At 67.8% G+C, this 55,881-nt stretch carries 53 protein-coding genes, 1 tRNA gene and 2 pseudogenes (2 of these 56 running past the window's edge); 30 read left to right on the top strand and 26 right to left on the bottom strand.

Annotated elements, in window-relative coordinates:
• Positions 1–341, bottom strand: partial view of a dihydroxy-acid dehydratase gene (gene ilvD / locus LK409_RS22570; RefSeq protein WP_003807716.1) — the 5' end (the start) only. Its footprint begins 1,519 nt before the window's first position; the window shows 341 of its 1,860 coding nt (coding positions 1–341); its start codon is at positions 339–341; its stop codon lies off the left edge, out of view.
• A gap of 77 nt (positions 342–418) precedes the next feature.
• The gene (locus LK409_RS22565) at positions 419–1,183 is read right to left on the bottom strand and encodes an AraC family transcriptional regulator (protein ID WP_010927469.1); all 765 of its coding nucleotides are present in this window, start codon (positions 1,181–1,183) and stop codon (positions 419–421) included.
• Between the two features lie 70 nt (positions 1,184–1,253).
• Between LK409_RS22565 and LK409_RS22560 the strand changes: the two genes are divergently transcribed.
• Complete coding sequence (locus LK409_RS22560) at positions 1,254–2,255, top strand: 2-isopropylmalate synthase (protein ID WP_010927468.1); 1,002 nt, start codon at positions 1,254–1,256, stop codon at positions 2,253–2,255.
• Positions 2,256–2,286: 31 nt separating this feature from the next.
• Here the strand turns inward: LK409_RS22560 and LK409_RS22555 are convergent, their stop codons facing one another.
• Positions 2,287–3,147, bottom strand: coding sequence for an AraC family transcriptional regulator (locus LK409_RS22555; RefSeq protein WP_010927467.1), 861 nt, complete (start codon positions 3,145–3,147; stop codon positions 2,287–2,289).
• Positions 3,148–3,346: 199 nt separating this feature from the next.
• Between LK409_RS22555 and LK409_RS22550 the strand changes: the two genes are divergently transcribed.
• Genes LK409_RS22550 through LK409_RS22535 form a run of 4 tightly spaced genes read left to right on the top strand, consistent with a single transcriptional unit; the run spans position 3,347 to position 7,518 of the window.
• Positions 3,347–4,351, top strand: a complete 1,005-nt coding sequence (locus LK409_RS22550) for an alpha/beta hydrolase (RefSeq protein ID WP_010927466.1) — start codon at positions 3,347–3,349, stop codon at positions 4,349–4,351.
• A complete protein-coding gene (locus LK409_RS22545; protein ID WP_003807708.1) occupies positions 4,348–5,934 on the top strand; it encodes an ABC transporter substrate-binding protein in 1,587 nt (528 codons plus the stop codon). Before LK409_RS22550 ends, LK409_RS22545 begins: the two co-directional genes overlap by 4 nt.
• Positions 5,935–5,942: 8 nt before the next feature.
• On the top strand, positions 5,943–6,869 hold the full coding sequence (locus LK409_RS22540) for a 2-hydroxyacid dehydrogenase (protein WP_010927465.1): 927 nt from the start codon (positions 5,943–5,945) through the stop codon (positions 6,867–6,869).
• Between the two features lie 22 nt (positions 6,870–6,891).
• Positions 6,892–7,518: an FMN-binding negative transcriptional regulator gene (locus LK409_RS22535; RefSeq protein ID WP_003807705.1), complete on the top strand. Its 627-nt coding sequence runs from the start codon at positions 6,892–6,894 to the stop codon at positions 7,516–7,518.
• A 24-nt stretch (positions 7,519–7,542) separates the two neighbouring features.
• Here the strand turns inward: LK409_RS22535 and LK409_RS22530 are convergent, their stop codons facing one another.
• The gene (locus LK409_RS22530) at positions 7,543–8,442 is read right to left on the bottom strand and encodes a virginiamycin B lyase (protein WP_010927464.1); all 900 of its coding nucleotides are present in this window, start codon (positions 8,440–8,442) and stop codon (positions 7,543–7,545) included.
• Between the two features lie 154 nt (positions 8,443–8,596).
• Between LK409_RS22530 and LK409_RS22525 the strand changes: the two genes are divergently transcribed.
• Complete coding sequence (locus LK409_RS22525; RefSeq protein ID WP_003807699.1) at positions 8,597–9,145, top strand: GNAT family N-acetyltransferase; 549 nt, start codon at positions 8,597–8,599, stop codon at positions 9,143–9,145.
• A gap of 38 nt (positions 9,146–9,183) precedes the next feature.
• On the opposite strand, the gene queC is transcribed toward LK409_RS22525, so the two are convergent.
• Positions 9,184–9,903, bottom strand: a complete 720-nt coding sequence (queC, locus tag LK409_RS22520) for a 7-cyano-7-deazaguanine synthase QueC (protein WP_041937089.1) — start codon at positions 9,901–9,903, stop codon at positions 9,184–9,186.
• Positions 9,904–9,974: 71 nt separating this feature from the next.
• Between queC and ppc the strand changes: the two genes are divergently transcribed.
• The 5 genes from ppc to LK409_RS22495 all read left to right on the top strand — a co-directional run bounded on the left by ppc (position 9,975) and on the right by LK409_RS22495 (position 19,865).
• On the top strand, positions 9,975–12,923 hold the full coding sequence (gene ppc / locus LK409_RS22515) for a phosphoenolpyruvate carboxylase (RefSeq protein WP_010927462.1): 2,949 nt from the start codon (positions 9,975–9,977) through the stop codon (positions 12,921–12,923).
• Positions 12,924–13,528: 605 nt separating this feature from the next.
• A complete protein-coding gene (gene sphB1 / locus LK409_RS22510) occupies positions 13,529–16,324 on the top strand; it encodes a serine protease autotransporter SphB1 (RefSeq protein WP_010927461.1) in 2,796 nt (931 codons plus the stop codon).
• 397 nt (positions 16,325–16,721) lie between these two features.
• Positions 16,722–17,654 carry a 3-hydroxyacyl-CoA dehydrogenase family protein gene (locus LK409_RS22505; RefSeq protein ID WP_003807688.1) on the top strand — a complete coding sequence of 311 codons (933 nt, stop codon included), beginning with the start codon at positions 16,722–16,724 and terminating at the stop codon, positions 17,652–17,654.
• 112 nt (positions 17,655–17,766) lie between these two features.
• Positions 17,767–19,107 (top strand): short-chain fatty acid transporter, encoded by a 1,341-nt coding sequence (locus LK409_RS22500; protein ID WP_041937087.1) that lies wholly within the window; start codon positions 17,767–17,769, stop codon positions 19,105–19,107.
• 32 nt (positions 19,108–19,139) lie between these two features.
• Entirely contained in the window at positions 19,140–19,865 is a 726-nt protein-coding gene (locus LK409_RS22495) for an SDR family NAD(P)-dependent oxidoreductase (RefSeq protein WP_003807684.1), read from the top strand.
• A gap of 50 nt (positions 19,866–19,915) precedes the next feature.
• Here the strand turns inward: LK409_RS22495 and LK409_RS22490 are convergent, their stop codons facing one another.
• Positions 19,916–20,767 carry an IclR family transcriptional regulator gene (locus tag LK409_RS22490; RefSeq protein ID WP_003807682.1) on the bottom strand — a complete coding sequence of 284 codons (852 nt, stop codon included), beginning with the start codon at positions 20,765–20,767 and terminating at the stop codon, positions 19,916–19,918.
• A gap of 129 nt (positions 20,768–20,896) precedes the next feature.
• On the opposite strand from LK409_RS22490, the gene LK409_RS22485 reads away from it, so the two are divergent.
• The 6 genes from LK409_RS22485 to LK409_RS22460 are packed head-to-tail and all read left to right on the top strand — an operon-like array spanning position 20,897 to position 24,752.
• Positions 20,897–21,583 (top strand): 3-oxoacid CoA-transferase subunit A, encoded by a 687-nt coding sequence (locus LK409_RS22485; RefSeq protein WP_010927458.1) that lies wholly within the window; start codon positions 20,897–20,899, stop codon positions 21,581–21,583.
• A complete protein-coding gene (locus tag LK409_RS22480; protein WP_003807676.1) occupies positions 21,583–22,227 on the top strand; it encodes a 3-oxoacid CoA-transferase subunit B in 645 nt (214 codons plus the stop codon). The genes LK409_RS22485 and LK409_RS22480 overlap by 1 nt, the downstream gene beginning before the upstream one ends.
• Positions 22,228–22,283: 56 nt before the next feature.
• The gene (catC, locus tag LK409_RS22475; RefSeq protein WP_003807674.1) at positions 22,284–22,559 is read left to right on the top strand and encodes a muconolactone Delta-isomerase; all 276 of its coding nucleotides are present in this window, start codon (positions 22,284–22,286) and stop codon (positions 22,557–22,559) included.
• A gap of 25 nt (positions 22,560–22,584) precedes the next feature.
• On the top strand, positions 22,585–22,881 hold the full coding sequence (locus LK409_RS22470; RefSeq protein WP_003807672.1) for a YciI family protein: 297 nt from the start codon (positions 22,585–22,587) through the stop codon (positions 22,879–22,881).
• A 45-nt stretch (positions 22,882–22,926) separates the two neighbouring features.
• Positions 22,927–23,706 carry a 3-oxoadipate enol-lactonase gene (pcaD, locus tag LK409_RS22465; RefSeq protein ID WP_041937086.1) on the top strand — a complete coding sequence of 260 codons (780 nt, stop codon included), beginning with the start codon at positions 22,927–22,929 and terminating at the stop codon, positions 23,704–23,706.
• 5 nt (positions 23,707–23,711) lie between these two features.
• Positions 23,712–24,752: a cyclase family protein gene (locus LK409_RS22460; protein WP_041937085.1), complete on the top strand. Its 1,041-nt coding sequence runs from the start codon at positions 23,712–23,714 to the stop codon at positions 24,750–24,752.
• Positions 24,753–24,909: 157 nt separating this feature from the next.
• Here the strand turns inward: LK409_RS22460 and LK409_RS22455 are convergent, their stop codons facing one another.
• Entirely contained in the window at positions 24,910–25,233 is a 324-nt protein-coding gene (locus tag LK409_RS22455; protein WP_010927455.1) for a PsiF family protein, read from the bottom strand.
• A gap of 239 nt (positions 25,234–25,472) precedes the next feature.
• On the opposite strand from LK409_RS22455, the gene LK409_RS22450 reads away from it, so the two are divergent.
• Both LK409_RS22450 and LK409_RS22445 read left to right on the top strand, forming a co-directional pair.
• A complete protein-coding gene (locus tag LK409_RS22450) occupies positions 25,473–25,817 on the top strand; it encodes an FxLYD domain-containing protein (RefSeq protein ID WP_003807662.1) in 345 nt (114 codons plus the stop codon).
• 133 nt (positions 25,818–25,950) lie between these two features.
• A complete protein-coding gene (locus LK409_RS22445; RefSeq protein WP_003807659.1) occupies positions 25,951–26,601 on the top strand; it encodes a carbonic anhydrase in 651 nt (216 codons plus the stop codon).
• Positions 26,602–26,622: 21 nt separating this feature from the next.
• Here the strand turns inward: LK409_RS22445 and LK409_RS22440 are convergent, their stop codons facing one another.
• Positions 26,623–28,041 (bottom strand): amidase, encoded by a 1,419-nt coding sequence (locus tag LK409_RS22440; protein WP_003807657.1) that lies wholly within the window; start codon positions 28,039–28,041, stop codon positions 26,623–26,625.
• A gap of 68 nt (positions 28,042–28,109) precedes the next feature.
• A complete protein-coding gene (locus LK409_RS22435; RefSeq protein ID WP_010927453.1) occupies positions 28,110–29,342 on the bottom strand; it encodes an amino acid ABC transporter substrate-binding protein in 1,233 nt (410 codons plus the stop codon).
• A 121-nt stretch (positions 29,343–29,463) separates the two neighbouring features.
• Here LK409_RS22435 and LK409_RS22430 point away from each other — a divergent pair, with 121 nt between their 5' ends.
• The 5 genes from LK409_RS22430 (at position 29,464) to LK409_RS22410 (ending at position 33,850) form a co-directional block, all read left to right on the top strand.
• Entirely contained in the window at positions 29,464–30,381 is a 918-nt protein-coding gene (locus tag LK409_RS22430) for a LysR family transcriptional regulator (RefSeq protein ID WP_010927452.1), read from the top strand.
• 102 nt (positions 30,382–30,483) lie between these two features.
• Positions 30,484–31,473, top strand: a complete 990-nt coding sequence (locus tag LK409_RS22425) for a branched-chain amino acid ABC transporter permease (protein WP_010927451.1) — start codon at positions 30,484–30,486, stop codon at positions 31,471–31,473.
• Between the two features lie 10 nt (positions 31,474–31,483).
• A complete protein-coding gene (locus LK409_RS22420) occupies positions 31,484–32,365 on the top strand; it encodes a branched-chain amino acid ABC transporter permease (RefSeq protein ID WP_003819072.1) in 882 nt (293 codons plus the stop codon).
• Positions 32,366–32,381: 16 nt separating this feature from the next.
• Entirely contained in the window at positions 32,382–33,089 is a 708-nt protein-coding gene (locus LK409_RS22415; RefSeq protein WP_003807646.1) for an ABC transporter ATP-binding protein, read from the top strand.
• 2 nt (positions 33,090–33,091) lie between these two features.
• A complete protein-coding gene (locus LK409_RS22410; RefSeq protein ID WP_003819071.1) occupies positions 33,092–33,850 on the top strand; it encodes a branched-chain amino acid ABC transporter ATP-binding protein in 759 nt (252 codons plus the stop codon).
• A 64-nt stretch (positions 33,851–33,914) separates the two neighbouring features.
• Here LK409_RS22410 and LK409_RS22405 read toward each other — a convergent pair whose 3' ends face one another.
• Positions 33,915–34,460, bottom strand: a complete 546-nt coding sequence (locus LK409_RS22405) for an REP-associated tyrosine transposase (protein WP_010927450.1) — start codon at positions 34,458–34,460, stop codon at positions 33,915–33,917.
• 340 nt (positions 34,461–34,800) lie between these two features.
• On the opposite strand from LK409_RS22405, the gene LK409_RS22400 reads away from it, so the two are divergent.
• On the top strand, positions 34,801–36,543 hold the full coding sequence (locus tag LK409_RS22400; protein ID WP_010927449.1) for a nitrite/sulfite reductase: 1,743 nt from the start codon (positions 34,801–34,803) through the stop codon (positions 36,541–36,543).
• Positions 36,536–37,060, top strand: coding sequence for a DUF934 domain-containing protein (locus LK409_RS22395; protein WP_010925795.1), 525 nt, complete (start codon positions 36,536–36,538; stop codon positions 37,058–37,060). Before LK409_RS22400 ends, LK409_RS22395 begins: the two co-directional genes overlap by 8 nt.
• A 39-nt stretch (positions 37,061–37,099) precedes the next feature.
• Here the strand turns inward: LK409_RS22395 and LK409_RS22390 are convergent.
• A pseudogene (locus LK409_RS22390) lies at positions 37,100–37,894 on the bottom strand (MetQ/NlpA family ABC transporter substrate-binding protein).
• Positions 37,895–38,061: 167 nt separating this feature from the next.
• Here LK409_RS22390 and LK409_RS22385 point away from each other — a divergent pair.
• Complete coding sequence (locus tag LK409_RS22385; protein ID WP_041937084.1) at positions 38,062–39,135, top strand: DUF6817 domain-containing protein; 1,074 nt, start codon at positions 38,062–38,064, stop codon at positions 39,133–39,135.
• A gap of 175 nt (positions 39,136–39,310) precedes the next feature.
• Here LK409_RS22385 and LK409_RS22380 read toward each other — a convergent pair whose 3' ends face one another.
• The 11 genes and pseudogenes from LK409_RS22380 to hemA all read right to left on the bottom strand — a co-directional run bounded on the left by LK409_RS22380 (position 39,311) and on the right by hemA (position 50,288).
• Entirely contained in the window at positions 39,311–40,093 is a 783-nt protein-coding gene (locus LK409_RS22380; RefSeq protein WP_041937083.1) for an SRPBCC family protein, read from the bottom strand.
• Positions 40,080–42,461 (bottom strand): annotated as a pseudogene (locus tag LK409_RS22375) (xanthine dehydrogenase family protein molybdopterin-binding subunit). Before LK409_RS22375 ends, LK409_RS22380 begins: the two are co-directional and overlap by 14 nt.
• Entirely contained in the window at positions 42,454–42,963 is a 510-nt protein-coding gene (locus LK409_RS22370) for a (2Fe-2S)-binding protein (protein ID WP_010927446.1), read from the bottom strand. The pseudogene LK409_RS22375 and the gene LK409_RS22370 overlap by 8 nt, the downstream one beginning before the upstream one ends.
• The gene (locus LK409_RS22365) at positions 42,960–43,829 is read right to left on the bottom strand and encodes an FAD binding domain-containing protein (RefSeq protein WP_003807629.1); all 870 of its coding nucleotides are present in this window, start codon (positions 43,827–43,829) and stop codon (positions 42,960–42,962) included. Before LK409_RS22365 ends, LK409_RS22370 begins: the two co-directional genes overlap by 4 nt.
• 15 nt (positions 43,830–43,844) lie before the next feature.
• Complete coding sequence (locus LK409_RS22360) at positions 43,845–44,840, bottom strand: ABC transporter substrate-binding protein (protein WP_010927445.1); 996 nt, start codon at positions 44,838–44,840, stop codon at positions 43,845–43,847.
• Positions 44,841–44,858: 18 nt separating this feature from the next.
• The gene (locus LK409_RS22355) at positions 44,859–45,851 is read right to left on the bottom strand and encodes a tripartite tricarboxylate transporter substrate binding protein (protein ID WP_010927444.1); all 993 of its coding nucleotides are present in this window, start codon (positions 45,849–45,851) and stop codon (positions 44,859–44,861) included.
• A 241-nt stretch (positions 45,852–46,092) separates the two neighbouring features.
• Complete coding sequence (locus LK409_RS22350) at positions 46,093–46,653, bottom strand: UbiX family flavin prenyltransferase (protein WP_003807624.1); 561 nt, start codon at positions 46,651–46,653, stop codon at positions 46,093–46,095.
• A 4-nt stretch (positions 46,654–46,657) separates the two neighbouring features.
• On the bottom strand, positions 46,658–46,984 hold the full coding sequence (grxD, locus tag LK409_RS22345; RefSeq protein ID WP_003807622.1) for a Grx4 family monothiol glutaredoxin: 327 nt from the start codon (positions 46,982–46,984) through the stop codon (positions 46,658–46,660).
• A 37-nt stretch (positions 46,985–47,021) separates the two neighbouring features.
• Positions 47,022–47,834 (bottom strand): peptide chain release factor N(5)-glutamine methyltransferase, encoded by an 813-nt coding sequence (gene prmC, locus LK409_RS22340; RefSeq protein ID WP_010927443.1) that lies wholly within the window; start codon positions 47,832–47,834, stop codon positions 47,022–47,024.
• A 10-nt stretch (positions 47,835–47,844) separates the two neighbouring features.
• Positions 47,845–48,927, bottom strand: coding sequence for a peptide chain release factor 1 (gene prfA / locus LK409_RS22335; RefSeq protein ID WP_010927442.1), 1,083 nt, complete (start codon positions 48,925–48,927; stop codon positions 47,845–47,847).
• An 86-nt stretch (positions 48,928–49,013) separates the two neighbouring features.
• Entirely contained in the window at positions 49,014–50,288 is a 1,275-nt protein-coding gene (gene hemA / locus LK409_RS22330) for a glutamyl-tRNA reductase (protein ID WP_003807616.1), read from the bottom strand.
• 254 nt (positions 50,289–50,542) lie between these two features.
• On the opposite strand from hemA, the gene LK409_RS22325 reads away from it, so the two are divergent.
• Positions 50,543–50,618: transfer RNA gene (locus LK409_RS22325), tRNA-Phe, on the top strand.
• Between the two features lie 178 nt (positions 50,619–50,796).
• On the opposite strand, the gene LK409_RS22320 is transcribed toward LK409_RS22325, so the two are convergent.
• From LK409_RS22320 to LK409_RS22305, 4 genes are all read right to left on the bottom strand, one after another.
• Complete coding sequence (locus LK409_RS22320) at positions 50,797–51,318, bottom strand: GNAT family N-acetyltransferase (RefSeq protein ID WP_010927441.1); 522 nt, start codon at positions 51,316–51,318, stop codon at positions 50,797–50,799.
• Entirely contained in the window at positions 51,315–51,596 is a 282-nt protein-coding gene (locus LK409_RS22315) for a type II toxin-antitoxin system TacA family antitoxin (protein WP_010927440.1), read from the bottom strand. The genes LK409_RS22320 and LK409_RS22315 overlap by 4 nt, the downstream gene beginning before the upstream one ends.
• 316 nt (positions 51,597–51,912) lie before the next feature.
• Entirely contained in the window at positions 51,913–52,929 is a 1,017-nt protein-coding gene (locus tag LK409_RS22310; RefSeq protein WP_010927439.1) for a nucleotidyl transferase AbiEii/AbiGii toxin family protein, read from the bottom strand.
• Entirely contained in the window at positions 52,922–53,518 is a 597-nt protein-coding gene (locus LK409_RS22305; protein WP_010927438.1) for a DUF6088 family protein, read from the bottom strand. The genes LK409_RS22310 and LK409_RS22305 overlap by 8 nt, the downstream gene beginning before the upstream one ends.
• Before the next feature lie 578 nt (positions 53,519–54,096).
• Here LK409_RS22305 and LK409_RS22300 point away from each other — a divergent pair.
• Both LK409_RS22300 and LK409_RS22295 read left to right on the top strand, forming a co-directional pair.
• Positions 54,097–54,810, top strand: a complete 714-nt coding sequence (locus LK409_RS22300) for a response regulator transcription factor (protein WP_010927437.1) — start codon at positions 54,097–54,099, stop codon at positions 54,808–54,810.
• A protein-coding gene (locus tag LK409_RS22295) for a sensor histidine kinase (RefSeq protein WP_010927436.1) crosses the window boundary here: on the top strand, positions 54,807–55,881 show its 5' portion. Its footprint extends 299 nt past the window's final position; the window shows 1,075 of its 1,374 coding nt (coding positions 1–1,075); it begins with the start codon at positions 54,807–54,809; its stop codon lies off the right edge, out of view. Before LK409_RS22300 ends, LK409_RS22295 begins: the two co-directional genes overlap by 4 nt.

Raw genomic sequence — 55,881 nt, 5'->3', positions numbered from 1 at the left:
TCGGCGCAGTGCGCGTTGACCATGTACTCGACCGAGTCGGCGATCAGCTCGCGCGAGGGCAGCGAGTACAGCATCCCGCCGTGGCCCATGGCGATGCCGTCGTCGACCGCGATGGTGTTGAATTCCTTGGCCACGCCGCCGGCGGCCTCGATCTCGCTGGCCACCAGCGCGCCCAGGTCGCGCAGGTGCACGTGGCCCGGCACGAACTGGGTGAACGAGTTCACCACGGCGATGATGGGCTTGCCGAAATCGCCATCCTTCATGCCGGTAGCGCGCCATAGCGCGCGCGCGCCTGCCATGTTGCGGCCATGGGTGGAAGTACGGGAGCGATAGTGCGGCATGGTCTTTCTCGAACGGTTCGGGTTGCGCGAAACGCTAGATAATACGCCGGATCCGGGCGCGACGCCCCGCCGGCGCCTCAGGCCGGCGGCTCGCGCCGCGCCGCGAAGGCGCTGGGGCTGTCATAGCCCAGTTCCAGGGCCACATCCAGCACCCGCACGCCCTCGGCCAGCCGCTGCATGGCCCACAGCAGGCCAGCCTGCTGGCGCCAGCGGCCGAACGTCATGCCGGTGTGGCGCACGAACAGGCGCTGCACGGTCTTGGCCGTCACCCCCAGTTCGGCGGCCCACTCGGCCAGCCCGCGCGCCGCGCCGGGCTCGCTCAGGATGCCGCGGCATACGCGCGCCACGCGCGGCTCGTCGGGTTGCGGCAAATGCAGGGGCAGCGCCGGCTCCAGCCGGATTTCGTCCAGCAGCAGCGCCATCAGCCGGGCATCGCGCCCGCCCGGCCGCCAGTCCGGCGGCACCCGGGTGGCGGCCACGATCAGCTCGCGCAGCAGCGGCCCCACCGCCAGCACGCAGCAACGATCCGGCAAATGACCGGCCGCCCGCGGCGCCACGAAAACGGTGCGCACGCGCGGCTGGCCATGCATGCGGATGCTGTGCGCCATGCCGGCCGGCAGCCATATTCCCCGGGTGGGCGGCGCCACCCAGATACCGGCCTCCGCCTGCACCGTCATCACCCCCTCGATCGCGTACAGCAGCTGCGCGCGCCGGTGGCGATGGCGCGGCACGTGCTGGCCGTCGCGGTAGTCGACGGCCAGCGCCGTCACCGGCGCGCTGGCGTGCTCGTGCGGCGCCAATTGCGGCTTGGATTCGGCAATGTCCTTTTCAAGCGGATTCATGTCTTGTTGGCGTTAGACGGACATGCCCAGTGTACCTACCATGAGGCTTCCCTGACAGGCCGGAGACATCATGCTCGCCCACCCCGCAACCAAATACCGCCCCTTCGCCCCGTTCGCCGCCGACCATGCCGAGCGCGCCTGGCCCGCCCGCAGGCCGGCCGCCGCCCCGATCTGGATGAGCACCGACCTGCGCGATGGCAACCAGGCCCTGATAGAACCCATGGACGGCGCCCGCAAGCTGCGCCTGTTCGAACAGCTGGTGGCCGTCGGCCTGAAGGAAATCGAAGTCGCGTTCCCGTCGGTCTCGCAGACCGACTTCGACTTCGTGCGCAAGCTGATCGACGAGCGGCGCATCCCCGACGACGTCACCATCGAGGCGCTGACGCAGTCGCGCCCCGACCTGATCGCGCGCACCTTCGAGGCCCTGGCCGGTTCGCCGCGCGCCATCGTGCACCTGTACAACCCCATCGCGCCGCAGTGGCGTCGCATCGTGTTCGGCATGAGCCGCGCCGAGATCAAGGAAATCGCGCTGGCTGGCACGCGCCAGATCCGCGCGTTGGCCGACGCGAACCCGGGCACGCAATGGATCTATGAATACTCGCCGGAGACGTTCAGCCTGGCCGAGCTGGATTTCGCCAGGGAAGTCTGCGATGCCGTCAGCGCCATCTGGGGCCCCACACCGCAACGCAAGATGATCATCAACCTGCCGGCGACCGTGGAGTCGAGCACCGCGAACGTCTATGCCGACCAGATCGAATGGATGCATCGCAGCCTGGCGCGGCGCGACTGCATCGTGCTCAGCGTGCACCCGCACAATGACCGCGGCACCGCCGTGGCCGCGGCCGAGCTGGCGGTGCTGGCCGGGGCCGAACGGATCGAGGGGTGCCTGTTCGGCAACGGCGAGCGCACCGGCAACGTGGACCTGGTGGCGCTGGCGCTCAATCTGGAGCGCCAGGGCATTGCCAGCGGCCTGGATTTCCGCGACATGGCCGCCCTGCGGGCCTGCGTGAGCGAGTGCAACCAACTTCCCATCGACGTTTTCCACCCCTACGCCTGGCTCGACCAGGACTGACGCTAAGGAGAATCCGCAGGCGATTCCGGGGTCAATCCGCCCGTTGCGGCGCCTCGGTCCAGCGGAAGTATTCGCGCGGCGACACCCCCAGGGCGCGCCGGAACATGGCGGTGAAGGCGCCCGGGCTGCCGCAGCCCAGGTCCAGCGCCACGGCGGTGATCTGCTCGCCGCGCGACAGCCGCGCCAGCGCCTCCATCAGCAGCACCTTCTGCCGCCAGGCATTGAAGCTGGCGCCGGTCTGGGCGCGGAACAGCCTGGTCAGGTTGCGCCGGCTCAGCCCCCCGTAGGCGGCCCAGGCGTCCAGGCTGCCGGCGTTGGCCGGGTCGCGCAGCAGGGCCTGGCAGATGCGCGCCAGGCGCGCATCGCGCGGCATGGGCACATACAGCGGAGCGGCGCACACATGGCGCATCTCGTCGAGGATCAAGGCCCGGATATGGCCGGCGCGCTCGCTGCCGGCGTCCTGCGGCGGCAGCTTGACCGCCTCCAGGATAAGCGCCTGCAGCAACGGCGATACCTGGATCGTCTGGCATGCCGCCGGCAAGCCGTCGGCATGCGCCGGGTCGATGTACAGCGACCGGATCGCCACGCTTTCGAAGCCGCGTGTCTGGTGCAGCACGCCGGGCGCGATCCACAGCGCCTGGCCGGGCGCGACGACCCAGCTGCCCAGGTCGGTGATCACCGTCACGACCCCGCTCATGGCGTACAGCAGCTGGCCGCGATCGTGCCGATGCAGGGAGCTGACCGTGCCGGCCGGGTAATCGGTGGCCAGCGCCGCCATTTCGCCGGGCGCGCTTTGCACCTGCCGCGTCAGCAGATCCAGGTACGACAACTGGCGCGGCGCGGGAAACGCGGGCGCGCGGCGGGGCGACGGGTCTTTCGCGATCGCGGGCATGGTCGGACGGCGTACAGGGCTGGACCGGAAAATGATATGACAGCCCGCCCCGGCGGCCATAGCGGGTAAACGACTATAGCGGCCCGCCGCGCGCCCCCGGTTCGGCCTGCGCGCGCCACTACTTGGCCCGACCGCGCCAGTATGGCGCCCGCCGCCGCCCTAGGATGTCGGCATCGCTCACTGCCGACAGGACGCCACGTTGACCACCGCCGCGCTGCCATATCCCCTGGACCCGCAGATCCAGCGTTTCGTCGAACGCATGCAGGCCGATTCCGCCGCCCACCCGCGCCGCGACCTGGTGCCGGTGGAGCAGGCCCGCGCCATTTCCGAGGCGGTGCGCCGCCCGTGGGCCGAAGGCGGGCCGCAAATGGCCCGCACCCGGGAAATCCACGCGCCCACGCCGCACGGGCCGGTACGCCTGCGGGTGTACACGCCGCGCGCGGCCCGGCCGGGCCCGGCGATGCTGTATGTACATGGCGGCGGCTGGGTGCTGTTCAGCCTGGATACGCACGACCGCCTGATGCGGGAGTACGCCGAACGCGCCGGCCTGACCGTGATCGGCGTCGACTACACCCGTGCGCCCGAGGCGCGCTACCCGCGGGCCATCGAGGAGATCGTCGGCGTGATCGACTGGCTGGACGCCAACGGCGCCGAACTGGAGGTGGATCGCGCCCGGCTGTGCATCGGCGGCGACTCGGCCGGCGCCAACCTGTCGGTGGCCGCCTGCCTGACGCTGCGCGAACGCGGCGCCGCGCCGCTGGCCGGCATGGTCCTGAACTACGGCGTGTACGACGCCAATCTGTTTCGCGACTCGACCGTCAAGTACGGCGGCGGCGAATACCTGCTGTCGACCCAGCAGATGGTGTGGTTCTACTGGAACTACCTGCGCGCCGGCGACGATCCGCGGGATCCGCGCATCAGCCCGGTGCACGCGGACCTGCGCGGCCTGCCGCCGGCCTTCATGGCCATCACCGAACTCGACTTGCTGCACGACGCCAACCAGGACATGGCCGCGCGCCTGCGCGAAGCCGGCGTGGACGTGCAGGCGAAGGTCTATCCGGGCACGGTGCACAGTTTTCTGGAGGCGGTATCGCTGGCGCAGGTCAGCGTGGCCGCCTTCGACGATACCGCGGCCTGGCTGCGCGCGGTGCTGCGGCCGGCTGCGGCGGCGGCGGCGATCCATACGGGGGAACACCAACCATGAACTACCGACACATCCGGGGCACGCTGCGCGCCCTCCTGCTGGCCAGCGCCGCCATCGCCACCCTGGCCGGCGCGCCCGCGCAAGCCCAGACCCGCGGCGGCACGCTGCGCGCCATCGTGCATCCCGAGCCGCCCATCCTGATCACCGCCATCAATTCGCAATCGCCCACCCAGTTCGTCGGCGGCAAGATCTTCCAGGGCCTGTTGACCTACGACGCGGACCTCAAGCCGCAACCCAGCCTGGCGCGCGCCTGGCGCATCTCGCCCGACGGCCTGGTCTATACCTTCGAGCTGCAGCCCGACGTGAAATGGCACGACGGCAAGCCGTTTACCGCCGACGACGTGGTGTTTTCCATCGACAAGCTGGTGCGCGAGGTGCATCCGCGCACCAAGCTGATCCTCAACGCCTATGTGGAAAGCGTGCGCGCGGTAGACCCGGCCACCGTGGAAATCCGCCTGAAGGAACCCTTCGCCCCCTTCATCTCGATGTTCGAGACCGGCACCATGCCCATGATGCCCAAGCATCTCTACGAGGGCACCGATTACCGCAACAACCCCGCCAACCAGCACCCGGTGGGCACCGGTCCGTTCAAATTCAAGGAATGGGTGCGCGGCTCGCACATCGCGCTGGTGCGCAACGACGAATACTGGAAACCCGGCCTGCCCTACCTGGACGGCATCCGCTTCCAGGTCATTCCCGATTCGGCCTCGCGCGCGGTGGCCTTCGAACAGGCCAACGTGGACCTGGTCTACGGCGACGACGTCGACAGCGTCGACATCAAGCGCCTGCGCGCCCTGCCCGGCGTGCAATACACCACCAAGGGCTGGGAGATGTTCGGCCCCATGGGGCTGATGGTGCTCAACCAGCGCGAGGCGCCGTTCGACAATGTGCTGGTGCGGCGCGCCGTCATGCATGCCCTGAACCGCGATTTCATCGTCAAGAACATCTTCTTCGGCATGGGGCGCGTCCCCACCGGGCCGTTCAGCTCGGCCACGCTGTTCCATGACAAGGACCTGCCGGTCTACGACTACAACATCAAGAAGGCGCGCGCCCTGATCAAGGAGTCCGGCGTGGACGTCGGGCAGCGCACCTTGCGGCTGCTGGCGTTCCCGTACGGCGCCAACTGGGAGCGCGTGGGCGAATACACGCGGCAGACGCTGGAGCAGCTCGGCTTCAAGGTGGACATCCAGGCTACCGACGCCGGCGGCTGGGCCAGCCGCATGAGCCAGTGGGACTTCGACATCTCCTTCAACCACCCCTACCAGTACGGCGACCCGGTGCTGGGCGTGCAGCGCCTGTACCTGTCGAGCAACCGCGTCAAGGGCACGCCGTTCGGCAACAACCAGGGCTACCACAACCCCAAGGCCGACGCGCTGTGGCAGCAGGCCGCGCGCAGCGTGGACCCGGCCGAACGCCAGAAGCTGTACAGCGAACTGCAGCGCATCCTGGTGGACGACGCCGCGCTGGGCTGGCTGCTGGAAATCGACTACCCGACGCTGTACCGTGGCAATGTACACAACCTCGTCACCAGCGCCATCGGCGTCAAAGAAAGTTTCGACACGGTCTACCTCGACGCCCGCTGATTCCGCCCATGACCTTGATTGCCATCGCCAGCCAGGCGCCCGACCTGCTGCGCCTGCCGCCCGCCCTGCGCGCCCTGGACCCGTCGATCGACGTCGTGGTCTGGCCCGACCCGCGCTGCGCCGCCGCCGAAGTGGCGGTGTGCTGGGCGCCGCCGCCCGGCGCGCTGGCGGCGATGCCGGCGCTGCGGCTGCTGCATACCGTGTCGGCCGGGGTGGACAACGTGCTGGCCGCGCCCGGCCTGCCGGACGTGCCGCTGTGCCGGGTGGTCGATGCCGAACTGAACCTCGACATGGCGCAGTACATCCTGTGGGGCGCGCTGTACTTCTCGCGCGGCTTCGACCAGGCGCGCGCCAGCCAGGCCGCCGGCCAATGGCGCCGCCCCGACCGCTACGGCCAGCCGCCGCTGCGCGTGGGCCTGATGGGCCTGGGCGCGATCGGCATGGCGGCGCTGCCGCTGCTGCGCGCCGCCGGCCTGCCGGTGACGGGCTGGTCGCGCACCGCCAAGCGCATCGACGGCGTCGCCACCCATCATGGACCCGACGGGCTGGCGCCATTCCTGGCCGCCAGCGACATCCTGGTCAACCTGCTGCCGCTGACCGAATCCACCCGCGGCCTGCTGTGCGCGGCCACCTTCGCCGGCCTGCCGCCCGGCGCGGCGCTGATCCACTGCGGCCGCGGCGCCCACCTGGTGGAAGCCGACCTGCAGGCAGCGCTGGCCGACGGCCGCCTGCGCGGCGCCCTGGTCGACGTCTACGCGCAGGAGCCGCTGCCGCCGCAGCACCCGCTGTGGCGCTGCCCCAGCCTCGTCATCACCCCGCACATGGCCTCGGTCGCGCCGTTCGAGCGCGTGGCCGGCCAGATACTGGAAAACCTGCGCCGCCTGAACGCCGGCGAGGCGCTCATGAACCTGGTCGACCCGCGACGCGGCTACTGACCCGCCGGCAAGGAGATTCTGGATGTACACCCCGCCCGCCTATGAAGAACGGGACCGCCACAAGCTGCACGCCTGGATGCGCGACTGGAGCTTCGCCACCCTGGTCACCCATGGCGACCAGGGCCTGCAAGCCACGCACCTGCCCTTCCTGCTCGACCCGCTGCGCGGGCCCCACGGCACCCTGATCAGCCACCTGGCGCGGCGCAATCCGCAGGCCGCCGACATCCAGGCCGGCGCCCAGGCGATGGTGGTATTCCAGGGTCCGCACGCCTTCATCTCGCCCAGCTGGTACCGCAACCGACAGACCTTCCCCACCTGGAACTACGCCGCCATCCACGCCCATGGCCAGGCCGCCGCCATCGAAGACGCGCAGCGCATCCGCGCCATCCTGACCCGCACCGTACAGACCTACGACACGCCGCTGGGCGGCGAGTGGACGTTCGAGGCCATGCCGGAAGACCTGATCGTGCCGCGCCTGTCGGCCATCATCGCGCTGGAGATCCCCATCGCCCGGCTCGAAGGCAAGGTGAAACTGAACCAGGACAAATCCCCGGAAGACCGCGCCGGCGTACTGGCCGCGCTGGAGAACCGCCGCGACCCGGGCAGCCGCGGGGTGGCGCGCATGATGCGCGAGGCGCTGCTGGCCTAGCGCAACGCAGGCCGGGCGCCAGGCTCAGTCGCGCGGCGATGCCTGGAGGCGGACCAACCTGCCCGTTTCGAGCGCCGCCCAAACGCACCCATGCGGGTCGATGGCGATACCGTGCGGCTCCGACCCTGGAGCCGCAAGCTCATAGCCCGCCAGATCGCCCGCTTCCGAAATGCGGCCGATACGGTTGGCGCCCCACTCGGTGAACCAGAGGTTGCCGGCGGCATCGGCCGCAATCGCATGCGGCCTGGCTGCACGGCTGTGCAACGGGAATTCGGTAATGCGCCCGCCCGCGTCGAACCGGACAATCGCCCCATTGCCGGCCTGCGCGATCCAGAGAGCGCCCTGGGCATCGGATGCAATGCCTACCGGCGCCGCGTCGGCCGCGCCGAGCGGGAAAATCCGCGGCGCCGCCGTCGCCGATATGCTGCCTACGGCGCCCGCCTGATTCAAGGTGAACCACATCAGCCCGTCGCGCCCGGCGGCCATGCAGGACGGATATCCGCCCTTCACGGGCAGATCATATTCCTCGATATCGCCGTCGATCGTGATGCGGCCGATACGATCCCCCGCCATCTCCGCGAACCAAAGGCAGCCATCGTGGCCGCCGGCAATGCCAAAGGGACGGGAAGCCGGGCGGGGCAGCTCGAACATCCGCAAGGCGCCGTCGGGCGCCAGGCGGCCGATGGCATTGGCCGACGAGAGCGTGAACCAGGGCCGGCCGTCCGGGCCGCAGGTGATCGTGGTGGGCTGGCCATCGGTGTGCGGCAATGGGAAGCGCGACACGGCTCCGTCCGGCGACAGCCGCCCTATGGCATTGCCCTTTGCCAGCGTAAACCACAGCGCGCCGTCGGGAGTCGAAGCGACGCCATAAAGCGCCTCCTGCGGCTTGCCTACGGGGAATTCCGTCATCTCGACTTGGTTCATGAAGTGGCCTCATCGAACTGCACGCGGCGTGCCTGTCCCAGCGGGGACAGGCGCCCGAGCACCAGATTTTTTCTTGTACGAACCATGAAACCGACCATCTTCCCTTATCGATCGCGGCGGCGCACACTAGCACGGCCTCTTTCGACCATGCGCCATGACCGCCTCCATGCCCACCGCAATCCTGATCCGTGACAGCCGCGACGCCGACCTGCCGGCCATCGCCGCGATCTACGCCCACCATGTCCTGCACGGCACCGCGTCGTTCGAGCTGGAGCCGCCCGGTCTGGAAGCCTTGCGCGAACGCCGCGCGGCGGTGCTGGCGCATGGCCTGCCCTACCTGGCGGCCGAATGCGGCGGCGAGATCGTCGGCTACGCCTACGCCACGCCATACCGGCCGCGCCCGGCCTACCGCCATACGGTGGAAGACTCGGTCTATGTCCGCGCCGGACACGCCGGCCAGGGCATCGGCGGCAAGCTGCTGGCGGCGCTGATCGAACGCTGCGCCGCCGGCGGCTGGCGCCAGATGCTGGCGGTGGTGGGCGACAGCGCCAACACCGCCTCGGTGGCCCTGCATGCGCGCCATGGCTTCGATACCATCGGCACCTTCCGCTCGGTGGGCTACAAGCACGGCCAATGGCGCGACACCGTCCTGATGCAGCGGGCGCTGGGCGAGGGCGACGCCACGCCGCCCGGCCGCCCGTGACCCCTGCCCGCGCGATCACCAGGGGCGGCGCGCCGTCCTCAATCCGCGTACGCCGCGCCGGCCACCCAGCGCTCCCAACCGTTCTTGCGCAGGGCGCAGGCCGGGCAATGGCCACAGCCGTAGCCCCAGTCGTGGCGCTGGCCGCGCTCGCCCAGGTAGCAGGTATGGCTGTGCTCGATCACCATGTCGACCAGCGCCTGCCCGCCCAGCCGGTCGGCCAGTTCCCAGGTCTGGGCCTTGTCCAGCCACATCAGCGGCGTCTCGATGGTGACCCGCGTACCCAGCCCCAGGCCCAGCGTTACCTGCTGCGACTTGATGGTGTCGTCGCGGCAGTCCGGGTACCCGGAAAAATCGGTTTCGCACATGCCGCCCACCAGCACGTCGAGCTGGCGGCGGTAACCGAGCGCCGCGGCCAGCGTCAGGAACAGCAGGTTGCGGCCGGGCACGAAGGTATTGGGCAGGCCGTTGGCCTGCATCTCGATCTCGCGGTCGCTGGTCATGGCGGTGTCGCCCACCTGCGCCAGGATACCCAGGTCGAGCAGATGATCGTCGCCCAGGCGCTGGGCCCAGTCGGGAAAGTTGGCGCGCAATTCGCGCAGCACGACCTGGCGGGCATCCAGCTCGACGCGATGCCGCTGGCCGTAGTCGAAACCCAGCGTCTCGACGTGGGCATAGCGCTCCAGCGCCCAGGCCAGGCAAGTGGTGGAATCCTGTCCGCCCGAGAACAGCACCAGGGCGCGTCGTTGATGGTTTTGCATAAGACACCGGAACAAATGAAGCGCGGCGCGGCCGCCACGGCCTGACTGTACCGCAGCCCGCGCTTGTAAGGATGGCTGCGTACAATGCCCCGGTCTCGAATTGCCAGTTCCGCCTTACCCACATCCTTCCCATTCCCCAGCGCCAAGGCGCCCCGACGGATCCCTTTCAGATGAACGCAATCCGCCAGCAGTCCGACTCAGCAGAACCCCTACGTCACGATATCCGGCTGTTGGGCCGGTGCCTGGGCGAAGTCATCCAGGCTTGCGAGGGCAAGCGGGTGTACGACACGATCGAAACCCTGCGCCGTACCGCCGTCCGGTTTCGCCGTGCCGGCGACCCGGCCGACGACAAGCTGCTGCAGGCCCGCGTCAAGCAATTGCGAGGCAACGACCCCAATTCGGTGGCGCGCGCGTTCAGCTACTTCCTGCACCTGTCCAACATCGCCGAGGACCGCGACCAGAACCGGCGCCAGCGCGACCGCGCCCTGGCCGGCGCCGGTCCGGAGCGCGGCAGCCTGCGCCAGGCCATCGAATCGCTCAAGGCGCAGGGCGTGAACAATGCCCGGATCCGCCGCCTGCTGAGCGAGGCCTGCGTGATGCCGGTGCTGACCGCCCACCCCACCGAAGTGCAGCGCAAGAGCACGCTGGACGTGCACCGCGAAATCTCTTCCCTGCTGGTGCAGCGCGAGCGCGAACTGACCGCCGACGAACTGTCCGAACTGGACCTGGCCCTGATCGGCCAGGTCGCCACGCTGTGGCAGACGCGCATGCTGCGCTACACGCGGCTGACCGTGGCCGACGAGATCGAGAACGCGCTGTCCTATTACCGCAGCACCTTCCTCAACGTCATCCCGCGCGTCTACGGCGACCTGGCCCGGCTGCTCAACCGCGAGCCCGTCAAGCCGTTCACGCCGCCGCCCCCGCCGCTCGAACCGTTCCTGCGCATGGGCAGCTGGATCGGCGGCGATCGCGACGGCAATCCCAACGTCGACGCCGCCACGCTGGAGCGCGCGCTGCTGCGGCAGGCCACGGTGCTGTTCGAGCACTACCTGCAGGAGGTCCACGCGCTGGGCGCCGAACTGTCGGCCAGCACATTGCTGATCGAGGCCGACCCGGCGCTGCTGGCGCTGGCCGACGCGGGCGGCGACGACTCGCCCCACCGGCGCGACGAACCCTACCGGCGCGCGCTGATTGGCATCTACGCCCGGCTGGCGGCCACCGCCCGCCACCTGACCGGCCAGGAGCTGGCGCGCCGCGCCACCGTTCCCGCCGCCCCGTACGACACGCCCGACGCGCTGGCGGCCGACCTGGCGGTCATCGCCGCCTCGCTATCGGCGCACCACGGCGCGCCCATCGCGCGCCTGCGCCTGAGCGGCCTGCAGCAGGCAGTAACCGTATTCGGCTTTCACCTGGCCACCGTGGACCTGCGCCAAAGCTCGGATGTGCACGAACGCGTGCTGGCCGAGCTGTTCGCGCGCGCCGGCGACGGCATCGACGGCCAGGCGGTGGACTACCTGGCGCTGGACGAGGCGGCCCGCGTGGCCGTGCTGCGCCGCGAGCTGGCGCATGCGCGGCCGCTGGCCTCGCCGTGGATCGCCTACAGCGAAGAAACCGCGAGCGAGCTGGCGGTGCTGCGCGCCGCCGCCGCCGGGCGCGCCCGCTATGGCAGACAGGCCGTGCTGCAGAGCATTGTTTCGCACACCGAAACCCTCAGCGACCTGCTGGAAGTACTGGTTCTGCAGAAAGAGGCCGGGCTGATCGCGCCGCCTGGCGAAACCATCGCGCCTGGCGACGGCCTGATGGTGGTGCCGCTGTTCGAAACCATTCCCGACCTGCAGCGCGGCCCCGAGATCATGGCGGCCTGGCTGGACCTGCCCGAAGTCCGCCAGCGCGTACGGCTGGCGCAGGGCGATACCCAGGAAGTCATGCTGGGCTACTCCGACAGCAACAAGGACGGCGGCTTCCTGACCTCGAACTGGTCCCTCTACCAGGCCGAACGCGCGCTGGTCGACGTCTTCAGCGCCCGCTCGGTGCGCCTGCGCATGTTCCACGGACGCGGCGGCTCGGTCGGCCGCGGCGGCGGCTCCAGCTACGACGCCATCCTGGCGCAGCCGCCGGGCACCGTGGCCGGCCAGCTGCGCCTGACCGAACAGGGCGAGGTCATCCAGAGCAAATACAAGGACGCCGAAGTCGGCCGTTGGCACCTGGAGCTGCTGGTGGCCGCCACGCTGGAGTCGTCGCTCGCGCCGCAGGCCGCCGCCACCTCGGCCGAAGACGCCCACATGCAGCAGCACGCGCCGGCCATGTCGTTCATGTCGGAACTGGCGCAACGCACCTATCGCGGCCTGGTCTACGACACGCCGGGCTTTGCCGATTATTTCTTCGCCGCCACTCCGATCAGCGAAATCGCCGGGCTGAACATCGGCTCGCGCCCTGCCTCGCGCAAGAAGGGCCAGCACATCGAGGACCTGCGCGCCATTCCGTGGGGATTCTCGTGGGCGCAATGCCGCCTCATGCTTACCGGGTGGTACGGCATGGGCTCGGCCATCGAAGCCTATCTGGAAACCGGTGCGCAAGGCGCGCCGCGCTCGCGCCGCGCCCGGCTGGCGCAGCTGCGCGAGATGGCCAGCGACTGGCCGGCTTTCCGCACCCTGCTGTCGAACATGGAGATGGTGCTGGCCAAGTCCGATCTCGCCATCGCCGCCGGCTATGCCCAACTGGTGCCGCGACGCGGCCTGCGCGAGCGGGTGTTCGGCGCCATCACGGCCGAGCACGGCCGCACGCTGGCCATGCTGCGCCTGCTGACCCGGCGCGAGCTGCTGGCCGACAACCCCGGCCTGATGGCCTCGCTGCGCGAACGCTTCGCCTATATCGATCCGCTGAACTACCTGCAGATCGAGCTGATCAAGCGGCACCGCGCCGCGCAGCGGCGCGCCGGCGATGACGCCGACATCCGCGTGCCGCGCGCCATCCACCTGACCATCAACGGCATTGCCGCCGGCCTGCGCAACTCGGATTGAGCCGTGCGCCCAGCGTAGGAAGCAACGCTTCAGAGTAGCGCATTTCTCCAGAAAAACTCTGAGATGCCGCCCTGAAGCGTTGCAGTTACTGCGATTTCTTACAGACAATCTTCCCAAACTATCTCAATCGCCCCCGGCGCGCTACGGCGCCGTGCATTGCGTATCCGCCGACGCCCGGACGATAGCTTCCTACAAGCCTGGAAACCTCCCAACATTTTGAGGCGCCGCGTCCTAGGATGATTCCTTTTTGATCATCCCAGTTTCGCACCATGCCTGCTCGACGCACTCCTCGCACCGCGGTTTGTGAAGCCTCCGTCCGTTCATCGCCACGTTGGATCCATTGCACCGGATTCGCGCTGTGCGCGCTGCTGGCGGCATGCGGAGGCGGCGGCGGAGGCGGCGGCGGTGGAGGTGGTGGCGGAGGTGGTGGCGGCAGCCCGGGCGGCCGTGCGCCATCGGCGCCGCAACCCGCCCCTTCGCCACGCCCCGAACCTGGACCCGAGCCGGCACCCAATCCTGCGCCCAGGCCTGCTCCGCAACCGCCGGCGCCCGCGCCTGGAGCGCCCCGTCCTCCCGCGCCGCCACCGGAGGCTCCCCCGCCCGTGATGCCGCCGCCGGCCGTGCCGCCTCAGCTGCCCGAAGTGCCGGCCGCAGACCTGCCCCGCGTGCGCGCGCCGCTGTCGACATACCGGCGGCCGCAACGCACCGACTTCGTCACGCCCGCCGGCGGGCCGTTCATCGCCAAGCAGGACAAGGCCCTCAACACCATCGACCTGAAGATGGCGCACGACCAGAAGCTGCGGGGCTACCGCGTCAAAGTCGCGGTCGTCGACGAAGGCGTGCGCAGCGACCATCCGCTCCTGAACGTCGAGAAGAAATACGGCGGCGATTACATGGCCGACGGCACCCGCACCTACCCCGACCCCAAGCGCCAGGGCAGGCACGGAACCTCGGTCGCCCTGGTACTGGCCGGACAGAACACCGACACGTATCGCGGCGGCGTCGCGCCCAATGCCGACCTCTATTCGGCCAATATCGGCACGCGGGCCGGCCATGTCTCCTACGAAGCCGCCTTCCACGCCTGGAGCGACCTGCTCGGGCACGGCATCAAGATCTTCAACAACAGTTTCGCCACCGAAGGTCCGGAAGGCGAGCAGCGCGTCAAGGAGGACCGCAACGAATACCAGCGCGCCGCCAACAAGCAGAACACCTACATCGGACGACTCGATCGCCTGGTGCGCGACGGCGCGCTCCTCATTTTCGCCGCCGGCAACGGCAGGCCCTCGGGTCGCGCCTACAGTGAGGTCGGCTCGGTCGGACGCACCCCTCGCGTCGAGCCGCACCTGCAACGCGGCCTGATCGTGGTCACCGCGGTGGACGAAAACGGCAGGCTCGAAACATGGGCCAACCGCTGCGGGCAGGCGCAGCAATGGTGCCTGGCCGCGCCCAGCACCGCCTACCTGCCCGGCCTCGACAAGAACAACCCCGACAGCATCCACGTCGAACAGGGCACGTCGCTATCCGCGCCGCTGGTCACCGGCGCCGCCGTACTGGTGCAGGATCGCTTTCGCTGGATGGACAACGACAACCTGCGCACCACCTTGCTGACCACGGCGCAGGACAAGGGCCCGTACGGCGTCGACCCGCAGTACGGCTGGGGCGTGCTCGACGTGGGCCGCGCCGTGCAGGGCCCGGCGCAGTTCGCCTTCGGCGACTTCGTCGCCCGGGTTACGGATACCTCCACGTTCGGCAACGACATCTCCGGCGCCGGCGGGCTGGTCGTCGACGGCCCCGGCGCGCTGGTCCTGGCCGGCGCCAATACCTATGCCGGCCGCACCACCATCAAGCGCGGCACCCTCGACGTCTTTGGCAGCGTCACGTCCGCCGTCACCGTCGAGCCTGGCGGCACGCTGACCGGCATCGGCACCGTCGGCACGGTGACCAACCAGGGCACGGTGGTCAACAAGGAGGCCGGCCTGCACGTCAAGGGAGATTACTCGCAGACCGCGCAGGGCCTGCTGGTCACCGACATCGGCTCGCTGCTCGACGTATCCGGCAGGGCCAGCCTGGCCGGCCGGCTGCATGTGGACGACATCCGCCCCGGCTACGTCGGCGGCGACGGGAAAAGCGTCCCGGTCATCAAGGCCGGCGCGGTGTCCGGCGTCTTCGCCACGCTGACGCGCAGTCCGGGCCTGCTGCTCAACGCCCGGCTGGACTACCAGCCCCAGGCCGTCTACCTGACCATGCGGCGCGCCGAGCGCGTCCATGCCGTGGCGCAGCGGGCCGCGGACGACGGGCGCCGCGCGTCGGTGCTGGCCGTGGCCGAGCGGCTCGACGCCGCGATGCGCGAACTCGATGCCCTGCCCGAGTCGCAGCGCGACGCCGCGGCGCCGGCGGCCGCCATCGGACGCATCCAGCGCGTGCAAAGCCGCAAGGTGCTGCAGGACAACCTGTATTCGCTGGCCGGCGCCACCTACGCCAACGCCGCCGCGGTCAACACGCTGGAGCAGAACCGCTGGATGGACCGCCTCGAGAACCACCTGGCCCAGACCGGCGGCGAGCGCGTGGCGGCCATCGCCGAGTATCGCCACGGCCAGTTGCGCTGGCGCCCCGATGGCCTGCAAGGCCGCCAGCGCGGCAACGGCATCATGCTGGGCCTGGCGCGCGAAGTCTCGGCCGGCCTGAGCCTGGCCGCGGCGCTGACCCACAGCCGCACGCACTGGGACGAATCGTCCGGCGCGCCGGCCCGCGATAACGCCGCCATGACCACGCCGGGCGTACTGCTGGGCGCGCGCCGCGCCTGGGACGACGGCTGGTTCGTACAGGGCGCACTGGGCTATAGCCGCTACCGCAACCAGGCCACGCGCCACATCTCGCTCGGCGATGCCGGCCACACCGTCGGCGCCACCGCCCGGGGCCACGTCTGGCAGGCCGACGCCGGCCTGGGACGCCAGTGGACGCTCGCCCCCGGACACACGCTGGCGCCTCGGGCGGGGCTGCAACTCACGCATCTGCACCAGCAAGGTTTCAGCGAGAGCGGCGCGCAAGGACTGGGGCTGCGCGCCCGCGCCTTGACGCGCACCGTGCCCACGCTGTGGGCGCAACTGCAAAGCCGCCATGCCTTCATGCTGGGAGCCACGCCCATGACGGCGCAGCTGCAACTGGGCGTCTGGCATGACCTGCGCGCGCGGCGCTACGCCGCCTCCGGCGGTTTCGCCGGCCTGGCGCAGGACCAGGGCGCCAGCGGCTACTGGCCCGTGCCGCGCACGCGCGTACAGGGCGCGCTCGGACTGCGCGCCGAGTTCGCGCCAGGCCTCGCGCTGGGGCTGGGCTACACGGGCCAGCTTGCCACGCACTGGGTCGATCACCAGCTCAGCGCCAGCCTCACTTACCGCTACTGACCCTGCGCCCGCCTCGGCACAGGGCTGACGCCCGCCAGCGCTCCGGGGTGCCTGTCCCCGCCTGAGGACTGGCGTCTGCCCGTGCATGTGCCTGTCCCCGCGGGGACAGGCACACTGCCGTACGCCATCGACGCTTGACCGCCCGCACCGGTACGGACTCACGGTCACGCGATGGCGCGCCCACCTGATGGACGCTCCCCTGGCCTGATTTGTCCGCCATCTGGATTCTTAGTACTATTCCGAAATAAATTCTATATGCGCACAAATGTTCGCATATAGAACACAAAGATTTTTCTGGCTGCGGCACAGGAAGGCACCCTACGGAAGAGACGCCCGGCCTGCCGGACGCCGCCGGGCAGCCCGAGACACGCCGCGGCTTCATCCGAGTGAGCATGCAATGGATAACCCCATCCAGAATCTGGCGGTCGTCGGCGCAGGCGCCATGGGCAGCGGCATCGCCGCCCTGTTCGCCTCCAAGGGCTTCGACGTGGTGCTGATCGACCCGATGGCAGGCGCGCTGACGCGCGCCGCCCAGGTCATCGAACGGCAACTGGGCGTGTACGCGCCGGACGCCATCGCGCCGGCCATGCAGCGCATCCGCATGGACGCCGGCCTGGAAGCGGCCTGTTCGGCGCAGCTGGTGATCGAGGCGGTGCCGGAAAAACTGGCGCTCAAGCGCGACATCTTCGCCCGGCTCGACACCCTGTGCGATCCGCAGGCCATCTTCGCCACCAACACGTCCGGCCTGTCGATCAACGACATCGCCCAGGCCGTCACGCGCCGCGACCGCTTCGTCGGCACCCACTTCTTCACGCCGGCCGATGTGATCCCGCTGGTGGAGGTGGTGCGCAACGACGATACGTCCGAGCAGACCGTGGCGCGGGTCATGGGCATGCTGCGCGCCGGCGGCAAGCGGCCGGTGCTGGTACGCAAGGATATTCCCGGCTTCATCGCCAACCGCATCCAGCACGCCCTGGCGCGCGAAGCCATCTCCCTGCTGGAAAAAGGCGTGGCGAGCGCCGAGGACATCGACGAAGTCGTCAAGTGGAGCCTGGGCATCCGCCTGGCGCTGTCCGGCCCGCTGGAGCAGCGCGACATGAATGGCATCGACGTGCACTACGCGATCGCCAGCTATCTCTACCAGGATCTCGAAAACCGCACCACGCCGTCCGAACTGCTCGAGAACAAGGTGCAGGCAGGCGAACTGGGCGCCAAGAGCGGCCAGGGCTTCTATGCCTGGCCGCCCGAGCGCCGCGAGCGCGTGCTGCGCGACAAGAGCGCCGCACTGGCCGAACTGGCCGCCTGGCTCGAGAGCAGAAAGCCGGTTTGACCGCTACATCCCCCCAGCCTTGCCGCCCGTCTTCCGGGGCCTGTCCCCGCGGGGACAGGCCCCCCACACCACGCAAACGCAACGCCTTACCAAGAAATATGTAGGAAGCACCATGAATAAACTCACGTCCTTTTTCACGGAGCTGATGCGCAAGTATCTGCCCGATCCATTCGTTTTCGCGATCGCGCTGACCCTGTTGACCGTGCTGATGGCTTTCGGCATCGAAGGCCAGCCGCTGGACCAGATCACCCGTGAATGGGGCAAGGGATTCTGGAGCCTGCTGGCCTTCACCACCCAGATGGCCGTCATCCTGGCCATGGGCTATGTGCTGGCCACCGCGCCGCTGACCGACCGCCTGCTCGACCGCATCGTCAGCCACGTGCACCAGCCGCGCAACGCCATCATTGTCGCGACCCTGGTCGGCGGCGTCGGCAGCTACCTGAACTGGGGTTTCGGCCTGGTGATCGGCGGCGTGGTCGCCAAGAAACTGGCGCTGAAGGTCAAGGGCGTGCACTACCCGCTGATCATCGCCGCCGCCTACAGCGGCTTCACGATGTACGGCCTGGGCCTGTCGGCCAGCATCCCGGTGCTGGTCGCCACGCCCGGCCATCCGACGGCCGACCAGATGGGCGTGATTCCGCTGTCGGAAACCATTTTCTCGCTGCCCATGCTGATCACCAGCCTGGTGATCATCGTCACCCTGCCGCTGCTCAACGCCTGGCTGCACCCCAAGCAGGGCGAAAAGGTCGTCGAAGTGGACCCGGCCATCGACCAGGGCAGCGCGCCGGCCAAGGCCGCCGACGAGCTGACCGCCGAGGATACGCTGGCCAGCCGCCTGAACAACAGCCGCATCCTCAGCCTGCTGATCGGCCTGCTGGGCATCGCCTATGTGGTGTTCTATTTCATGGACGGCAAGTCGCTGGACCTGAACCTGATCAACTTCATCATCCTGTTCCTGGGCATCATCCTGCTGGGCACCCCCGCGGCCTATGTGGCCAAGCTGAACGAAGGCATCAAGACCATCTCCGGCATCATCCTGCAGTACCCCTTCTATGCGGGCATCATGGCCATCATGGCCGGCTCCGGGCTGGTGGCCACCATTTCCAAGGTCTTCGTCGACGTCGCCTCGCCGGGCAGCCTGCCGTTCTGGGGCCTGATCAGCTCGTTCGTCATCAACTTCTTCGCGCCCTCGGCCGGCGGCCACTGGGTGATCCAGGGCCCGTTCATGATCGACGCCGCCAAGGAAATCGGCAGCGCGCTCAACCAGACCACCATGGCCGTGATGCTGGGCAACGCCTGGAACGACCTGGTGCAGCCGTTCTGGATCCTGCCCGCCCTGGCGCTGTCGAAGCTGAAACTGCGCGACGTGATGGGCTATACCGTCATCATGATGCTGTGGGTCGGCGTCATCCACATTGCCGCGGTGCTTGCCTGGGGTTACCTGACCCACTGACGCCGCCGCGCCTTCCCTTACGGAGCCCAGCCATGAAACCCACCGCCTACCTGGTCACCGGCGCCTCGTCCGGCATCGGCGCGGCCATCGCCCGCGCCCTGCTCGATGCCGGCCACCGTGTCGTCAACATCGATTACCGCCTGCCCGCCGATGCGCCGCAAGGCCTGGCGTCGTACCAGGCCGACCTGACCGATGAAGCGCAGACGCTGGCCGTCGCCAGGGAAGTGACCGAGGCCTACGACATTGTCGGGCTGGTCAACAACGCTGGCGCCACGCGCCCGGGCACCGCCGACACCGCGACCCTGGCCGATCTCGACTACGTCGTTGCGCTGCATCTGCGCACGGCCATGATCCTGGTCCAGGCGGCGCTGCCGGCCATGCGCGCGGCGGGCTACGGCCGCATCGTCAACATGTCCTCGCGCGCGGCGCTGGGCAAGCCCGAACGGGTGGTTTATTCGGCGACCAAAGCCGGGCTGATCGGCCTGACGCGCACCCTGGCCATGGAGCTGGGCGGCGACGGCATCACGGTCAACGCCATCGGCCCAGGCCCCATCGCCACCGAGCTGTTTCGCAACAGCAACCCCGAAGGCGCGCCGCGCACGCAGCGCATCATCGACAGCATCGTGGTCAAGCGGCTGGGCACGCCCGAGGACGTGGCGCGCGCCGCGATGTTCTTCCTGTCGCCGGACAACGGCTTCGTGACCGGCCAGGTGCTCTATGTGTGCGGCGGCACCACGCTGGGCGTGGCGCCCGTCTGAACGCGGCCATGGCTCCAGCCCGCCTCCTCGCGCATCGCGCGCGCGCCGCCTCAGCGGCGCCGCAGCGCCTGGTTGATGTGCTCGGCCGCGCTGCGCAACGGCGGCAGGAAAGCCTGCAGCATCTCTTCGCGCGAGTACCGGTTGGCATGGCCGCTGACGTTCATCGCGCCGATGACGCGCCCGCCCCGGTCGACGATGGGCACCGCCACCGATTGCAGGCCGGGCTCCAGCTCCTGCACCACGCAGGCGTAGCCGTCGGCGCGCACGCCCGCCAGGATTCGCTTGAGTTCGGCGCGGTCGACCACGGTGGCCGGCGTGTAGGGTTGGATCTGGCTTTCGTCCAGCAGGCGATCCTGCTCGGCCTCGGGCAGCCCGGCCAGCAGCACGCGGCCCATCGAGGTGACCCAGGCCGGCAGCCGGCTGCCCACCGCCAGGTTGATGGTCATGACCTTGTGCGTCGACAGCCGCAGGATGTAGACGATGTCCACCCCATCGAGCACCGAAACCGAGCACGATTCGCGCGTGGTCTCGGCCACCTCTTCCATATAGGGCAGGGCCAGATCCCACAGCGGCGTAGCCGACAGGTAGGCATAGCCCAGCTCCAGGATGCGCGGCGTCAGGGTGAAGCGCCGGTCTTCCTGGGCGACGTAGCCCAGGCTTGCCAGCGTCAGCAGGATGCGGCGCGCCCCGGCGCGCGTCAGCCCCGTGGCGGCGGCCACCTCCGACAGGGTCATCTGCGGACGCTGCGGACCGAAGGCACGGATCACGGACAGGCCACGCGCAAACGATTGCACATAGCTGTCGCCGGGTTGCTGGGGTACTTGCTCGACCATGGGACCTGTATGCAGAAGGTGGAAATGCAGCCGCTCGGAACGCGCGCCATTGTAGAGGCGCGAGGCCATTTCGCCGGCCGGCCGCGCCGCGGCCAGGCGCCTTGACACCCCCTGACCACCATGAAACGATGTTCTTCAGAAGAACGGTTATTCTGATATAGAACAAATTATCACACACCACCTCTACCGACGATACCCATGATTTCCAAGCTCGTTGCTACCGCGGCCGACGCCCTGGCCGACGTCCCGGACGGCGCCACCGTCATGATTGGCGGCTTCGGCACCGCCGGCCAGCCCATGGAACTGATCGACGCCCTGCTCGAGCAGGGCGCCAAGGACCTGGTCATCATCAACAACAACGCCGGCAACGGCACCACCGGCCTGGCCGCGCTGCTGGGCGCCGGGCGGGTGCGCAAGATCATCTGCTCGTTTCCGCGCCAGGTCGATTCGCAGATCTTCGACGGCCTGTATCGCGCCGGCAAGCTGGAGCTCGAACTGGTGCCGCAGGGCAACCTGGCCGAGCGCATCCGCGCCGCGGGCGCCGGCATCGGCGCCTTCTTCACGCCCACCGGCTACGGCACGCCGCTGGCCGATGGCAAGGAAACCCGCGAGATCAACGGCCGCCAGTACGTGCTGGAGTACCCGCTGCACGCCAACTACGCCCTGATCCAGGCCGAACGCGGCGACCGCTGGGGCAACCTGGTGTACCGCAAGACGGCGCGCAATTTCGGCCCCATCATGGCCAGCGCGGCGCGCGTGGCCGTGGCGCAGGTGCGGCAGGTGGTCGAGCTGGGACAGCTCGACCCCGAGGCCGTCGTCACGCCCGGCATTTTCGTCAAACGAGTGGTGCAAATCGACGCCCCGCGCGGCGCCAAGGAGCAGTAATGAGCAGCAAGCTGACCCGCGACGAAATCGCCGCCCGCGTCGCGCAGGACATCCCCGAAGGGGCCTATGTCAACCTGGGCATCGGCCTGCCCACGCTGGTAGCCAACCACCTGCCCGCCGACCGCGAAGTCATCCTGCACACCGAGAACGGCATGCTGGGCATGGGCCCGGCGCCGGCCAAGGGCCAGGAAGACTACGACCTCATCAACGCCGGCAAGCAGCCGGTCACCGAACTGCCCGGCTGCTCGTTCTTCCACCATGCCGATTCGTTCGCCATGATGCGCGGCGGCCACCTCGACATCTGCGTGCTGGGCGCGTTCCAGGTGTCGCAGCAGGGCGACCTGGCCAACTGGCACACCGGCGCGCCCGACGCCATCCCCGCCGTGGGCGGCGCCATGGACCTGGCCATCGGCGCCAAGGATGTCTTCGTCATGATGGAACTGCAGACCCGCGACGGCCAGAGCAAGCTGGTGCAGGCCTGCACCTACCCGCTGACCGGCGTGCGCTGCGTCTCGCGCGTCTATACCGACATGGCGGTGTTCGACCTGCGGGCTGGCCAGATCACCGTGACCGACCTGTTCGGCGGCACCACGCGCGAGCAGTTGCTGGCGCTGACCGGCCTGCCGCTGAAGTTCGCCGACTGAACGCCCATTGCGCCCCGGCCGGCGGCCGGGGCTTTTCCCGATCGAAGGAGTTCCCCATGCTGTTCATGGTTCAAATGCAAGTCAACCTGCCGCCCGACATGCCCGCCGAGCGCGCCGACAAACTGAAGGCCGACGAAAAGGCCCTGGCCCAGCAGATGCAGCGCGACGGCAAGTGGCGCCACCTGTGGCGCGTGGCCGGCCGCTACGCCAACGTCAGCATCTTCGACGCCGCCGACAACGACGAGCTGCACCAGATGCTGTCGGCGCTGCCGCTGTTCCCGTACATGGACATCCAGGTTACCGCGCTGGCGCGCCACCCGTCCGCGATCTGATCGCCCACTCCCTCAGGAAACCGCCATGCCCTACATCATCGAGACCTTCGACAAGCCCGGCAGCCTGGCCGTGCGCCAGCAGCACCGCAATGCGCACCTGCAGTTCCTCGACCAGCACAAGCATCTGCTGCTGGCCTGCGGCGCCAAGCTGGACGACGACGGCAAGGACCTCGGCGGCGGCCTGTACGTAGTGGATGTCGATACGCGCGCCGCCGCCGAGCAGTTCATCCAGGCCGACCCGTTCCACCTGGCCGGGCTGTTCGAGCGGGTCGCGATCACCCGCTGGCGCAAAGCCTACGTCGACGGCACCTCCTATCTGTAATTGTCTGCCTGCCCAGGGCGGGCAGGCCCCGCTTCAGGAATCACCATGTCTTACGCCGACCTCAGCCAGGCGCGCCTGTATTACGTCATCGACGGCCCCGCCGACGCCCCCGTGCTGGTACTGTCCAACTCGCTGGGCACCTGCGCCGATATGTGGGCGCGCCAGATCCCCGAACTGAGCCGCCGCTTCCGCGTCCTGCGCTACGACACGCGCGGCCACGGCAAATCGTCCGTGCCCGATGGCGAGTACAGCTTCGCGCAGCTGGGCGGCGATGTCGCCGAACTGCTGGAACACCTGCGGATCGAACGCGCGCACTTCTGCGGCCTGTCGATGGGCGGCCCGACCGGCATGTGGCTGGCGCTGGAACGCCCCGAGCTGATCGACCGCCTGATCCTGTGCAATACCGCCGCGCGCATCGGCAGCGCCGAGGGCTGGAGCGCGCGCATCGCCGCGGTGCGCCAGGACGGGCTGGAAACCATGGCGCCCGGGCTGGTCGAACGCTGGCTGACGCCGCAATACCGCGCCGCCGAACCCGGCCTGGTCCAGCTCCTGATCGACATGCTGCGCCGCATCCCCGACGCCGGCTACATGGCCAATTGCGCGGCGCTGCGTGACGCCGACCTGCGCGAACGCGTCGCCGCCATCCGCGCCCGCACGCTGGTCATCAGCAGCACCCACGACCTGGCCGCCACGCCGCAGGACGGCAAGGCGCTGGCCGCCGCCATCCCCGGCGCGCGCTATGTCGAGCTCGACACCTCGCATATTTCCAACTGGGAGCAACCGGAAGCCTTCACGCGCGCGCTGACCGGCTTCCTCACGGAGTGAACGGCATGCAACGCTGGAAACAACGGCCGCCCGGTTCGAACTGGGGCGACTTCGGCCCGGACGACCAACTGGGCCGCCTGAACCTGATCACGCCGGCCGAAGTGCTCAAGGCGGCGCAGGAAATCCGCGCCGGCCGCAGCTTCTGCCTGTCGCTGCCGCTGGACCTGCCCGGCGGCAACGTGCTCAACCCGCGGCGCCATCCGCCGCAGCTCAGCCCCACGCGCCTGCAGGACACGCCGTACGTGAACTTCCCGCTGCGCAATCTCAACCCCGACGCGGTCGATGTGCTCAGCGACGACCAGGTGCTGCTATCGATGCAGTACTCCACGCAATGGGATTCGCTGGCCCACGTCGGCGCGCTGTTCGATGCCGACGGCGACGGCCGCGCCGAGCTGTGCTATTACAACGGCTACCGCGCCGGCATCGACATAGTCGGGCCGGCCGACGCCGACCACGCCGGCTGCGGCTGCAATACCGGCGGCCCCTCGGCCGCGCTCAAGCTGGGCATCGAGAACCTGGCCCAGCACAGCGTGCAGGGCCGCGGCGTGCTGCTGGACCTGGCGCGCCACTACGGCGCCGGACGCACGCTGGTGGGCTACAAGGAACTGACGCAGGCGCTGGCGGCAGACGGCATCGAGATCGAGTCCGGCGACATGCTGGTGCTGCGCACCGGCTACGCCGAAGCCGTGGTCGGCATGAACGGCAAGCCCGACGCCGACGTGCTGCATCAATATGGCGCCGCGCTGGACGGCACCGACGCCGAACTGCTGCAGTGGATCACCGACAGCGGCATCGCCGCCATCTGCGCCGACAACTACGCGGTCGAGGCCTACCCCGCGCGCGAACGCCAGGGCCCGCGCGCCATGCTGCCGCTGCACCACCACTGTCTGTTCAAGCTGGGCCTGCCGCTGGCCGAACTGTGGTACCTCAAGGACCTGGCCGAATGGCTGCACGCCAACGGCCGCCACCGCTTCATGCTGACCGCGCCGCCGCTGCGCCTGCCCCATGCCATCGGCTCGCCGGTGACGCCTGTGGCGACAGCGTGACCATCGGGTGCCTGTCCCGGTGGGGACAGGCACCCGATGACGGCGACCTGCCCATGATCTCGGCAACGGCCGCGGCGGTGCCTGTCCCCGCGGGGACAGGCACCCAAGTCGGCGCGTGCCACTCCCCGTGCGGGGACAGGCACGCGGGAATGATGCTTCAGCTTTTTCCCGACAGGCAGGTGCTCATGTAGGCCTTGCGTTTCTCGCCGGTCAGGGCCTGTTCAGAAGCGCGGGAATTGCAGTCTTTCATGCGCTGCTGCTGAGGCGTCAGCTTGTTGGCGGATTCCTCGCCCTTGAGGCAACTGCTCATGTAGGCCTTGCGCTCGTCGCCGGTCTTGCCGGTTGCCGACTTGTTGCATTCGGCCATGCGTTTTTGCTGTGGCGTCAGTTCCTTGCTGGCCGAGGCCTGGGCCCAGGCGGCCGTGGAACAAAACAGGGACACAAGAGTACAAGCAGCAAACTTGCTCACGCGGGAAATCATGGATTCCTCCCTGGAGCCGCCCGGCTCGCACAGCCTTGCGCGGCGGCCCTATGCGCCGGCGCCCGTCGGCCGGCTTCCAATGATCTGCCAAACCGATGCGCGTAGCAAGTTCCCTGCCGGCGCATTGCGGCACAAGTGGCCACCAATGTTTACGGCCTAGGCTGTTTTATGGGTTGCGCGCCCGTCGCGGGCCGGCTTATGGTGTAACTGCAGCGGCGCAAGCGCCGCTACAGGAGACCATGATGAAAACTCGTCTCGCTAGCCTGGCCGCCGCACTGCTTCTGGCGGCGACCGGCGCGCTGGCGCAAAGCCTGCCGTATGGCGTCACGCTGGGCAATCTGCAGGCCACCCGCGATGCCGCCGCCGGCGTCAGTACCATTACCGGCTCGCTCAGCAACCAGGGCGCCAAGCGCATCGGCCGCGCCTGGGTGGTGTTCGCGCTGTACGACTCGCAGGGGCGCGAGATCGGGCGGGTCAAGGAGCAATCCATCGGTCCCATCGCGCCAGGCGAAATATGGCAGATCCGCAGTACCACGCCGCAACCCTTCGAGCGCTTCTCCGCCATCGAAATCAAGGCGGAATGACGGCCGGCGCCGGTGCCCGGACCCAAGTTATGGGAAAATCCTTTCCTGTCGGCGCCAGCCTCGCCCGTTCGGGCGAGCCGGCCGCGCGTCCAATCCCGGGACGCCCCCGCGCCAGACTCTCTAGGATGGAATCATGTTTCCCAAAAGACTTACCGACGGCTATCACGCCTTCCTGCAAGGCCGCTTCCACAGCGAGCGCAGTCGATATGAAGCATTGGCCGAAAAAGGCCAGAAACCCGAAATCCTGCTGATCGGCTGTTGCGACTCCCGCGTTTCCCCCGAAGTCATCTTCGACGCCGGCCCGGGCGAGATCTTCGTCGTGCGCAACGTCGCCAACCTCGTACCGCCCTGCGAGCCCGACGCCGAGTCGTCCTTCCACGGCACCAGCGCGGCCATCGAATTCGCCGTCAACGGCTTGAACGTCAAGCACATCGTCGTGCTGGGCCACGCCTCGTGCGGCGGCATCCGTTCGTTCTACGACGACGGCGAGCCGCTGTCGAAGATGGATTTCATCGGCAAATGGATGTCGCAGATCTCCCCGGTCGCCGATCGGCTGGGCCCGTCCACCGGCGATCGCGCCACCGACATCAAGCGGCTGGAACTGGCCGTGGTCGAAGAAAGCCTGCGGAACCTGATGACCTTCCCGTCCATCAGCAGCCGCGTGGAACGCGGCGAGCTCGAACTGCACGGCACGTACTTCGGCGTGGCCACCGGCCTGCTGTACGTGCTTGACCGCGCGACGGGCCAGTTCGCCCCCTGGCTGGAAGAAGACGCGGCGGCCTGAGGCGCGCCGCATCCGCGTGCGTCAGGCCAGGCCTGCCGCACGCAGGTCCGGCGTGCGCAGGTGCCAGTCGGTCGCCTGCTGGAAAGCCACGCCCAGGCCGCACAACAGCCCATCGTCGAAGGGCTTGCCCATCAATTGCACGCCAACCGGCAGGCCATCGGCCGAAAAGCCGGCGGGCAGGGCCAGCCCGCTGGCGCCCAGGAAGTTGCCGGCGCGGCTGAACGCCGCCAGCGGCGTGCCCTGCTCGTCCACCTCGTCGAGGCGGCAGGCGGCAAAGGGCAGGCTGGGCGTCAGCAACGCATCGTAGTCCTGCATCCAGGCGCGCCATTGCGCGCGCGCCTGGGCATGTTCACGCATGGCCGCGATATAGTCGGCCGCGCCGATGGCCCGGCCCGACTGCACCCGGGCCCGCACGAATTCGCCCAGCGGCAAGGCGGCATCGTCGATGTAGCCGCGGTGCAGGGCATACGCCTCGGCCGCGATGATGCGGCCATTGGCATGCATCAGCCGGGTGAAATCGAAAGGCGTCGCCACCGTCGCCACCTCCGCCCCCAGCGCGCGCAAGGTGTCGGCCGCCTGCCGCACGGCCAGCGACGCGTCGGCGCTGACAGCCAGCGGGTAATTCTCTTCGGCCATGACGGCGATGCGGCGACCCGCCAACGGCCGGCCGCCCTCGCGCGGCGGCGCATAGACGAATGCCGGCACGCCCAGCGTGGCCGGGTCGGCCGCGTCGGGGCCGGCCAGGGCTTGCACAAGCAGCATGGCGTCATACGCGTCGCGCGTCATCGGGCCGATCGAATCCAGGGTCTGCGACAGCGGCACCGCGCCGTGCAGGCTGATCAGCCCGGCGCTCGTCTTCAGGCCGGTGATACCGTTGAGCGCGGCCGGGATCCGCACCGACCCGCCCGTGTCCGAGCCCAGCGCGGCCGGCGCCAGGCCGGCGGCCACGGCCACGCCCGAACCGCTGGACGAACCGCCCGGGATACGCGGGTGGGACAAGTCCCAGGGGTTGCGCGGCGTGCCCATCACCGGGTTGGTGCCCCAGCCGCCGAAGGCGAACTCCACCATGTGCGTCTTGCCCAGGACCACCATGCCGGCGGCCAGCAAGCGCCGAACCGCCGTCCCGGTGACCTTGCTGCGGCGCTCGCGCCAGGCGGCCGAACCCGCCGTGGTGACCTGCCCCTCGATCTCGCACAAATCCTTGATGGCGATCGGCAGGCCATCGAGCGGTCCCAGCGCATAGCCGGCGGCGCGGCGCGCGTCGGCGGCCTGCGCCAGCCGCAGCGCGCCCGCCTCGTCGACGCTGACGTACGCGTGCAAGGCCTCGTTGGCGCGCGCGATGCGCGCCAGGTAGTGGCGCGCCAGTTCCACCGCGCTGTAGCGGCCCGCTTCCAGGCCCCGCGCCAATTCGGCCAGGCTGGAAAATGCAAGTTCAGACATGATTTCCTCGGAATACGACCTGAAGCGGCGCGCGCCCGGGCGCGCGCCGGCCACTGCGATACCCGCGCTCAGCGCTTGTTCCAGGCGGGTGCCGGATACACCGCCTTTTCGACCGCCACATCCTCCGGATATACGGGCACCATGCCCTTGCCCGGCAGCAATTGCACCACCGGGAACGGCATCTGCAACTGCTTGCCGGTCTCGTCGATGGCGTACGGACCGGCCATGACGGTGACCTTGTCGGAGAGATCCATCGACGCCTGCTTGAGCGCGGCGGCATCGGTCGCGCCGGCCTTCTTGATGATCTCCTCGGTCAGCGCGCCCGCGCCATAGGCCAGGGCCGTCTGGAAGTCGGGCGGGAACTCGGCCTTGGGAAACAGCGTGTCGTAGGCCTTGCCGAACTGCTCGCGCGTCAGCCCGGCATTGACCTTCCAGTTGATGGCGGGATGGTAGTTGGTGTGGCTGAAGATGTAGTTGGAGTCCGCGCCGATCGCCTGGAACTGCGGCGTGGACGCATACACCATGAAGGTGTACGGGAAGTTGATGTCCAACTGCTTCATCTGGCGCGTCATGCTGATCAGGTCGCCCTCGTACGAGGTCGGCACCAGCGCATCGGCGCCGGCCGCCTTGGCCTTTTGCAGCAGCGTGCTGAAATCCTTCTGCCCCTTGGGATATTTTTCGTACAGCACCACGTCGATGCCGTTCTTGGCCGCCTGCGCGCGGCCGCCATCGGCCAGGCCGGCCGGGAACGGCTCGTCCGAGTACAGGATGGCCGCCTTCTTCACGCCCAGCTTGCCGGCCAGCGCCATCGGCGCGCGCAGCATGGCCGACACCGGCATCTGCGTGCCGGACACCATGTACTTGAAGCCCTGCTTGTACAGGTCGTCGCTGGCGGCCGACCACACCATCATGTACTTGCCCAGCCGTTCGGTCACCGTGCCGGCCGCGGCCGTCAGGGTCGAGCCGAAGGGCGCGAACACGAGATCGACTTTTTCATCGACAATCAGGCGTTCGTAAACGCGCGTGACCATTTGCTTGTCGCTGCGGTCGTCCAGCTTGACCAGCTCGACGGGGTACTTCTTGCCCTTGATCTCGATGCCGCCGCGCCGGTTCACGTCGTCGACCCAAACCTCGACGCCGCGCACCCCGGACTGGGATGCCAACACAAAACTGCCGGTCGACGACACTGTCATGCCGATGCGGATCTTGTCGGACGCCTGGGCGGCGCCCGTCGCCGGCGCCAGCGCAGCGGCGGCAATCGCCAGTGCGGGCAAACGGAATAACCACGATTTTCTGGACATGGAAATGCTCCTTGCATTGCACAGATAGGAACCACCGGACATTGCCGCACCAGGGCGGACAGGCTGGAACTGCTCACACTTTGAGCAATTCGAGAAATAGCGTATAATAAATAGGCATGGAGTGCACGCTTTGAATAAACTGAGCTACCGCCAGACCGAAATGCTGTGGGCCATCGTCACCGCCGGCTCGATCAGCGCCGCCGCCCGGCTGCTGAACATCAGCCAGCCGGCGGTCAGCCGCATGCTGGCGCAGACCGAGAAGCAGCTGGGCCTGAACCTGTTCGAACGCGTGCGCGGCCGGCTGCAGCCCACCCCGGAGGTGCGCATTCTTTTCGAGGAAATCGAGAAGACCCAGCGCATGATGCAGCGCGTCAACGACCTGGCCGACGCCCTGGCCGGCCATGGCGCCGGCGTGCTGCGGCTGACCTCGATCCCCAGCCTGGCCCAGTACCTGGTGCCGCGCGCCGTGGCGCGCTTCCAGCGCACCCACGCCGACATCCTGCTGCGCCTGAACGCCACCGCCCTGCCGCACCTCATCAACGACGTACTGCACGGCGAGGCCGAGCTGGGCCTGGTCGTCATGCAGGCCGACCACCCGTTCCTGACCTCGCTGCCGCTGCATACGGGCCGCATGGTGGCCGCCATCCCGCGCAGCCACCCGCTGGCCGAGCGCGGGCAGGTCACGCTGGCCGACCTGTCGCCCCACCCCCATATCGTGGTCGGCACGCGCATGCCCTACGGCATGCTGGTGCAAAGCGCCTTCGAGCAGGCCGGCCTGCCCTGCCGCATGTGCGCCGACGTGCCCTGGAGCCAGCTGGCCTGCGCCCTGGTCAACGCGGGCGCGGGCATCGCCATCGTCGACGAATTCACGGTCATGAAGAACATCTGGCCCGAGATCGCCATCGTGCCGCTGGCCGAGGACATCCCGCTGCACATCAGCGCCGTCCACGCCAACAACCGCCCCCTCTCGCGCATCGCCGCCGAGTTCATCCCGCACCTGCGCGACGTGCTTGCGGAGTCGTTTTCCAAGGCCGACTAGGGTTAATACTTAACCTGTAGTTATGGTTTTGGCACCCCAAACGTTTCATAATCGACTTCGATCAGACGGCCACTTGTTTTCCACATCGGCCCGGAGGGAGTCATGAGCAGCAGCCTTGCCGCCTCGGCGCACGCGTCCCACCGCCTGCAGGACCAGCAGACACAACGCACGCGCACCCGCATTGCCACCGGCATCTTCGCCGTCCTGACCCTCAGCCTGGCCGTCGTGCCGATGGCGACGTCGAACATCTCGTTCGCGTTCTACCTGATGCTGTGGGTGACCATAGCCAGCGCGATGAACATCTGCGTGGGCTTCACCGGCTACCTGCCGTTCGGCTTCGTGGTGTTCTACGGCGTGGGCGCGTACACCACCGGCATCTGCTACAAGGTGCTGGGCTGGCCCATCCTGCCCTCGCTGGCCGCCGCCAGCGTGGTCGGCCTGCTGATCGCGCTGCTGTTCGCGCCCACCCTGCGGTTGCGCGGCGTGTACTTCGGCATCGTCAGCCTGGCGCTGGCCACCATCATGCGGCTGCTGATCTCCAACCTGCCCGACGGCTTCACCGGCGGCAGCATGGGGCTGATCCTCTCCAGCGCCAACAGCCCGACCCACAGCTACTACGCCATGCTGGCCGTCATGGCCGCCACGCTGGCCACCGTCGCCTGGCTCTCGGTGTCGCGCCTGGGCAAGGCGCTCAAGGCCATCCGCGACGACGACGCGGCGGCCGCCTGCGTCGGCATCCACGTGCCGCGCACGCGCCTGAAGGCCTGGTTGCTGGCGGCGCTGTTCCCGGCCCTGGCCGGCGGCATCGAGGCCTGGTACACCAACGTGGTCGATCCGGAATACGCCTTCCACGTCCTCATCACCGCCAAGAGCATCATCTACGCCATGGCCGGCGGCTTCGGCACCATCATCGGCCCGGTCGTCGGCACGCTGGCGCTGCTGGGCATCGACCACCTGATCTGGCAGAAATTCCCGGTGCTCAACCTGCTGCTGCTGGGCCTGGTGATCGTGCTGCTGATGCTGTTCCTGCCGCGCGGCATCGTCGGCAGCCTGCTCAAGCGCTACCCGCAACTGCGCCAATACATCGCCTGAGGAGCCGGACATGAGCGGACTGATTATCCAGGGCCTGGTCAACGGCCTGATCCTGGGCGCCATCTACGGCCTGATCGGCGTGGGCCTGAACGTGATCTTCGGCGTGCTGCGCGTGGTGAACTTCGCGCACGGCGAGTTCCTGGTGCTGGGCGCCTATTTTGCGTACTACCTGCTCGAATACGCCGGCATCGGCCCGCTGCTGGCATTGCCGCTGGCTTTCGGCGCCTTCTTCCTGGCCGGCTACGTCCTGTATTTCGTGCTGATCCCGCGCCTGTCCAAGGCCGACGACCCCGAGATCAGCTCGCTGCTGCTGATGTTCGGCGTGTCCATCATGCTGGGGGCCATCATGCTGCTGGCCTTCGAGGCCGACGCACGCTCGCTGCCCTACGAGATCGAACCGGTGTTCTTCAAGATCGGACCGGTGCTGATCCCGACCGTGCGCCTGATCGCCCTGGCCATCGCGCTGGCCGTGGTCGCCGTACTGGCCTGGTTCCTGTACCGCACCCAGATGGGCAAGGCCCTGCGCGCCATCATCATGAACCGCGACGCCGTGCGCATCGTCGGCATCAACGCCGAGCGGCTGTCGGCCGTGGCGTTCGGCCTGGGCATCGGCCTGGCCGCCGTCACCGGCGTGCTGGTGGCCATGGTGTTCCCGGCGTTCTCTCCCTTCATGGGCAACGACTACACCCTGATCGGCTTCATCGTCATCGTGCTGGGCGGATTGGGCCACCCCGTGGGCGCGCTGGTCGGCGCCATGCTGTTCGGCGTCACCGAACAGGTGTCGGTGGTGTTCTTCAACCCCTCCATCGCCACGATCTGCGGCTTCGTGCTGATGGTGGCCATGATCTTCGTGCGGCCCACCGGGCTGTTCGGCCACCGCGCCCTGCGCTGATCGGAGGCCGTCGCCCATGTTGAAAGTCAGCAATCTGCAAAAGCGCTTCGGCGGGCTGGTGGCGCTGCGCGGCGTCGACCTGCACGTGCCGCGCGCCGCCATTCTCGGCATCATCGGCATGAACGGGTCGGGCAAGACCACCATGCTCAACTGCATCAACGGCCTGTATGTGCCCGACGCCGGCAGCATCGAGCTCGACGGCGCCGAAATCGCCGGCAAGCAAGTCCACGAGGTGGCGCGCCTGGGCGTGGGCCGCACCTTCCAGGTGCCGCGCGTCTTCCAGCACCTCAGCCTGCTGGACAACCTGGACGTCGCGCAGCAGCAGACCGGCCGCAGCGCCGACGAGCGCTACGCGCAGTCCGAATACTGGCTGCACAAGGTCGAATTGCACCGCCTGCGCCACAACCACGCCGAAGAACTGTCCGGCGGCCAGCAGAAGCTGCTGGAGCTGGCGCGCATCATGGTGGCGCAGCCCAAAGTCATCCTGCTCGACGAGCCGTTCGCCGGCGTCAACCCGGCCCTGGCGCAACTGCTGATCGCCATCATCCGCGACGTCCCGACCGAGCACGGCTGCTCCGTCGTGCTGGTCTCGCACGACCTGACCTCGATCTACCAGCTGTCGCACCACATCATCGTCATGAACGAAGGCGCGATCCTGTGCGAAGGCGACGCCGATCGCGTACGCACCGATCCGCGCGTGATCGAAGCCTACCTGGGAGCCTGACCATGCCGACCTCCGCCGCCGCGACCGAGCCGGTGTTCGCCCTGGACAATGTCACCGTGGCCTACCATGGCGACATCACCATCCTCAACGGGGTCAGCGTACAGGCGCGCGCCGGCCAGGTCACCGGCATCATCGGCCCCAACGGCGCGGGCAAGTCCACCGTGCTCAAGACCCTGTTCGGCTTCTTGCCGCTGCGCGGCGGCCGCATCATGCTGCGCGGCCAGGACATCAGCCGCCAGCCCTCGCACGAGCGCGCCGCCAGCGGCGTGGCCTTCGTCCCGCAGCACCGCAGCCTGTTCGGCGAGCTGTCCGTCGAAGACAACCTGGTGCTGGGCTGCTGGCCGTTTCGCCGCGACAAGGACAAGGTGCGCCGCCGCATCGACTCGGTCTACCAACGCTTTCCCATCCTGGCGCAAAAGCGCCATGACCCCGTCTCCAGCATGAGCGGCGGCCAGCAGCGCTTCGTCGAGTTCGGCCGCGCCCTGCTGATCGAGCCCTCGGTCATCCTGCTCGACGAACCCACCGCCATGCTGGCGCCCAAGATTTCCAAGGAAATCTACGCCCTGGTGCGCGGCTTCGCCGACGAAGGCATGACGGTCATCCTGGTCGACCAGAACGTGCGCCGCTGCGCCGAGATCTCCGACTACATGTACATCCTCGAACTCGGCCGCAACAAGGCCGAGGGCGCCCACGAACAATTCGGCCACGACGGCGGCCTGCGCGACATGGTCGCGTCGTGGATGGATTACAAGATCGACTGACCCCCGGGTGCCTGTCCCCGCGGGGACAGGCACCCGCCCCCCCACCACACCGACTGACGCGCCGCTACATACCCTCCTGCACGAAGCGGGCATACGCGGCCAAATCGAGCCGGCCATGCGGCGAAGTCGCGTCGTAGCCGGGAGGCGCATCCACGCCGCCCTGGCCCAGCATCCGAGCGCGATAGCTGGACCATGGGTATTGTTCCGGCCTGTCCACGATGCCTGCGCGTACGGGATTCAGTTCTATGTATCGGCAGCACTCCCGGAAATATTCTTCCGTTCCGATAACCGAAGAGTAGTACCTGGACTCCCACAGCGTACCGGACAGGCCATGCCTGTGATTGAACCTCCGACCGGCTCCGCCCGCCAGCTTGCCCATGATCTGCGACAACGCACGGCAGTCATGCAGAGGGGCAAGCAGCAAGTGGACGTGATTGGGCATCAGGCACCATGCGTAGACTGCCACTTGCAAACGTCGCCGCTCCCGCTGCAGATCGTTCAAATAAGGCAGGCAATCGGCTTCATCAGTAAATATCTGCTGGCGGCGATGCGCACGTTGGACAACATGGTGAGGATGGCCTTGCAGCACAATGCGGGCTCGTCGCGGCACGACGCACTCCTGGACAGATCACGTGCCTCAGGGTATCGCGCACGCGCATGACGTCGTATGGCAACGAGATCTCTTTGCCCCACTGAATCTCGCGCGAGGCATGCACAGTTGGTGCCTGTCCCCAATGCCCCCCTCCGGGGTGCCTGTCCCCGCAGGGGGACAGGCACCCACACACTTCCCTGCCAGGCTCCAACGCGCTTCCCCGCCGCCGCTATACCGTTATTACCAGAATGACTTAGACGGCGGGTTGGCTGTGCTGCTACGGTTATGTGCATCAATCCAGGATGGCGTCTTCCGGGCTTGCCCGCGCCATGCATCGCACCCCGAAGGGCAGTAAGACATGTACGTGTACGATCCAGTCGACCAGCAACTGGTCGAAGAGCGTGTGGAACAATTCTCGGACCAGACGCGGCGCTTTCTCGACGGCCAGCTGACCGAAGACGAGTTCCGCACCCTGCGCCTGCAGAACGGGCTTTACATCCAGCGCCACGCGCCCATGCTGCGCATTGCCATTCCCTACGGCATGCTGGCCGCGCGCCAGTTGCGCAAGCTGGCGCATATCGCACGCACCTGGGACCGCGGCTACGGCCACTTCTCGACGCGCCAGAACATGCAGTTCAACTGGCCGCGCCTGGAAGACGTGCCGGCCATCCTGGCCGAACTGGCTTCGGTGCAGATGCATTCGATCCAGACCAGCGGCAATTGCATCCGCAACACCACCAGCGACCACTTCGCCGGCGTCGCCCCCGACGAACTGGTCAATCCGCTGGTGTGGTGCGAGATCATCCGCCAGTGGTCGACCCTGCACCCCGAGTTCGCCTTCCTGCCGCGCAAGTTCAAGATCGCCGTCAGCGGCGCGGTCGAAGACCGCGCGGCGGTGGGCGTACACGACATCGGCCTGCAGGCGGTCGAGCGCGACGGCCAGCTGGGTTTTCGCTTCTGGGTCGGCGGCGGGCTGGGACGCACGCCCATAGTGGGCCACCTGATCAATCCGTTCGTGCCCTGGCAGCACCTGCTGACCTATCTGCAGGCGGCGTTGCGCGTGTACAACCTGCATGGCCGGCGCGACAACAAGTTCAAGGCGCGGATCAAGATCCTGGTCAAGGATCTCACGCCCGAGGTCTACGCGCGCGAGGTCGAGCAGGAGTGGCAATCGCTCAAGGACGGCCCCGATACGATCACCGAGGACCAGCTGAACACCATCGCGGGCCGCTTCGTCTGGCCCGACTACGACAGCGCCGCGGCCAGCGAGCCCGATCCCACGGACGCCCGCGCCCAGGCCGACCCGCGCTTCGCGCGCTGGCTGCGCACCAACGTGCGCGCGCACAAGGTGGCGGGCTATGCGGCCGTGACGGTGTCGCTGAAGGCCACCGGCGTGCCGCCCGGCGACATCACCGCCGACCAGATGGACGCGGTGGCTGACCTGTCCGAACGCTATGGCTTCGGCGAACTGCGGGTCTCGCACGAGCAGAACCTGGTCCTGGCCGACGTGCGCCGGGCCCGGCTGCACGACCTCTGGCAGGAGCTGCAGCAACTTAACCTGGCCACCCCCAATATCGGCCTGCTGACCAATATCATCGCCTGTCCGGGCGGCGACTTCTGCGCCCTGGCCAATGCCGTCTCCATCCCGGTGGCCGAATCCATCCAGCGCCGCTTCGACGATCTCGACTACCTGTTCGAAATCGGCGAACTGGACCTGAACATCTCGGGCTGCATCAATTCCTGCGGGCATCACCACGTCGGGCACATCGGCATTCTCGGCGTGGACAAGGCCGGCGAGGAGTGGTACCAGGTGACGCTGGGCGGCCGCCAGAATGGCGCGGCCAAGCCGCTGCCCGACCTGGAGTCGCCGCGCGGCGGCGGCGCGGCCATCGGCCGCATCATCGGCCCGTCGTTCGCACGCACGCAGATCCCCGACGTGATCGATCGCCTGATCCGCACCTACCTGGAATTGCGTGACAGCGACGCCGAACGCTTCATCGACGTGGTCGACCGCGTCGGCATCGACCCCTTCAAGCGCGACGTCTACGCCGACCCGGCCGTCGCCAAACCCGCCTCCCAGCAAGAGCCCGCTCATGCCTGAAGCTAGCCACCCCGACCACCTGATCCGCGCCGGCCGCCTGCAGGCCGACGACGCGCGCCTGTTCACCCCCGAGGCCGACGGCCCCGCCGACCAGACGCCGCCCGACGAACCCGGCTGGCTGGTGACGCTGGCCACCTGGAAGGCCGCCGCCGCGACGCTGCGTGCGCGCCGTCATCCGGTGGGCGTGCAGCTGCCGCCGGATGCGCGGCTGGACGAACTGACCGGCCCCGACGGCGAGCTCGACCGGGCCGCGCTGTCCTTCATCGCCATCGAGTTTCCGGTCTATACGGATGGGCGCGGCTATTCGCTGGCGCAGTTGCTGCGCCGCCGCTACGGGTGGGACGGAGAATTGCGCGCCGTGGGCGATGTCATGATCGACACCATCCACTACCAGGCGCGCGTGGGTTTCGACAGCTTCCTGGTCAAGCCCGGCCACGATCCGCAGCGGGCGCTGGCCGCCTTCCGCACCTTCAGCGTGCACTACCAGCACACCTACCCGGCCCCCCTGGCGGCCTGAAACAGGGCCGCCGCGCCAGCGCGGCGGCCGCGCGCCTGCTTACCACGACGTGCTGTAGGCGCCCGGAAACTGCCGGGCCACGAACTGCTTGACCTCTTCGGACTGGTACGCCTTGATAAAGCGCGCGATGCGCGGATCGTTCTTGTTGTCTTCACGCGCGGCGATCACCACCACGGCAAACGGCGCTTCCTTGCTCTCCAGGGCCAGCGCGTCGCGCGCCGGCGACAGCCCGGCCGGAATGGCATAGGCCGAATTCACCGCCGCGGCATCCACGTCGGCCAGCGAGTGCGGCAATTACGCCGCCTCGATTTCGAGGAACTTCAGGTTCCTGGGGTTGGCGGCGATGTCGAACAACGACGCGTTGACCGTGACGCCCGGCTTGAGCTCGATCAGGCCGACCGCCTGCAACACCAGCAGGGCGCGCGCGCCATTGGTCGGGTCGTTGGGTATCGCCACCTTGGCGCCCTGCGGCAAGGCGTCCAGCGTCTGGTGACGCCTGGAATACACGCCCATCTGCTGCACCACCGCGCTGGCGACCGGCGCCAGGCGGTAGCCGCGCGCCTTGTTCTGGGCATCCAGGAAGGGCCGGTGCTGGTAGATGTTGAGGTCCAGTTCGCCGGCGTCGAGCGCCGCGTTGGGCTGGATGAAGTCGCTGAACTCGACCAGCGTGACGCGCAGCCCGTCCCTGGCCGCCACGCTCTTGACCACTTCGCCGATCTGCGCATGCGGCCCCACCGTGACCCCGACCTTCAATTCGGCGTCCTGCGCCAGGGCCGGCGCGGTGGCAATACTGAACAGGGCCGCGCAAGCGGCGACGAGATGGCGGATACGCATGGAAAGCTCACGAAGAAGAGGAAAAACGCCGGACGGCAAGGGGCCGATTCTACGAAGCCGTCCTCAAAACGAAAAGCGATGAAAGCGCATATCCAAAGACCATACGGTTATTAGCGTACGGGCCGCCACGGGCGACAATAGCGGTTTTGCCTTGCGCCGTACCTGTCATGTCGTCCCCTGCTGACCTGCATCCCCACGCCCGCGCCCTGCTGGCCGATCATTACGCGGCCATCGACGCCGACCTGCCCGCCCTGCTGGAATTGCTGTTTGCGCGCAGCGCCGGCGAAGACTGGCACAAGGCCGGCACGTTCAAGCACCATCTGCTGGGCGTCTATCGCACGCTGGCGCTGTGGAACCAACCGCGCGAAGTGCGCCTGCTGGGTCTGTTCCACAGCGTGTACGGCAACGAGTACGTGGACCTGACGCTGTTCGACCGTGAGCGCGAGCGCGCCACCTTGCGCCAGTACCTCGGCGAAGAAGCCGAGCAATGGGTGCACCTGTTCTGCGCCATGCCTCGCACCCAGTTCGTGCAGCGCATCCTGGCGGGCGAAGGCCGTGGCGCCACGGGGCTGGCGCTGCAGGGCGCCGACGGCCAGCCGCTGACGCTGACGCCGCGCCAGGTGGCCGCCTTCATCGTGGTGTCGGCGGCCGACGTCGGCGAACAGTGGCATAGCTGGCAGGACGAGATCTTCGCCGGCTATCCCCACCAGGAGCGCCGCGACACCTCGACGCACTGGGCCGCCTCGCTGTGGCCCGGCCCGCTCAAGCCGCCGGCCCGCATCCTGGGCATGCTCTCGCGCCTGCTGCAGCCCTTGTCCACGCTGCCCGCCGGCACCGGTATCCCGACGCCGCCCGCCTTCGGCCACTGCACCGCCGTGCTCGACGCCGGCGACGAGGCGGCCGCCGCCGCGCTGTACTGGCAGGTCATCACGCGCATGCACCCCATGACCGAAATGGACAGCGCGCACCATTTGCTGCAGGCCGCCATCGCCCACAACCCCTGGGTGGCCGAGCCGCGCCTGCTGCTCGCGCAGCTGGCGCTGACCGCGCAGGACTACGACACCGCCCTCGAGCAGGCCGCCGCCGGCCTGGCGGCCTTGCAGGCCTGGGGAACCAGCTGGGACAAGCGCATCGAATGGTCGGGCTGGATGGCCTGGGCGCGCATCCTGCTGCAGAATGCCCGCGACCGCCAATGGCCGGCCACGCTGGGCGGATTGAACGGACTGGGCCTGGTGGGCTAGGGCCGCGGCGCGACTTCCGTCAACGGGTACCGCTCTCCATGCGGGAGAGATACCGTCTTGGCAGTCAACCGTTCGTGTGCCTGTCCCAGCGGGGACAGGCACACCTTGCCGCGGATGTCAGTCCCCACGCGGGACAGGCGCCTCGCATATCGGAATGGGGCAAGCGCCCGTGCGATCAGCTCTCGCGCCGGCCGAACCAACCCCCCACGGTGTAACGGACGCGCGCCCACATGGCGCGCATGCCTATGCCCAGCATGTTGAGCTCGGCGCTAGGCGCGGCGGCCCGCGACGGCGCGCCGCGAGCGGGACGCGCCAGGCTGGCCTGGGCCATGGCCAGCACGGCCTGCGCCTGGCTCAATACCGCCTGCGCCTGCAGCAGCACGGCCTGCGCATCCGGGCTGACCGCGCTGCCCGCGGGCGCGGGCGCGGCCGCGGCCACAGGCGCCGCGGACCCGGGCCGGGCGGGCATGGCGCCAGCCGGTTGCACCGGGCCCTGCTGCGCCTCGCCGCTGAGCGAGCGCGCCAGGTTCTGCTCGAACTGTCCCAGGATCTGCGCGGCCACTTCCGCGATCATGCCGCTGCCGCGCCCGTATTGCGCCACCGCCCCCGACAGCGCCAGCTGGGTATTGACCGTGACGTCCGTGCCGCCATGGGCGGCCGGCGTCAACGCGAAGCTGAACTCGGACTTGGCCGAGCCGCGCCCCTTCGGATCCATGCCCGAACCCTGCAGCCAGGCAGTGTGCGTGGCTTCGTCCTTGCGCACCAGTTCGGCCTGGCCTTCGAAGCCCAGCTTGATCGGCCCCAGGCGCACCGTCACCGAACCCCGGTATTTGTCCGGACCCAGCACTTCGGTCAGGCGCGCGCCGGGCAGGCAGGGCATGATGCGCGGCACATCCAGCATCAACTGCCATGCCTCGTCCAGCGGCAAGGGCACATGGAAGGTGTTAGTGAACTCCATCGACAAACTCCCCTGAATCAGTAGGCGCGGCGGCGCGCGCTTCGGCCTGCGTCAGCAGCTCCAGCAGTCGCACCGGCGTAAGCGGAAACTCGGTCACGCGCACCCCGCAATGGGCCACGGCGTGCTCCACGGCGCCGACCACGGCCGCGGCCACCGGAATGGTGGCGCACTCTCCCACGCCCTTGACGCCCAGCGGGTTCAAGGGGGTGGGAGAGGGCTGGAACACCACCTCGATGGGCGGCACTTCCGGCGCGGTGGGCAGCAGGTATTCGGCAAACGTGGTGCTCAGGGGCTGGCCGGCGGCGTCATAGCCCATCCACTCGAACAAGGCATTGCCGATGCCGTGCACGACCCCGCCGTGCACCTGGCCCTCGGCCAGTTGCGGATTGATGATGCGGCCGCTGTCCTGCGCCGCCACATAGCGCACGATCTCTATGGCCCCGGTGGCGGGGTCGACCTCGACCTCGCATACATGCGAGGCGCCGGCGTAGGTCTGCGCGTCGCAGTGGAAGTACGCGGTGGCGTCCAGCCCGGGATCGCCCGGGCTGACCAGCGCATAGCCCGGCACCCCTTTGCGCAGCATGGCAAGCCGCGCCAGCGACACCGACTGTCCGTCGGGCGCGCGCACTTCGCCATCGGCCAGTTCCAGCGTTTCGGCCTCGGCCTTGAGCACCGCCGCCGCCGTCTCCAGCGCCTGCCGCCGCACCTGGGCGGCGGCCTGGTCGACCGCCGAACCGGCCATGATGGCCTGGCGGCTGGCGAAACCGCCCATGCCGTAGCCCACGTAGGCGGTATCGCCGGCCTGCACCTCGACCGCCGCGACCGGCACGCCCAGGTGCCCGGCGCAGATCTGCGCCAGCGTCGTCTTGATGCCCTGGCCCATGGCCAGGGCGCCGGTGTAGATCGACACCTGGCCCGACGGCTGGACGCGCACGCGCGCCACCTCGAACGGGCCGCGCCCGGTGGGCTTGACGCTGTTTGCCACCGCGATGCCGCGCCAGCGGCCGCGCGCCAGGGCCGCATCGCGCCGCACCGCGAAGCCGTCATAATCGGACGCCTGCAGCGCGCATGCCTACAAGGCGGGAAAATCGCCGCTGTCTATGGTCAGCGGCATTCCCGCGCGCGACTTCAACGGCTTGGTGTAGGGAATCTTGGCCGGGCCGATCAGGTTGCGGCGGCGGCATTCGCCCGGGTCGATGCCCAACTCGGCCGCCACCCTGTCCATCATGCGCTCCATGACGAAGGCCGCCTGCGGATATCCCGCGCCGCGCACCGTGGCCACCGGCACCTTGTTGGTATAGGCCACGCTCACATCGAGCGAGAACGCCGGCACCACGTAGGGGCCGGTCATGGACGAGGCGGCGTTGTACGGCACATTGGTGCCCTGCGGCGTATACGCGCCGTTGTCGTGCACGAAGTTGCCGCGTATGCCGAGCACATGGCCCTGGTCGTCGATGGCCATCGCCACCTTCCAGTACTGGTCGCGCTCCTGGATCGAGGTCGTGAAATGCTCGCGCCGGTCCTCCACCCACTTGACCGGGCGGCCCAGCTTGCGCGCGGCGGCGGGAATCGCCATTTCCTCGGGATAAATCATGAACTTGGCGCCGAACCCGCCGCCCACGTCGGGCGTCACCACGCGCAGGCGGTCCTCGGGCTGGCCCAGCATCAGGGCCAGCGTGTAATGCAGTTCGTGGGCCATCTGGGTCGAGGACCACACGGTCAGCGTGTCGGTGGCGCGGTCCATGCGGGCCAGCACGCCGCGCCCTTCCATGGGATGCGCGCAGCCCCGATGCACCCAGAAATCGTCTTCCAGCACCCGGTGCGCCTGCGCGAAAGCCGTCTCGCAGTCGCCATAGGCCAGCGTGTACTGCTGCAGAATGTTCGACGCGAGCTCGCCGCGCACCAGCGGCGCATCGGGCCGCAACGCATCGCGGCAATCCACCACCGCGCCCAGCACTTCATATTCGATCGCCACCCGCGCCGCCGCGTCCTCGGCGATGTGGCGGCTGTCGGCCACCACCACCGCGATGGCCTCGCCGACGAACGCCACCTCGCGCTCGGCCAGCACGAACGGCGTCGTGTCATCGGGCAGCGCCGCCAGCGGGAACCCCAGCGGCATGCGCCAGGACGTCAACTGGCCGAACAGGTCGCGCGCCCCATAGACCGCGGCCACGCCCGGCACCGCGCGGGCGGCCGACAGGTCGATCGAGACAAGGCGCGCATGGGCATGCGGGCTGCGCACGAAGCAGGCATGCAGCACGCCCTCGACCTCGATATCGTCCAGGAAGCGCGCCTGGCCGCGCAGCAGCGCATCGTCCTCGATACGGGGCGCGCTGCGGCCCAGTCCGGGGCTTGTCGCATCAGTCATGACCGGCCTCCGCGCGCATCAGCTGCGCCGCGCGCAGCACCGCGGCCACGATGTTCTGATACCCGGTGCAGCGGCACAGGTGGCCCGAGAGCACGTCGCGCACCTGCACCTCATCGGGATCAGGGTTGGCCGCCAGCAGCTCGGCCACCGACATCAGGATGCCCGGCGTGCAATAACCGCATTGCAGCGCATGCAGTTCATGGAACGCCTGCTGGATCGGATGCAACGCGTCGTCTTCGCCGGCCAGTCCCTCGATGGTATCGACCCGGCTGTCCTGCGCCTGCACCGCCAGCATCAGGCAACTGCGCGTCGAATAGCCATCGACCAGCACGGTACAGGCGCCGCACACCCCGTGCTCGCAACCGATGTGCGTGCCGGTCAGCCCCAGCTCGCCGCGCAGGAAATCGGCCAGATGCATGCGCGGCTCGGCGCAACCGCCGCATGCGCGCCCGTTGACCGTCAACGAAACGTGCTGCGCAGTGGATTCGGTGATATCGCTCATTCGCTTTCCTTGGCGCGCGCCACCGCCTGCGTGAGGGCGCGCTCGGTCAACACGCGCGCCAGCCGCTGGCGGTACCACGACGGCACATAACTGTCGGCCTTGGCGTCGATGGCGGCGCACAGCGCCGCCGCCCGCGCCAGCGTGGCGGGCTCGGCCGGCTGCCCAAGCAGCGCGGCTTCGGCCTGCGCCATGCGCACGGGTGTGGCCGCCACCCCGCCCAGGGTGATCGAGGCGCGCGCCACGCAGCCGGCGTCGTCGAGCAGCAGCAGCACCGCCACCGACACAATGGCGAAGTCGCCATGGCGGCGCGCGAACTCCACGAAGGCATGGCCATGGCCGGCCGGCCATGGCGTCACCGCCAGGCCGACCAGCATTTCGTCGGGTTCGAGCGCCGGCGTCATGTAGCCGGCCGGAAAATCCGCCATCGCCAGGGTGCGCGTGCCGCGTACGCTGGCCACCGACAGGGTCGCGTCCATGGCCAGCGCCACGGTCGGGATCTCCGCCGACGGATCCAGCTGGCACAGGCTGCCGCCCACCGTGCCGCGGTTACGGGTCTGGCGATGGCCGACCTGCAGCACCGCCTCGCGCCACAGCGGCAAATGCTGCGCCACCAGCGGCGAGAACTCGATCTCGCGCTGGCGCGTCATCGCGCCAATGCAGACTTCGCCCTGCTCGTGGCGGATGTACGCCAGCTCGGGAACCCGGTTGATGTCGATCAGGCAGTCCGGAAACGCGAACCGCATGTTCAGCATCGCCACCAGCGACTGGCCGCCGGCCAGCACGCGCGCATTGTCGTGCTCGCTGAGCAACTGCAGGGCCTGCGGCAACGAAGCAGGCGCGTGATACTGCAAGGCCGGCGCTTTCATGGTTCGGGCTGCCTCTCAGATCTTGGACAAGTCCAGCGAAGAGGCCGCGAACAGCTCCTCGGGCTTGACCAGGCGGCGCGACAGGCCCTGGCCGTAGTGATAGCGCGCGAAGGTCTCTATCACATGGCGATTGGCATCCAGCCCGTACGGCCAGTAATCGTCGCCCATCAGTTCGCGCGCCGCGTTGTAGTGGTGCACCATCCAGGGCAACGTCACGGCCAGGTGGCAGATCTCGTTGAGCTCCTTGACCGCCAGCATCTTGGCCTTGAGGAAGGCCTTGTAGACGCTGACCGGCAGCCAGGGGTTCTGCTCGACCAGGGACCTGCGGATGCCCACCATGTGCATGATGGGGAAGATGCGGGTCTCGCGGAAGTAATCCTGCTCGGTCTTCAGGTAGTCGTTGAACAGGCGACCCACGTTGGGCGCGCCGCGCAGAAAGCACGAGGGAGCCCGCGCACCGATATAGCCATCGATCTCGCCCGCCTCCAGCATGTCCGACAGGGTCTTGTCGTCGGGAATCTGCTGCAGGTCGATACCGTCGGGCAGTTCGATCGGCGCCCGCTCGCCGCGGCCCGGCTCTTCTATGCCGCCCCGGCGCCACTTGATGTCTTGCGGCTTGACGCCATAGGCGTCTTCCAGGATGCCGCGGATCCACACGTTGGCGGTGATCTGGTACTCGGGCACCCCGATGGTCTTGCCGCGCAGGTCCTGCGGCTTGTCGATGCCGCGGTCCGTGCGCACATAAATGCCCGAATGGCGGAACACGCGCGACAGGAACGCCGGAATGGCGATGTATTCGTTGTCGCCGCGAGCCGTGGTCATCATATGACTGCTCATCGAGATCTCGGTGACGTCGTACTCGTGGTAGCGGAAGGCCCGATGAAACGCCTCCTCCGGCTCCAGCGGCACGGCCGTGACCTCGCAGCCCTCGATGGGCGCGCGCCCGTCGAACAAGGCGCGCGTGCGATCGTAGTCGCCGCAGGAACGGCTGATCTTCAGTTTGCTGCTCATGCTTGCATCTCCCAGGGGTCAGTCCACTTTCAGGCCGATCTGCTTGGTCAGCGCCGAAAAGCGGTCGATATCGGTTTCCACCATTTTCTGGAACACTTCCGGGCCGTCGCTGGCGGTGCTGTAGCCCAGGTCGGCCAGTTTCTTCTGCACGTCATCGCGCTGCATCACCTTGGCGATGCCGTCGTACAGCTTCTGGCGCACCGCCATCGGCGTGGCGCCCGGCACCAGCAGGCCGTGCCACTGGTTCAGCTCGTACCCGGCCACGCCCTGCTCGGCCACCGTGGGCACCTCGGGCAGCAGCGCCGAGCGCTCCTTGGAGGTCACCGCCAAGGCCTGCAGCTTGCCTGCCTTGATGAAGGGAATCGCGCTCGAGGCGGTCACCACGGCCAGGCCGATCTGGCTGCCCAGCACGTCGTTGAGCGCCGGCCCGCAGCCCTTGTACGGCACGTGCACCATATGCGTCTTGGCGCTGACGTTGAGCAGCTCGCCGGCCAGATGCTGCGGCGTGCCGTTGCCGCACGAGCCGTAGGTAACCTGGGTGTTGGTCTGCTTGGCCGCGGCCATCAGCTCGCCCAGCGTCTTGTACTTGGAGCCGGCCGGCACCACGAATACCGACGGCACATAGGCCACGTTGATGACGGCGGCGAAGTCCTTCTTCGGATCGAACGGCAGGTTGCGGAACACGCCCGGATTGACGGCGAACGAGCTGTTGACCATCAGCAGCGAATAGCCGTCCGGCGCGCGGTCGGCCACCAGGCGCGCGCCCACGTTGCCGCTGGCGCCCGGCCGGTTCTCGACCACGGCGGTCTGCCCCAGGCTCTCGGTGAGATAGTTGCCGATCAGACGCGCCAGCATATCGGTCCCCCCGCCAGGCGGAAAGGTGACGATGATGTCGAGCGGCTTGTTCGGGAAGTCGCCGGTGGCGGCGAAGGAACCGTTCGCGGCACAGGCGCTGACGCCGACAGCGGCGGCGATGCGGGCGACTTTGGCTAGAAAACAACGGCGTTGCATCTGTATTCCCCTTGTGGCCGCCGCCCGCAGAATGCGGGCGGCTGGATCTTGATCGGAACAACAAACAGCCAGGTGCTTCTATGCTTCTACTCAGTACACTGAATTAATTGCGCATAGTACTGAATAATTGTCCGGTGTCAATATCGGGGGATTCCCTGCCGCGGCTTCTCGCGCTCAGACGCAAACAAGCCTGCCCCACGGGGACAGGCTTCGGTACGGGCGCGGGCGGATACGGGGCGCGCTACATGCCGGCCCAGTGCGGGCCCGGCACTTCGATGTCGAACAGTTCGAGCACGCGCGCCACGGTGTGGTCGACCATCTCTTCGATGGAGGCCGGGCGGTGGTAGAACGCGGGCAGCGGCGGAAAGATGATGCCGCCCATTTCGGTGACGGCGGTCATATTGCGCAAGTGGGCCAGGTTGAACGGCGTTTCGCGCACCATCATGACCAGCCGGCGGCGCTCCTTGAGCGTGACGTCGGCGGCGCGGGTGATGAGATTATCGGACAGGCCGTGCGCCACGGCCGCCAGCGTGCGCATCGAGCACGGCACGATCACCATGCCGGCGGTCTGGAACGCGCCGCTGGCCAGTGTGGCGCCGACATCGCGCACGCTGTGCACGTGGTCGGCCAGCGCCTGGACATCGTGCCGGCCCACGTCCAGTTCGTGCTTGATATTGAGCACGCCCGAAGCCGACACGATCAGGTGCGACTCGACGTCGGACACGCCACGCAGCGCCTGCAGCAGGCGCACGGCGTAGATGGCGCCGGTGGCGCCCGTGATGCCGACGACCAGCCGCCGCATGGACTCAGGCCGTCGCGCCGGAGTCATCGAGCAGCTGCTTGAGCTCGCCGCTTTCGTTCATCTCGGACATGATGTCCGAACCGCCGATGAATTCGCCGCCGACGTACAGCTGCGGAATCGTCGGCCAGTTGGAAAACGTCTTGATGGCCTGGCGGACTTCGTCGTCTTCCAGCACATTGACGGTCACCAGCTTCTTGACGCCGCAGCCTTTCAGGATCTGGATCGCGCGGCCCGAAAAGCCGCATTGCGGAAACTGGGCAGTGCCCTTCATGAACAGCACGACGGGGTGCTGCGTCACGGTTTCGCGGATGAATTCTTGCACGTCGCTCATAGGGGGGCTCGCAAAGGGAAGTAGCTCAACAGCTCAATTATAGGTATCCACCGGAAATCCGCTCGATCCCGGCCAGATCGCGCCGGCTGTGCACCTCGCGCAGCCCGGCCTGCCGCAGCAGCGCCCGTGCCGCCTCGGCCTGGTCCCAGCCGTGTTCCATCCAGATGGCGCCTCCAGGCAGAAGGCGCCCGGGCGCCCCGCCGGCGATGCGCGCCAGCGCCGCCAGCCCATCGTTTTCGTCGGTCAGCGCGCCGCGCGGCTCGAAACGCAGGTCGCCCTGCGCCAGATGCGCGTCCTCGCGCGCGATATAGGGGGGGTTGGAGACGATCAGGTCGTAGCGGTCCTGCGCCGGCAAGGCCTCGTACCAGTCGCCCGCCAGGCAGCGCACCCGCGCGCCCAGCCGCTGCGCGTTACCCTCGGCCACCGCCAGCGCGGCCGCGCTCAGGTCGGTGGCCGTCACCTGGGCCTGCGGGCAACCCAGCGCCACCGACACGGCGATGGCGCCGCTGCCGGTGCCCAGGTCCAGCACGCGCGGCGCGACGCGGCCTTGCAGCCAATGCAGCGCCGTCTCCACCAGCAGCTCGGTATCCGGACGCGGAATCAGTACATCCGGCGTCAGCGCGAACCAATGCCCCATGAACTCGCGCCCGCCCAGCAGATAGGCCATGGGCTCGCCAGCCAGGCGGCGCGCCGCCAGCTGCCGCCAGGCCGCCTCGTGCGCGGGCTCGACCGGGTCGGTATCGTGCGCCAGCAGCCAGGCGCGCGAGCGGCCCAGCACGTGCTCGGCGAGCATGCGCGCCTCCAGCCGGGGCAGGCCCGGGTCGGCCAGCAGGTCCTTGAGCAAGGTCATCGCCCGCGCATCACAGATCGTGGCCCAGCGCCGCCAGTTGCTCGGCCTGGTGCTCGGCCAGCAGCGCGCCGGTCAGCTCGTCCAGGTCGCCTTCCATGATCTGCTGCAGCTTGTACAGCGTCAGGTTGATGCGATGGTCGGTCACGCGGCCCTGCGGATAGTTATAGGTGCGGATGCGCTCGGAGCGGTCGCCCGAGCCGATCAGGCTCTTGCGCTCGGCGGCCTCCTTGCTCTGGCGTTCGCGCATTTCCTTGTCCTTCAGGCGCGCGGCCAGCACCTGCATGGCCTTGTCCTTGTTGCGGTGCTGCGAGCGGTCGTCCTGGCACTCCACCACCAGGCCGGTCGGCACGTGCGTGATGCGCACCGCCGAATCGGTCTTGTTGATGTGCTGCCCGCCCGCCCCGCTGGCGCGGAACGTATCGATGCGCAGATCGCTGGGGTTGATCACGATGTCGGACATCGCGTCGGCCTCGGGCATCACCGCCACCGTGCATGCCGACGTATGGATGCGGCCCTGCGCCTCCGTGGCCGGCACGCGCTGCACGCGATGCGCGCCGGACTCGAACTTCAGCCGGCCATAGGCGCCGTCGCCATCGATGCGCACGATCACTTCCTTGTAGCCGCCCAGCTCCGACTCGCTCTCCGACATGATCTCCACGCGCCAACCCCGCGTTTCCGCGTAGCGCGTATACATGCGCAGCAGGTCGCCGGAGAACAGCGCGCTTTCGTCGCCGCCTGTGCCGGCACGGATTTCCAGGAACAGGCTGCGGCCATCGTCGGGATCGCGCGGCAGCAGCAGCAACTGCAGCGCCGCCTCCATCTCCTCGATGCGCGCGCGGCCGGTCTTGATCTCGTCCTCGGCCATGGCCTTCATGTCGGGATCGGACAGCATCTCCTGCGCGGTGGCCACATCGGCCTCGACGCCCAGGAACGCATTGAACGCCTCGACGACCGGCTCCAGCTCGGCGCGCTCGCGCGACAGCTTGCGAAAACGGTCCATATCGGCCGCCGTTTCCGGCTCGGCCAGCAAGGCGTCGACTTCGATGAGACGGTGGGCCAACTGCTCGAGTCGGCTGCGCATGGACGGTTTCATGGGCGTTCGGTATCAGGAAAGAATGGACACAAGCGGACGCCCGGCGCACGAACGCCCGCCGCGAAGGCGGGGTCTGGCGCGCGCAGCTAACGGCGGGAATCGCGGCCGGGAAACAGGCGCGGCACCCAGGCCAGCAGCTGACGACGTTCGTCGCCCTCGCTGCGGTTGAGCGCGGCCAGCGGGCCATGCAGGTACTTCTGCGTCAGCCCGTGCGCCAGCTGTTCCAGCACGGCCTCGGGCGACTCGCCGCGCGCCAGCATGCGGCGCGCGCGCTCGAGCTCGGCGGCCCGCACGTCGTCGGCGGCCTGATGCAGGTCGCGGATCACGGGCACGACTTCGCGCGACTGCATCCAGTGCATGAAGCCCTGCACGCGCGTCTCGATGATGGCCTCGGCCTGCACCACCGCCGCGCGGCGCGCGTCGGTGCCGCTTTGCACCAGCCGGCCCAGGTCGTCCACCGAATACAGATACACGTCGTCCAGGCGGCCCACTTCGGGCTCGATATCGCGCGGCACCGCCAGGTCGATCATCACCATGGGGCGATGCCGGCGCTGGCGCGTGGCGCGTTCGACCATGCCCAGCCCCAGGATGGGCAGGGAACTGGCCGTACAGGAAACAATGACGTCGAACTCGGCCAGCCGTTCGGTCAGGTCGGCCAGCTTCATGGTCTGGGCAGAGAACCGGCCCGCCAGGGTCTCGGCGCGCTCGATGGTGCGATTGGCCACCACCATGCTGCGCGGGCGCTGGGCCGCGAAGTGCGTGGCGCACAGTTCGATCATCTCGCCGGCGCCGATGAACAGCGTGCGCGCGTCTTCCAGCTGGCCGAACACGCGCTCGGCCAGCCGCACCGCGGCGGCGGCCATCGACACCGAATGCGCGCCGATGGCGGTCTGCGAACGCACTTCCTTGGCCACCGAGAATGTGCGCTGGAACAATTGATGCAGCAGCGTGCCCAGCGCGCCGGCCTCGTTGGCCGCGCGCACCGCGTCTTTCATCTGGCCCAGGATCTGCGGCTCGCCCAGCACCATGGAATCCAGGCCGCTGGCCACGCGGAACGCATGGCGCACGGCATCGTCGTGCTGGTGGCGGTACAGGTGCGGGCGCAAGGCCGCGGCTTCCAGCCGGTTGTGCTCAGCCAGCCAGGCCGGCAGATGCTCGGCCACCTGCCCCTCGGCCGCGCAATAGAGTTCGGTACGATTACAGGTCGACAGGATCGCCGCCTCGCGCACCGCGCCGCCGAACGTCGCGCGCAGGCCTTCCAGCGCGGGCTTGACCAAGTCCACGGGCATGGAAACGCGCTCGCGCACCGAGACCGGGGCGGAGGTGTGATTCAGACCGAAGGCAAGAACGGCGACTGACATGAAAGGCTGGGATGGGCAAGCGCCCGGCGCAAAGCTGCTAATTTTGTAACAGCGACCGCCAAGGATTATACCCCGTACCCCCTGCCCGGCCCCCTATACCCCTGCGGCCGGCGCGCCGGACGCGGCGGTCCCGCCACGGCACCCGGGGTGCGCCGCTTTTGCGCAATCGCTGCGCAAGTGCGCGGCTTTTTTCACACAAGCGGGCGGCGCGCGTGCACGGACTCGAAAAATTGTGTATAGTTGCGGACTTCGTTGGCCTGGTAGCTCAGTCGGTAGAGCAGAGGATTGAAAATCCTTGTGTCGGTGGTTCGATTCCGCCCCAGGCCACCAAGAATTCGATGCCCAGCCCTTGCGCTGGGCATTTTCATTTGTGCGCCAGGGGATTGGGTGAAAAGTCTCGCCCATAACGGTCCCAAGTCGTGCCGCTACATCCCGCGTTTGGCTGTACTCCAACCCGCCCGGCCCATGGACAGTCTGAACCGCCTGGACTACGACATCGAACGCCGGATTAAGACTCCTGCAACTGGCGTATCGTCTCCATAGGCAGGAACAACCTCTGTGCGTTGTTCGGAAGGGCAATAAACCCGTATTTGCGATAGAACTTGGCAGCAGAAGCGTCTTTCGCATCCACAACCATGGCGTAGACGGCCATCACCTGCGTAGCGAGCAGCGTGCGGTGCATGGCATCCATCAACAGGAACTCGCCCAAGCCCGATCCCTGTGCATCGCAATCAACAGCCAAGCGACCAAGCAGGACCGCGGGAACGGGATGGCGCGGCAGCTTCCTGGCCTGCTCCGCTGGCAGCTCATCACGCTGGAAGCTGGTGGCGCTCAAACTGCAATAACCGCAGACCGTAGTGGTTGCGGGCCGCACAGCCACAAAGACACGGGCAATATCTCGCTTGATGTCCTGTGAGGCATGTTCTCGAAGATAGCGGTCAAGCTCGGGAGAACCACACGAGAACGCAGTACGGTCATGCGCCTTGCCATCAAACGCCGAAACCAGCCAGGCCAATGGCACGGCCATCATCCAGCAGCCTTTTGATACTTGGCAAACGCCTTGCGCAGCGCGGCGTTGGGCGCAGGGGGAGCACTCAAGGCGTCATAAAACATTTTCCAGTCTGCGGCCGACAGGGATACGGCTTCATTCTCGCGAATGACCTTTTCGGCTTCGGCCAACGCAGTGGTCAGCACGAACTGGCTCACCGTTTTATGACGGTAGCTGGCCGCGCGTTGCAGCACGGTCTTGGCTTCAGCGTTCAGGCGTACCTGCAGCCGTTCATCTTTTACTTCAGCTGTACCAGACATAGGGAAGCCCTCGGGAATGAGGAATCATTGTACTTCCGAATGGAGTACATAAAAAAGGCCCTCGCAAACGCTGCCCACTCGGTCTTCACACCTGACCCTCAGCTTTGCACAGGGGGGGCGCCAGGGGCTTAGGCCTTGCCGATCCAGCACAGCATGGGTTCCTCGCCCGAGCCATCATGCGCATGACGGCGGCCTTTCTGGATGGACGACCTGCGTTCACGGAACAACAGTCCCGCAGCTTTACGATTTGGCAAGCCGTGATCGAACGCGGCGCACGTGTTCCGCCCGCATCGGCGCGGGGTAGCCGAAGGCCCGGCTATACCTTGTTCAGTTCGGCTTCAAGCGCGGCGCAGGCAGCCATCAGCGCATCGAACGACATGGCATCGCCCACCATCAACTCGTCCGCCAACATGGCCGCATAGTCCTTGGCGAGCGCCGCGCGGGCTTCGCCTTCGGGAACGATCTTCAAATGTCCAGTGGCCGCCGCCATGTAGTCGATGACCTGGCCGACGGCATCCTTCTCCATGAAGAAGCAGGACTTGTGGCGAGCAACGGCCTCGGCCACCGCCCGATCAGTCACGAGGGCGGCGAAGTGCGGACTTCGGGCAATCGCGGCCAGGTCGTGCCAATGCCGCGCGTAGCGTTCGCTGCGGATGCGGCCCTGCGCGCAGAACACATGCGCCGCGGTGGCTTTCTCCCAAAACGTGCGCGCAACACTCATGACCAGCGGCGAAGCGATGGGAAACGAAACCTCGGTCAAACTCTCGGCAATGTCGCACACCACCGGGCATACCTGATGCGGCTCGCCAGTGGCGCGACCGCCGAATTCCAGCGTGACGACAGGCGCCACATAGCCTGTGCCCTGCGTCAAGGCGGGGTAGCGCAGGAACAGCTTGTCTCGGCCTTGTCCGCCAAGTTCAAGCTGGGCGTCCAGCCGTTCATGCGCCAGGGCCGCCTGGATCACGGGCAGCACGGCTCGCGTTATCCAGCCGGGTAGACGATGCCGCACCGCTTGCGTCCATTTGCTTGCCTGGCTGCGGCTGGCCGGCAGTTCGCCGCCCGCGCCGATCAGGTCCGGAATCAGCTTGCGAATGTCATAAGTCAGGTCGATGTCTTCGGAAAAGCGGTCGATGACCTTGTAGACCTTCGACAGCGACGTGCCGCCCTTGAACGTCAAGTCGGCTGCCAGCGGCGAGGCGAACAGCGCGCGTAGCGTCCACACCACCCATATGTCCTTTTCGAACAGATGGGCGGGACGGCCGGTTTCGGCACGGCCGTATTCCAAGACATCGCGTTGATCTGTCTTGCTCAGATCGAAGAAGTATTCATTCACGCGCGGCTTCCTTGCCGATGGCTTGCGCCATCCAGCCCGGCAGCGTCGCCCGCGCCGAGGCCAGTGCCTGCCATTCGGCATGGGGCAGCGTGCGGCGTAGCAATACCAGCGACTCGCCGGCGTGCGCCGGTCCGATCCAGGCCAGGGCGCGCACGGCCGCGCCGGCTGGGCGCGCGCCTAGCGCCAGCATCCATCGCGGCGCGTGCTTCACCAGCACCTCCGAGCGGCCGAGCTTGAGCTTGCGGGTCCGGCCGGAGGTCAGGTAGACCTCGCGTAGCGGCACCTGCTGCGTCAGGCCCAGCGTATTGGCCGCGCTGGCGCCATGCGGCACGACGGTCTCGCCGCTTTGCTCGGCCAGCGCCTGGACGACCTTCTCGGGCGCAGGCGCCCGCGCGCCGAACCGGCTGGCGACCGGCGCCGTATAGGTGCCGCGGGCCACGCGCAGCAGCTTGCCGGCCTTGGCCAGCCGCGAAAACGCCTGGTCCACCGCCGGCCGGCTTCCCAGGTGCAGGAACTCCTTGGGCGACAGCACGCCTCCCTCGGGGAGAGATTGGGCTTGTCGAAGGATGGTCTCGGGCAGCGTGTTCATCGTGGCTCAATATGTCATAAATAATATACCAGTTTCTGACATTCCAGGATTCCACATGCCATTCGTCCGAAGCAGGCACGGGCCCTGGCCCAGGCTGTTCGAGAGTATCAGGGTGGCAGCGGCATTGCGTTTGCCCTGCATGGACCCTGAGACTCAGGAAAATCCACGGTCTTGGCGCCGCAGCCAGGCCAAACCAGTCCGGGGAACATGACATCTTCATTACCATTTGGTCATGAAGCAGGCCGACAAGCACCGCCGGAGACGCCACGCTGCCGCGCCCATGCGCCGTCCAGGCTGGCACGGGCCCCGAGCCTGCACCGCCCTGGAGGGCGGCATGCCGTGTCGCGCGAGCGTTGCCGGACGGCCCATGCGCAAACGTCCCGCGTGCCCGGGCGCTGCTTGAGTACCGGGCCCATGAACATGATCGCCGTGGCGCTGCCATCTTGAGCCGGCTGGCATGGGGTGATACGGTCGTCGGCTGCGATGGCGGCATGGAACGGGCATGGCGCCCGGGACGTGATTCCGCCTGTCTCCGAGGGGCGCGCTCGCTCTCTCCCTTATCTCACCTGGAAATGCATATGTGGCAGTGTCTGCTTATTGAGGATGATCAAGCCAACGCGCGCTATCTCGCCAATGGCCTGACGGAACTGGGGCACATGGTTACCGTCAGCGGGGATGGGGCGAGCGGCCTGGAGAATGCCATGAAGGACCAATGGGACATCATCATCCTGGACCGCATGCTGCCCAATAACGTGGATGGCCTTTCAATACTTTCCACGCTGCGGGCGCTGGGCAAGAAAACGCCGGTCCTGGTGCTCAGCGCGCTGTCGGCTGTCGACGACCGGGTTGACGGTTTACGGGCCGGCGGTGACGACTATCTGGTCAAGCCGTTCTCCTTCTCCGAGCTGGTTGCCAGGCTGGATGCCCTGGTCAGGCGGACGCGCCCCGATCCGGACGTGAAGGAACTTCGGATTGCGGATCTTTCGGTCAATGTCGCCACGCAGAAAGTGCAACGCGCCGGAAGACCAATATCCCTGCAGCCGCAGGAGTTCCGGTTATTGGTCTATCTCATGCTGCACGCTCACCGGATCGTGACGCGAACGATGTTGCTCGAGACGATCTGGGGCTACAGTTTCGACCCGCAGTCGAATGTGATCGATGTCCAGGTCAGCCGGCTGCGCCGCAAGATAGACGCCTCCTGCGCGACACCGCTGATCCACACGATACGCGGCGCCGGCTATACCCTTTCCGACAAGCAGGGATCCGACAACATGGAACTTGGAAAAGAATGATTTGTTTTCTTAGGCGTCTATGGAACTCGATATCCTTTCGCCTGACGCTGAATTATGGATTGCTGGCGATTCTTACCACCTTGATATTGAGCGCATTCATCTACACTCAATTCATAGGCGCTTTGCGTACCGAATATACGCGGCAAATAACATCGACCGCGCAACGCCTGGAGGTGGCGTATGAAGAAGGCGGCCGCAATGCGCTTGCAGCGGCGATCGAGCTGACGCTTTCGGATCGGATCGACGCCGACCGGGAGATCTACCTGCTTCTCGATGAGCACGGCAGGAAGATTGCCGGGAACCTGGATGCGTCCCTGCCACTCAACTCGACGCGTCCGGACGTCTACGAGGCCGACGTCATCCACGATGGCATGCCTACGCGCGGACACCTGAAGGTCCTGCCCCTGGCCGACGGAGAAACATTGGTGGTGGGGCATGACTCGAGCGAGATAGGCGATATCACCTCGTTGATCGGGCAGGCGACGGCCACGGCAATTCTGCTGGCCGTACTGCTGGTGCTGCTGGGGACGTACATATTCAGGAGAGAGCTGGCGCACCGTGTCAGCCATATCCGGCAGACGACGCAGCTGATTGGCGCGGGCCAGCTCTCCAAGCGCATCTCGGCGCCCACAGGCGAAGACGAGTTCACCTTGCTCAACCGCGATGTCAACGCGATGCTGGACCGGATCGAGCTGTTGATGAAAAGCGCCAGGCACATATCCGATACCATTGCGCACAACCTTCGAACGCCGTTGACGCGCATCATCGGCGCGCTGCGAGCCGCGCAGCGGCCTGGCGTGTCCATGACGGACGTGCTGGAGGCCAACCAGCATGCCATCGAAAGCATCGAACGTCTCAATGTCTTGCTGGAAAAGCTGCTGCAGATTGCCGAGCTGGAAGCCGGCATACAACGCCGCTCCTTCAGGCCTTGCGAGCTTGACGTCATCGTTGCGGACGTGCTGGAAATGTACGGGACATTGGCGGAAGAGAAAGGCGTCTCGCTACTTCGCGCGAAGCTGGATAACGTTACGCTGCATGGCGACGCGAACTTGCTCGCCAGCGCGCTTGCCA

Origin of the sequence: Bordetella parapertussis, from assembly GCF_020735925.1 — a bacterium.
In the GTDB taxonomy this organism is placed as follows: Bacteria; Pseudomonadota; Gammaproteobacteria; order Burkholderiales; family Burkholderiaceae_B; genus Bordetella; species Bordetella pertussis.
Note: the sequence above shows the minus strand (reverse complement) of the source record. Positions and strands in the feature narration are given on the sequence as shown.

What these genes read in the sequence shown, in the direction of transcription:
- LK409_RS22565 (WP_010927469.1), bottom strand. Translation starts at nt 1,183, where the DNA reads ATGAATCCGCTTGAAAAGGACATTGCCGAATCCAAGCCGCAATTGGCG.
- LK409_RS22560 (WP_010927468.1), top strand. Translation starts at nt 1,254, where the DNA reads ATGCTCGCCCACCCCGCAACCAAATACCGCCCCTTCGCCCCGTTCGCC.
- LK409_RS22555 (WP_010927467.1), bottom strand. Translation starts at nt 3,147, where the DNA reads ATGCCCGCGATCGCGAAAGACCCGTCGCCCCGCCGCGCGCCCGCGTTT.
- LK409_RS22545 (WP_003807708.1), top strand. Translation starts at nt 4,348, where the DNA reads ATGAACTACCGACACATCCGGGGCACGCTGCGCGCCCTCCTGCTGGCC.
- LK409_RS22540 (WP_010927465.1), top strand. Translation starts at nt 5,943, where the DNA reads ATGACCTTGATTGCCATCGCCAGCCAGGCGCCCGACCTGCTGCGCCTG.
- LK409_RS22535 (WP_003807705.1), top strand. Translation starts at nt 6,892, where the DNA reads ATGTACACCCCGCCCGCCTATGAAGAACGGGACCGCCACAAGCTGCAC.
- LK409_RS22530 (WP_010927464.1), bottom strand. Translation starts at nt 8,442, where the DNA reads ATGAACCAAGTCGAGATGACGGAATTCCCCGTAGGCAAGCCGCAGGAG.
- LK409_RS22525 (WP_003807699.1), top strand. Translation starts at nt 8,597, where the DNA reads ATGACCGCCTCCATGCCCACCGCAATCCTGATCCGTGACAGCCGCGAC.
- queC (WP_041937089.1), bottom strand. Translation starts at nt 9,903, where the DNA reads ATGCAAAACCATCAACGACGCGCCCTGGTGCTGTTCTCGGGCGGACAG.
- ppc (WP_010927462.1), top strand. Translation starts at nt 9,975, where the DNA reads ATGGCTGCGTACAATGCCCCGGTCTCGAATTGCCAGTTCCGCCTTACC.
- sphB1 (WP_010927461.1), top strand. Translation starts at nt 13,529, where the DNA reads ATGCCGCCGCCGGCCGTGCCGCCTCAGCTGCCCGAAGTGCCGGCCGCA.
- LK409_RS22505 (WP_003807688.1), top strand. Translation starts at nt 16,722, where the DNA reads ATGGATAACCCCATCCAGAATCTGGCGGTCGTCGGCGCAGGCGCCATG.
- LK409_RS22500 (WP_041937087.1), top strand. Translation starts at nt 17,767, where the DNA reads ATGAATAAACTCACGTCCTTTTTCACGGAGCTGATGCGCAAGTATCTG.
- LK409_RS22495 (WP_003807684.1), top strand. Translation starts at nt 19,140, where the DNA reads ATGAAACCCACCGCCTACCTGGTCACCGGCGCCTCGTCCGGCATCGGC.
- LK409_RS22490 (WP_003807682.1), bottom strand. Translation starts at nt 20,767, where the DNA reads ATGGCCTCGCGCCTCTACAATGGCGCGCGTTCCGAGCGGCTGCATTTC.
- LK409_RS22485 (WP_010927458.1), top strand. Translation starts at nt 20,897, where the DNA reads ATGATTTCCAAGCTCGTTGCTACCGCGGCCGACGCCCTGGCCGACGTC.
- LK409_RS22480 (WP_003807676.1), top strand. Translation starts at nt 21,583, where the DNA reads ATGAGCAGCAAGCTGACCCGCGACGAAATCGCCGCCCGCGTCGCGCAG.
- catC (WP_003807674.1), top strand. Translation starts at nt 22,284, where the DNA reads ATGCTGTTCATGGTTCAAATGCAAGTCAACCTGCCGCCCGACATGCCC.
- LK409_RS22470 (WP_003807672.1), top strand. Translation starts at nt 22,585, where the DNA reads ATGCCCTACATCATCGAGACCTTCGACAAGCCCGGCAGCCTGGCCGTG.
- pcaD (WP_041937086.1), top strand. Translation starts at nt 22,927, where the DNA reads ATGTCTTACGCCGACCTCAGCCAGGCGCGCCTGTATTACGTCATCGAC.
- LK409_RS22460 (WP_041937085.1), top strand. Translation starts at nt 23,712, where the DNA reads ATGCAACGCTGGAAACAACGGCCGCCCGGTTCGAACTGGGGCGACTTC.
- LK409_RS22455 (WP_010927455.1), bottom strand. Translation starts at nt 25,233, where the DNA reads ATGATTTCCCGCGTGAGCAAGTTTGCTGCTTGTACTCTTGTGTCCCTG.
- LK409_RS22450 (WP_003807662.1), top strand. Translation starts at nt 25,473, where the DNA reads ATGATGAAAACTCGTCTCGCTAGCCTGGCCGCCGCACTGCTTCTGGCG.
- LK409_RS22445 (WP_003807659.1), top strand. Translation starts at nt 25,951, where the DNA reads ATGTTTCCCAAAAGACTTACCGACGGCTATCACGCCTTCCTGCAAGGC.
- LK409_RS22440 (WP_003807657.1), bottom strand. Translation starts at nt 28,041, where the DNA reads ATGTCTGAACTTGCATTTTCCAGCCTGGCCGAATTGGCGCGGGGCCTG.
- LK409_RS22435 (WP_010927453.1), bottom strand. Translation starts at nt 29,342, where the DNA reads ATGTCCAGAAAATCGTGGTTATTCCGTTTGCCCGCACTGGCGATTGCC.
- LK409_RS22425 (WP_010927451.1), top strand. Translation starts at nt 30,484, where the DNA reads ATGAGCAGCAGCCTTGCCGCCTCGGCGCACGCGTCCCACCGCCTGCAG.
- LK409_RS22420 (WP_003819072.1), top strand. Translation starts at nt 31,484, where the DNA reads ATGAGCGGACTGATTATCCAGGGCCTGGTCAACGGCCTGATCCTGGGC.
- LK409_RS22415 (WP_003807646.1), top strand. Translation starts at nt 32,382, where the DNA reads ATGTTGAAAGTCAGCAATCTGCAAAAGCGCTTCGGCGGGCTGGTGGCG.
- LK409_RS22410 (WP_003819071.1), top strand. Translation starts at nt 33,092, where the DNA reads ATGCCGACCTCCGCCGCCGCGACCGAGCCGGTGTTCGCCCTGGACAAT.
- LK409_RS22400 (WP_010927449.1), top strand. Translation starts at nt 34,801, where the DNA reads ATGTACGTGTACGATCCAGTCGACCAGCAACTGGTCGAAGAGCGTGTG.
- LK409_RS22395 (WP_010925795.1), top strand. Translation starts at nt 36,536, where the DNA reads ATGCCTGAAGCTAGCCACCCCGACCACCTGATCCGCGCCGGCCGCCTG.
- LK409_RS22385 (WP_041937084.1), top strand. Translation starts at nt 38,062, where the DNA reads ATGTCGTCCCCTGCTGACCTGCATCCCCACGCCCGCGCCCTGCTGGCC.
- LK409_RS22380 (WP_041937083.1), bottom strand. Translation starts at nt 40,093, where the DNA reads ATGGAGTTCACTAACACCTTCCATGTGCCCTTGCCGCTGGACGAGGCA.
- LK409_RS22370 (WP_010927446.1), bottom strand. Translation starts at nt 42,963, where the DNA reads ATGAGCGATATCACCGAATCCACTGCGCAGCACGTTTCGTTGACGGTC.
- LK409_RS22365 (WP_003807629.1), bottom strand. Translation starts at nt 43,829, where the DNA reads ATGAAAGCGCCGGCCTTGCAGTATCACGCGCCTGCTTCGTTGCCGCAG.
- LK409_RS22360 (WP_010927445.1), bottom strand. Translation starts at nt 44,840, where the DNA reads ATGAGCAGCAAACTGAAGATCAGCCGTTCCTGCGGCGACTACGATCGC.
- LK409_RS22355 (WP_010927444.1), bottom strand. Translation starts at nt 45,851, where the DNA reads ATGCAACGCCGTTGTTTTCTAGCCAAAGTCGCCCGCATCGCCGCCGCT.
- LK409_RS22350 (WP_003807624.1), bottom strand. Translation starts at nt 46,653, where the DNA reads ATGCGGCGGCTGGTCGTCGGCATCACGGGCGCCACCGGCGCCATCTAC.
- grxD (WP_003807622.1), bottom strand. Translation starts at nt 46,984, where the DNA reads ATGAGCGACGTGCAAGAATTCATCCGCGAAACCGTGACGCAGCACCCC.
- prmC (WP_010927443.1), bottom strand. Translation starts at nt 47,834, where the DNA reads ATGACCTTGCTCAAGGACCTGCTGGCCGACCCGGGCCTGCCCCGGCTG.
- prfA (WP_010927442.1), bottom strand. Translation starts at nt 48,927, where the DNA reads ATGAAACCGTCCATGCGCAGCCGACTCGAGCAGTTGGCCCACCGTCTC.
- hemA (WP_003807616.1), bottom strand. Translation starts at nt 50,288, where the DNA reads ATGTCAGTCGCCGTTCTTGCCTTCGGTCTGAATCACACCTCCGCCCCG.
- LK409_RS22320 (WP_010927441.1), bottom strand. Translation starts at nt 51,318, where the DNA reads ATGATGGCCGTGCCATTGGCCTGGCTGGTTTCGGCGTTTGATGGCAAG.
- LK409_RS22315 (WP_010927440.1), bottom strand. Translation starts at nt 51,596, where the DNA reads ATGTCTGGTACAGCTGAAGTAAAAGATGAACGGCTGCAGGTACGCCTG.
- LK409_RS22305 (WP_010927438.1), bottom strand. Translation starts at nt 53,518, where the DNA reads ATGAACACGCTGCCCGAGACCATCCTTCGACAAGCCCAATCTCTCCCC.
- LK409_RS22300 (WP_010927437.1), top strand. Translation starts at nt 54,097, where the DNA reads ATGTGGCAGTGTCTGCTTATTGAGGATGATCAAGCCAACGCGCGCTAT.